This window comes from Olsenella sp. DNF00959 (assembly GCF_001553055.1).
GTDB classification, from domain to species: domain Bacteria; phylum Actinomycetota; class Coriobacteriia; order Coriobacteriales; family Atopobiaceae; genus Olsenella_I; species Olsenella_I phocaeensis.
This window is the reverse complement of record NZ_KQ960133.1, coordinates 83,034-129,891: the sequence shown is the minus strand read 5'-3', so window position 1 is coordinate 129,891 and position 46,858 is coordinate 83,034. Positions and strand designations below refer to the sequence as shown.

Below are 46,858 nucleotides of genomic sequence, written 5' to 3'. Positions count from 1 at the left end.
GGACTTGTTTCACGTGAAACAAGTCCCCTATCATTCAGTTCTTTTGTTTCACGTGAAACGTTCCTCTCATTACAACGGCTTATTCTTAGCCATACCAATATGTCTTGGCAGGTTCAACTTTGCCTTCCCAATTTTTTCAAACGTAAAAATCTCCCTATGACCCTGATCGAGGGGTAGTTCGCATGTTTCACGTGAAACAAGCTTCATTCCGCAAAGTGGTGCGACATGAAGTGCATGATTGACTTCATCTGACTCAATTCGTCCCTTTGAAGATATGAGAAGGCCACCTACCTTCAGTAGGGGAGAAGAGTACTCAATCAAAACGGAGAGCTGGGCAAGCGCCCGGGCTGAGACCAGACTCGCAGCAGCTGGAATCTCCTTAGCAAGCTCTTCAGCACGAAGTGAACTCGTATGCACGCGATCTGACAACCCAAGCTCAAGAAGGAACTCATCGACCGCCTTCGACTTCTTGGTGACCGAGTCCACAAGGATGCTGCGGCAGGGGAGCATGATGGAAAGAGGGATGCCAGGATAGCCTCCACCTGTACCCAAATCAACGTAGAGGTCATTCTCAGCAATATCATGTGAATCAAGAGGCAGGAGAAATAGAAGCGAGTCCAGGATATGACGTAACAGTCCGTCCTTGGTGCTAACGATTCTCGTGAGGTTGATTTGTTTGTTCTTCTCCTGCAGCAGATGCAAGTGCTGCAACAATAGACTTGCCTGTTGCTCGTTGAGCTGAATGCCATAGGAAAGGGCAAGGGAGATGAGGTCTTGGGTCGGATCCGCAATGGGACTCATGTAGTTTGGCCTTTCTGACAAAAGTTTCTCAGACAAGAACTTTGGTCAAAACAATGGGGGAGAGGCTTCAACCTCTCCCCCAAATTATCCGACATGGACAGCTTTAAGCAATCAGCGCACGAAGGTGATGACAACCCTTCGATCGGGGTCTTCGCCCTCAGAATGAGTGCTGACATCGACGTCATCGACAAGGGCGAGGTGAACGAGACGCCGTTCATAGGCATTCATGGGAGCAAGGCTCACCTGTCCGTGCTGGCGCTTGGCACGTGCTGCAGCGGAACGGGCGAGGGACATTATCTTCTCTCGACGGCGAGTCTTGTATCCCTCGATGTCGACTACTACCGGGTAGTGGAACTTAAGTTCATTACTCATAAAAGAAGAAATCACCATCTGAAGCGCATCAAGGGTGCGGCCGTGACGACCAATAAGAACCGCAAGGTCACCACCGCTCACGTCAAGAATGAGCTCCCCCTCGTCGCCGTCGTACTCGTCAATGACGGGCGAGGTCTCGCCAAAGAAGGCGAGCAGGCTCTTGAGGTAGCCGACGGCGGTGTCTGCGATGAGGTCCACATCCGCATCCTCTAGCTCGACACCAGACTCAAAGCGCTCCCTCACGGCAGAGAAGCGGTCATTCGCGACTTCGACATCCGCGGAATCGGAAGGCCTGGGCTCAAGGGTGAGCTTCTCCTCTTCCTCCATGTCAAACCTCCATCTTCCTAGGGCAGAAAAAGTAATCAAAGAGACAAGGGAGGCTAGCCCTTCTTGTGGGGACGGGGCTTGCGCTCCTTGCGGACTACGTCGACCTGGACGGGCTGGTTGGCCATCTTGGCCTCGGTCTCGGCCTTCACGCGGTCCATGACGCGCTGGGTGACGACCTTCTGCTGGACTACCTGCCAGATTGCGGACGTGTCGTAGTAGAGCAGTACCGCACCGGGCACGGACCAGCCAAACCAGAGCATCATGATGGCCATCATGACCCCCATGATCAGGGTCTGCTGGCGCTGGTCCTCACCGGTGTTCTTGAGGTTCATGACCAGGGGAACGAAGGTCAGGATGCCGAAGGCGATGTCGAGGATGATGTAGATGAGCGCCCCTGCCAGACCCCCTGCCGCAAGGGCGCCGGAGGCGGACTGGGAGAGCGAGGGCATGATGTTGAGGAAGTGCGCCTCGGCGGGCACGTTGCGGGCGACGGTGAAGAGCGCAAAGAAGACCGGCATCTGAATCAGCACCGGAAGGCAGCCACCAAGGGGATTGAACTTGTTCTCGGAGTAGAAGCGCTGCATCTCCTGGGCCTGGCGTTCGGGATCGTTCGCATAACGGTCCTGAATCTCCTTCATCTTGGGCTGAAGGGCCTGCATGCGCGCGCTCGAGGCAGTTGAGCGGGTCATGAGGGGCATGACGATGAGGCGCATGATGAAGGTGAGGATGATGACGGCCACGCCCCAGTCGCCCGTGAGACGGGCGAGGCTGGCAAGGACGTTCGTCAGAAAGCTAATAAACCAATCCCACATGGTTCCTCCGGGCTAGTGACTAGGGAACGGGATCGAACCCGCCCTTGTGAAAGGGATGACAACGCAGGATGCGACGGACGGCAAGGAGGCCGCCCCGTGCCGCGCCATAGCGCTCGATCGCCTGGATGGCGTATTCCGAGCAGGTGGGGGAGTAGATGCAATGGGGGGAGAAGAGGGGAGAGACGTAGTGCCGGTAGCCCCTCACGATGGCGAGGAGCATGTCCGCGACGAGACCCCTCGCCCCTGTGCGCACGGCAGGCATCCTAGTCACCAATGCGGGCGAGAAGCGAGGCAATGGCCTCTCCCACCTCCACCGAGCTGCTCTGGTGGGTGCGGCCCGTGGCAAAGAGAATGACGTCGTAACCAGCCAAGGGGAGACCACCTCTGCGGGCACCCTCCCTCAAGACCCTCTTGCATCTGTTCCTATAGACCGCACAGCCCAAGCGCTTAGGTGCAACGAAGGCGACTCTTCCCAAGCCGCCTTCGCCATCTTCGAGCACTGTCATGCGAACGAGTCTATGGTTGACCCGCTTCCCGCCAGAGAAGACCCTCTCAAAATCCCTCTTGGATTTGATGGTCTTCATCGGAATCCTAGACGGTGAGCTGCTTGCGGCCCTTGGCGCGACGGCGAGAGAGAACCGCGCGGCCGCCCTTGGTGGCCATACGAGCGCGGAAGCCGTGGGTCTTGGCGCGCTTCCTCTTGTTGGGCTGATACGTGCGCTTCATGTCTGAATCCTCCTGGGAGCATATAAACGAACCTATAGCGTCAAGCTATAAGATTGTAGGGGTCCGCCCCAACAAAAGTCAATTTTGGCTCTATGGGGCGAACAATTTACCCATTTTACGCTTTTACGACCAAGTAATTTGATGGGCATGCGTCTCGTTCGACGCACAAGTCACCAGGAGACGTATGAAATCATTCAGACAACAGTGAAAATTGCCGAATAGTTCACCTCTAGCTGCTATTATTTTTCAGCACATGATTTTACTAATACGCAGTTATCTACAACATTTCATCTCCTGTTGAAAACTTTCATTTGTTGAAATTCATTCGTGAATGTTTTCATCCTTGGATGAATGAATGTCGAAAAGCGAGGAAGCGCGCATGTCTCACCCGTTCTATCCCTTCGTGCAGAACGAGGGAAGCGAACAGGACGACCAAAGAGGGGGAGCGGACGAGCTCGTCGTGAGGTTCCCGGCGCGAATCGCCGTATACGACGACGCGGCGGCCGCGCCGAGGGTCGTGGTGGTGGAGCCCTCTGACGTGCGCACCTACCTCGAGGAGATAACCGCCACCGTGGCACGACTCTGCAAGGAGCAGGGTGGCAGCATCCCCTTCATGGTCATACGCGAGGTCGTCGAGAACTACGTGCACGCCTACTTCGCGCAGCCCACGGTGTCGATACTCGACGGGGGAGAGACGATTCGCTTCTCTGACCAGGGGCCGGGCATAGCCGAGAAGGGGCGTGCCCTGGAATACGGCACCAGCTCTGCCACGGAGGAGATGAAGCGGTACATAAGGGGGGTTGGGTCGGGCCTGCCCTACGCCCAGCAGTACATGGAGGACCGAGGCGGCTACCTGAGCATCGAGGACAACATCAAGGGCGGCACCGTGGTCACCATCTCCATGCTCGAGCGCGGGGAGGATCAAGAGATGGGTCAGGGGATGCCGCTCCAACCGTTGTCTCCCGTCGCTACCCAGGCACAGCCCCCCATGGCATTCGCATACCCCTATGCCTACCAACCAGCACAACAACAGGCGGGCTACATGCCCGTACCGGGGTACGTCCAACCAGCATGGCAGTCGATGCCGCAGCCCATGGCTCCCACGGCACAGACGGGAATTGCGACACAGGGAACGCCGGTCGTCCCTCCCCAGGGCGGAGGCACGCTGGTAGGAGGGCTCAACATCTCCCAAAGGGGCCGCGTCATCCTCCAGTACCTGCAGGTCCACGAACTGGTGGGGCCCACCGAACTCAAGAACAGCTTTGGCAGCTCGCAACCCACCTGGACGAGGGAGCTCAAGGCGCTTGAGGAGGCGGGCCTCGTGTCAAAGAGGGCCGGCGGACAGAAGAGGGGCCTCACGGAGGCGGGAAGGGCGATAGCGGCGGGCATATAGGACCGAGGCAGACGTCTTCGGGAGTTTTCATCATATAATGGGATGCACTTTTCAACATTCATCCCCGAAGACAAGTGGTGAGGCATGGATCCCGTACAAGAGTCGGACGCGAAGATACTCTGGCACGACGTGCTGGGGCTCCTGGCGTCCAAGAGCGTGGCACCAGCGACGCTCGCCATGCTCAGGAGCTGTGACGCGACCGCCTTTGACGGAAGCGAGCTTCACATCGCGACGAGCATGGGATTCGCCCAGAGGAAGATCGTCCAGCAGACCCCGCTCATTGAGGAATGCCTCGAGCAGGCGGCATTCCAGCACGTGAGCCTGGTGGTCGAACTCCTGCAGGAGAGCGCGCCCGCCGCCATCCAAACGAACGCGACCGTGACTCCCGACGAGCTGAGCGGACTTGCCGGCTCTTCGGGGGAGCCCGTCGCCGCGCAGGGACAGGACGAAGGCTGGCAGAAGGCCCAGAGGCCGCAAGGGCGGCGGAGGAACAACAGCTTCCAGAACGACACCAGCGTCCTCGACTCCAAGCTCACCTTCGACCGCTTCGTCGCCGGCGAGGAGAACATGCTCGCCTACGAGGCCGCAAAGCAGGTCGCGAACGGCGAGAACAAGAGCTACAACCCGCTCTTCGTCTACGGGAAGAGCGGCCTAGGAAAGACTCACCTCCTGAGGGCGATACAGAACTACATAGTGAGGAACGACCCCTCTCGCCTCTGCGTCTACCGCACTGCAGGCGAGTTCATAGAGGAGTACCGCATAGGCTGGAACGACGACAAGCTCGACGCGCGAAGCGCACTCACCGAGCGCTATCAGGGCGTTGACGTGCTCATCATCGACGACGTCCAGAACATGATGACCGCTGCGGGCACCATCAAGTTCTTCTTCGAGACCTTCAACGCGCTCATGGACCGCGGCAAGCAGATAGTCTGCGCCGCGGACCGCTCGCCCTCCCAGCTTGGCATGGGCGACAGCAAGTTCGACGAGCGCGAGACGAGCCGCATGGACTCCGGCGTCACCGTAAGCGTCCAGGTGCCCGACTACGAGCTCAAGCTCAGCCTCATCAACACCTTCTACGAGCGCATGCGGCAGGACGCCGCCGTCGAGCACGTGCCGGACCTCGGAGGGAACATCCCCGAGGACATGCGCAAGTACATGGCCGAGCGCGCGGGGACCAACATCCGAATCATCGAGGGCTTCGTCCACACCTGTCTTCTCTATGCCTTCCGCAAGGAGAGGAAGGGGGAGGCGCTCACGCGAGAGGACATCGCGCGCCTCGCGGCGGCAAAGTGGCCCACGGGCCAGAGGGTCGTCACCGTCGAGCAGATCCAGAAGGCCGTGGAGAGCTACTACGACGTGGCCCACAGCGACCTCATAGGCTCGAAGCGCAACAAGGAGCTCATGGAGCCACGACACGTGGCCATCTGGATGACCAGGGAGCTGACGGACAACACCCTCGCCGACATAGGGAAGCGCTTCGGCGGGCGCAGCCATGCGACGGTCAAGCACAGCATCGCGTGGGTCGACCGCACGAAGAAGGAGGACCGCCTCTTCCTAGACCGCATCCAGACCCTCCACGACGGCATCTGCGACGGAGGGTAGTGGAAAAGTGGAAGAAAGGTCGTCGGTTTCATGTGGATAAGCCCCAAAAGCTGTAGAAGGAGTTTTCCACACGTCGGCCGATTGTTTGGATTGTTGAGTGGCAGCCTCTGGCAGAACATTTGAGACGATAGGCTCTACCAGCAGGTTTAAGAAGTATTGAACATTTCGACAGGCTCTATTATTACTACTGTCTCTTAATAAGAAAAAAAGTACTAATAGCCATAGAAGGGTCGCTCATGAAATTCTCGGTGAGTCAGTCGGCACTGGCAGGTGCTCTCGCGGTCGTCTCTAAGGGCATGGCCTCCAACTCGACGCTCCCCATCCTCTCGGGCGTCTACATCAAGGCCGAGGAGGGCGTGCTCGAGTTCCAGACCACCAACCTCACCATCTCCATCCGCCACAAGATACAGGCGAACGTGGAGGAGGCCGGCGCCACGGTGCTCTCGGGAAAGATCCTCTCCAACATCGTGAAGACCCTCCCCGACAGCGCCGTGAGCTTCGAGGGCGCCGGACACACCGTGCTCATCTCATGCGAGAAGAGCAAGTTCCGCCTCAACACCCTCGAGGCGGGCGACTTCCCCGAGTTCCCCGACCTCTCCCCTGACCGATCCATCGAGCTCCCGAGCGGTCTCCTCTCCCAGATGGTCGACAAGGTCTACAAGGTGACCTCGAAGGACAGCTCGCGGCCCATCCTCTCGGGCATCCTCCTCTCGGTCGAGGAGAACACCATCAGGCTGGTGGCGACGGACTCCTACCGCCTCGCGGTGTGCGACTCCAACACCGAGACCTCTTCAGTCGACGAGGCCTTCGTGGCCATAGTCCCGGGCAACACCTTCCACGACGTCCTGATCCTGCCCTCGATGACCGAGGAGGTCATGGTGGGCATCACCGACAGCCAGGTGGTCTTCTCGTTTGGCAACACGACCTACGTCTCGCGCAAGATAGACGGGACCTTCCCGAACTACCGCCAGCTCCTGCCCCCCAGCTGCACGACCTCCGTGAGGATTGACGTCCCCCAGTTCGCGGCCGCCCTCAAGCGCGTGTCCGTCATCGCCCTGGCAAACCCTTCCGTGCGCTTTGACATAGACGCCGACGGCAAGGTCTTGAAGCTCAGCGCCTCCTCCCCCGACCAGGGGGAGTCCACCGAGCTCCTTCCCGTCGAGGTCGAGGGAGAGGGCATGGCAATCGCCCTCAACTACCACTACGTCTTCGACTGCGTCAACGCCGCCACGGGGCAGGACAGCATCACGCTCGAGCTCCAAAGCGCCATGCAGCCGGGCATCTTCAAGTCCTACTCGAAAATCAACTACCTGTATCTCCTCATGCCCGTGAGGATGTAGCTGGTGGGACTCCTGGCCCGCAGCCTCAGCCTCACGGACTGGAGGAACTTCCCCGAGCAGGACCTGGGCCTCGGCCAGGGCCTCACGGTGCTCGTGGGACGCAACGCCATGGGCAAGACCAACACCGTCGAGGCACTGCAACTGTTGACCGCAGGCTACTCCTTCCGGCGTCCCAGGCCGGGACAGCTGGTCCGCGAAGGTGCCAGCAAGGGCCGGGCGCGCCTGCGCCTCGAGGGGGACGGCCGCGTCGTCGACCTCGAGTGCACGGCGACCTCGGATCCGCCGCGGCGCCATTGGAGGCGCAACGGGAAGGCCTGCGCCCCGCAGGACCTGCCCCGGACCCTCATGTCGGTGCTCTTCTGCCCGGACGACCTCTCGCTCGTGAAGAGGGGGGCCTCGTATCGCAGAGACGAGATAGACGACTTCGGACGGCAGGCCGCACCTGGCTACTCCCGTCTCCTGCAGGCCTACGGCCGTGCGGTCGACCAGCGAAACCGGCTCCTCAAGGAACCCTATCCAGACCTCTCGCTCCTCGACGCCTGGGACAGCTCGCTGGCGCTCGGCGGCTCGGCCCTCCTCGTCGCCCGCGAGAGGCTGTTCGAGAGGCTCCGCCCGCGCGTCGTCGAGGTGTACGGACAGATAGCGGCCGGCGAGCGCCTGTCCTGCTCCTACGAGTCCTCGTTGGGCATAGACCTCGCCGGACTCTCCCGCGAGGAGGTGTGCGACGCCTTTCTCGCCCGTCTGTCAAAGATCAGGGGAGACGAGCTCAGGCGCCAGCAGACGCTCGTGGGGCCCCAGAGGGACGACCTAGCCTTCAGGGTGGAGGGCCGCGACGCGCGGAGCTTTGCCTCGCAGGGGCAGCAGCGCACGATCGTCCTCGCCTGGAAGATGGCGGAGGTCGATCTTGCCCGCGAGGTCGTGGGACAGCTTCCCCTGCTCCTCCTGGACGACGTCATGAGCGAGCTCGACGCCGACCGCAGGGGCGCCATGACGCGCTTCGTCGAGGAGGGGATGCAGACCGTGGTCACCACGACGAACCTGGGCTACTTTCCCGAGGAGCTGCTGGCGGACGCGGAGGTGGTCCACATTGGCGAATAGGGGGGAGGGGGGCCCGGAGAGCCTGGGAAGCTTTTTGGGGAGCTTCCTCTCGGGCGGCTTCGGAGGCCGACTGAGCGCTAACCAGAGGGCTGCGGCCGTCTGGTATCGAGCCAATGGCGACACGGAGCGCTGCCACACGACAGGAGTCTTCCTCCGTAAGGCGCGCACCCCGGCGCTCCCGCCCGTCCTTGGGGTCTACGTTGATTCCTCGAGCCGTCTCACCGACTTCAGCGCGAGCAGGGACGTCTATCTTGCGCGCCTCGCCAACGCCGGGCTCGAGCTGTCGGGCATAGAGTTTCGCCTGACCCGCCGTCCGCGCACCGAGACGGCCCCGCATGAAGCGCGGCCAAGCGGCAAGAGGCGCCCGATGGACCTCCCGCCGTTGGGTGAGGCGGAGAGAGGCAGGGTCGAGCGGCTCACCTCAGACCTCCCCGACGGGCTTCGGCAGAACGCCTCACGGGCCATGGAACTCTCCCTTAGGCGTGATACGCTCAAGGCAAGAGAATCTGGCGCCGACGCCAAAAAATAGGTTCATAAGCCGTCAGAGACGGTTTCATGGATATTCTGACCGGTGTTTTTTCATTGGTACCAATACAATTCCTCCACTTTGAGAGGATATGTGGCCTAGAATCGCAAGGTCCCATGCACCATGGACCAACCACGCTGAGTGAGAGAGGAACCACGTGGCCAAGAACGAGAATAACTACGGCGGAAACGAGATCAAGGTCCTCGAGGGCCTCGACCCCGTCCGCAAGCGCCCTGGAATGTACATCGGCACGACGAGCTCCGCGGGTCTCCACCACCTCGTGTGGGAGATCGTCGACAACTCGGTCGACGAGGCCATGGCAGGCTACTGCAGCAGGATCAAGGTGACCGTCCACGCCGACGGGTCGGTGACGGTCGAGGACAACGGCCGCGGCATCCCCGTCGAGAAGCACCCGCAGAAGAAGATTCCCACCCTCGAGGTGGTGCTCACCATCCTCCACGCAGGCGGAAAGTTCGACAACTCCGCCTACAAGGTGTCCGGCGGGCTCCACGGCGTGGGCATCTCCGTCGTCAATGCCCTCTCGAAGCGGCTCGTGGCCCAGGTGAAGCGCGACGGCGGCATCTGGGAGATGGAGTTCTCGCGCGGCAAGGTAACCAGCAAGATGAAGCGGGTCGGCAGCTCCAAGGCGACCGGCACCACCATCACCTTCTGGCCCGACGAGGAAATCTTCGAGACGACAGTCTTCGACTACGAGGTGCTGCGCAACCGCCTGCAGGAGACGGCCTTCCTCAACAAGAACCTCAAGATTGCCCTCGTCGACGAGCGCGAGCTCACGCCCCGCACGGACGAGTTCTGCTACTCCGGCGGCATCGTGGACTTCGTCAAGTTCCTCAACGAGGGCAAGACGATCCTGCCCGGCTGCTCCAAGCCCATCTACATCGAGGGCAGCTCCGAGGAGGGCGCGCCCGTCGACAAGCGCGGCGAGGTAGAGGTCTCCATGCAGTGGAACGCGGGCTACTCGGAGACCGTGATGACCTTTGCCAACGACATCTACACCGACGAGGGGGGCATGCACCTCGAGGGCTTCCGCACGGCGCTCACCAAGACGATGAACGACTACGCCCGCAGCCACAACCTCCTCAAGGAGAAGGACAGCAACCTCACGGGCGACGACATCCGCGAGGGCCTCACGGCGGTCATATCGGTCAAGCTCCCCGACCCGCAGTTCGAGGGCCAGACCAAGGCCAAGCTGGGCAGTTCGTACATGCGCGGCCTGACCAACAAGATCGTCTCGCAGGGTCTCTCCGAGTATCTCGAGGAGCACCCCAACCAGGCCAAGGAGATGTTCAAGAAGGCGTCCCAGGCGGCCAAGGGCCGCCTCGCGGCGCAGAAGGCCCGCCAGGCGACGCGGCGCAAGGGCCTGCTCGAGAGCGCTGCGCTTCCTGGCAAGCTCGCGGACTGCTCCGTGCGCGACGCCTCGATGACTGAGCTCTTCATCGTGGAGGGCGACTCCGCAGGCGGGTCGGCCAAGGATGGTCGCCGCCGCGACATCCAGGCCATCCTTCCCCTGCGCGGCAAGATCCTCAACGTGGAGCGCGTGGGCGACCACAGGGCCTTCTCGTCCGAGACCATCCAGGCGCTGATCACCGCCATCGGGACGGGAGTCACGACCTCCATGGGAGACGGCGGGGACTTCGACATATCCAAGGCCCGCTACCACAAGATCATCATCATGACGGATGCCGACGTCGACGGCGCGCACATCCGCATCCTGCTCATGACCTTCTTCTACAAGTACATGCGACCCCTCATCGACGCAGGCTACGTCTACAGCGCCTGCCCCCCGATCTTCGGCGTGAAGGTGGGCAAGAGGATCCACTACGTCTATCCCGACGGCCGCACCGCCGAGGAGACCCTCCTCGCCCAGGCGATCGAGGAGTACGTCCCGCGCGACGGAGAGGGCAAGCAGCGCAAGTACAGCGTCCAGCGCTACAAGGGCCTGGGCGAGATGGATCCCCAGCAGCTCGCGGACACCACCATGGACCCCAAGAGCCGCATTCTGCAGCGCATCACCATCGAGGACGCGGCCAAGGCGGAACTGGCTGTGTCCAGGTTGATGGGCTCGCAGGTCGAGTACCGCAAGGACTACATCGAGCGCCACGCCAAGGATGCGCGCTTCCTCGACATCTAAGCGAAGGGACAGCAAGTGGCAGAAGACAACGACACCCCCCGGGAGGGCCAGGACGGCATGCTGCCGGACGACCTCCGAGAGCTGCTGAGTCGCGCGGAGCGCGACGAGTCCGACGTTCCCGTCTATGACCCCGACGCCGAGGACGAGGCGGGCATGGACGACGGCGCCGAGGACGACGCGGACGAGGAGTTCGAGCTCGCTGCGGACAACCGTCCCGACGGCGATTCCGTGGACATCCATGGCGGCAGACTCCAGATGCACGAGTTCGGACACGAGATGGAGCAGTCCTTCATTGAGTACTCCATGTCGGTCATCACGGCCCGCGCCCTCCCTGACGTCAGGGACGGCCTGAAGCCCGTCCACCGGCGCATCCTCTACGCCATGAACGAGGCAGGCATCTTCCCCAACAAGCCCCACAAGAAGTCGGCCTGGACCGTCGGCGAAGTCATCGGCAAGTACCACCCGCACGGCGACTCCGCCGTCTACGACGCCATGGTCCGCCTCGCCCAGTGGTTCTCCATGCGCGTCACCCTCGTCGACGGACACGGGAACTTCGGCAACATCGACGGAGACTCCGCGGCCGCCATGCGATACACCGAGTCCCGCCTGGCCCGCCCCGCCATGGAGCTGCTGCGCGACCTCAACAAAGACACCGTCGATTGGAACCCCAACTACGACGAGTCCCTGCAGGAGCCAAGTGTGCTTCCCGCCCGTTTCCCCAACCTGCTGGTCAATGGCTCGCAGGGCATCGCGGTCGGCATGGCGACCAACATCCCGCCCCATAACCTGGGCGAGGCCATCGACGCGACCTGCCTGCTCATCGACAATCCCGACGCCACGACGGACGACCTCATGAGGGTCATGCCGGGTCCCGACTTCCCCACCGGCGCGGTGATTATGGGGTCCGAGGGCATCAGGCAGGCGTACGAGACGGGCAGGGGCATCCTCACCGTTCGCGCCAAGGCCCACGTAGAGTCCACCAAGGGTGGCCGCAACAAGCTGGTGTTCACCGAGTTCCCCTACGGCGTCAACAAGGGCACGCTCCAGGAGAAGATCGCCCAGCTGGTGAACGACAAGCGCATCGAGGGCATCTCCGACATGCGCGACGAGTCCAACCGCAAGGGCCTGCGCCTCGTCATCGAGCTCAAGCAGGGCGTCATCCCCGAGGTCGTTCTCAACAACCTCTACAAGTACTCCTCGCTCCAGACCTCCTTCGGCATCATCGACCTCGCCCTCGTCAACGGCGTGCCCAAGCTCCTCTCGCTCAAGGAGATGCTCCAGTGCTATATCGACCACCAGGTGGAGGTGGTCACGAGGAGGACCCGCTTCGACCTGGCCAAGGCGCAGGCCCGCGCCCACATCCTCGAGGGCCTGCTCGTCGCGCTCGACAACATCGACGAGGTCATCAGCATCATCCGCTCCAGCCGCACCGACACCGAGGCCTCAGAGCGCATGATCGCGCGCTTCGGCTTCACCAAGGAGCAGACGACCGCCATCCTCGAGATGCGCCTGCGGCGCCTCACCGGCCTCGAGCGCGACAAGATCCAGGAGGAGCTGGACGGCCTGCACCGGGCGATCGCCTACTACGAGGAGCTCCTGGCGGACGAGCGGAAGATCCTTGGCGTCATCAAGACCGAGATGGGCGAGATCCGCGAGAAGTACGCCGACAAGAGGCGCACCACCATCTCTGACGCACCCGTCGCCCTCGACGTCGAGGACCTCATTGCTGAGGAGGACATGGTCGTCACGGTGACCCACTCCGGCTACGTCAAGCGCCTCCCCGTCTCGACCTATCGCTCCCAGAAGAGGGGCGGCAAGGGCATCCAGGGTCTCTCGCTCAAGGACAACGACTTCGTCGAGGACCTCTTCGTGGCATCTACCCACGACTACGTGCTCTTCTTCACCAACAAGGGCAAGGTCTACCGCGTCAAGGTCCACGAGCTGCCCATCGGCTCGCGTCACGCGCGCGGCTCGGCGCTGATAAACGTGATACCGCTTGCCGAGGGCGAAAGGGCCGCCGCCGTCATCACGACGCGCGAGTTCCCCGAGGACGAGTACCTGCTCTTCGCCACCTCCAAGGGCATGGTCAAGAAGACGGCCATGAGCGACTACGACAAGAGTCGTCGCGACGGTATCATCGCCATCAACCTTAAGAAGGACGATGAGCTGGTCAACGTGCGCCGCGTGAAGCAGGGAGAGAACGTCATCCTCTGCACCGACGCCGGCAAGGCAATTCGCTTCGACGAGGGGGAGGTCCGTCCGACTGGCCGCGACACCTCGGGCGTGAGGGGCATCACCCTGAGGGATGACGCCCGCATGCTGGGCATGGAGATTTCCAATGGCAAGGGCGACCTGCTCGTGGTGACCGAGAAGGGCTACGGCAAGCGCACGCCCGTATCCGAGTACCCCGAGCACAAGCGCGGCGGGCAGGGCGTCTTCACCATCGCCATGACCTCCAAGAAGGGCAACCTCGTGGCCTGCCGCGTGGTCGGCCCGCAGCACGAGCTCATGATGGTGTCCGAGGAAGGCGTGGTCATTCGCGTGAAGACCTCTGACATCAGCCTGCTGGGCCGGTCGACCCAGGGCGTGAAGATAATGAACATCGGCGAGTCCGACCGCGTGAGCGCCGTGGCACGCATGATCGCCCGCAAGAAGAAGGCGCCCAAGGCCAACGTCAACCAGGGCATGCTTGACCTTGGCGCCGCAGGGGCCCGGGACGCCGACGACGAGGATCCCATCGACATCGGCGGCGAGGAGGAGCTCGACGAGTCCTTGATCGAGGACGATGACGAGTAGGCCCTCCGACATGAGGTAAATGGGGACCCCGGGCAAATGCCCCGGGGTCCCTCCCTATTCGAGCCAAGTTCCTGGCGCGACGCTCCGAGTCCGGAGGCCGTTGGGCCTACTAGTCGAAGTCCTCAGGCGAGATGGACTCGACGAAGTCGTGGAAGCGCTCCATCTCCTGCTCTTCCTCCTCTCGCCTGACTCCCTGGAAGTCGGGCAGCGCCGCAGCCTCGAGCACGTGCTCGTCCGCGAAGAGTGGCACGTCCATCCGCACCGCGAGCGCGATGGCGTCCGAGGGGCGGGCATCCACCTCGACATGGCTGCCGTTGGGGGCGGTGAGGAGCAGGTTGGCGTAGAAGGTGGTGCCATGGACGTCCACGATCTCTACCGCGTCGAGCGTGGCTCCAAGCTCGCGGATGGTGCGCGCCATTACGTCGTGGGTGAGGGGGCGCCCCTGGTGCTCGTCACCGATGCCCATGCTTATGGCGGTCGCCTCTATGGGACCGACCTGTATGGGAAGTTGTATGGGCTCCTCGTCCCTGCCCGCGGTCCTGGTCTTGAGGACTATGAGCGAGGTGACGGGCCCGCCGCCCACCACGATCGTCTGTATGTCCATTCTCTTCACGTCGCCGCACTTCCTCGTACCTGTTTGTGTAGCTATGGTACCCAGACGCCGGCGCGTCTCCCCAAATGTGAGGGAAATCGCAAAGACCAAACTTTTTTGTTGACCGGCCATCGGGCAGCAGGTATTATCTCTTCTTGCGTTGGGCCCGTAGCTCAGTTGGTCAGAGCGTCCGGCTGATAACCGGGAGGTCACAAGTTCGAACCTTGTCGGGCCCACCATTTCTTGAAAATAAACGCCCCAGCGCAGCCGAGTCGCCGCTGGGGCGTTTATTACTCTAGATGGGGCAGGCCGCCGCGCAACACGGGGACGTAGCTCAGCTGGGAGAGCGCGGGCTTTGCAAGCCTGAGGTCGTGGGTTCGAACCCCATCGTCTCCACCATGCAACTCCGGCCAGGGACTCGTCCCTGGCTTTTTTATTCTCGGAACAATGCCTGGTCCCTGCCCCCTTGGCAGGACAGCTCGGGCTTGCGCTACCATCGACGGGACACTGACGCGAACGGAAGGACCTTCTCCATGGCAGCAGACGAGTGCAGGCGCGACGGGGTTTCGTCGGAGCTCGACGTGCTCTCGAGCACCCTCATGGGCGACGCCTTCGACATGTTGGCGTCCGGTGACGAGGTCAACGTGCTGCTCGTGGTCCAGGACGAGGACGGCAACGCGGGCTCGTACGAGTTCTCTGACGACGGAATCGAGCAGTGCATCGAGGCGGCACGAAGCAAGGTCCTCGAGCTTCGTCATGCCATGGGTGACGAGGAGGCAGGGCTCGGCCTTCCCGTGCGCTATGCGCTCGCCTACGAGGGTGCTGTGGGGGACGACGATGGCTCCTACCAGGATGCCCTCATGCTCGAGTTTGGCGAGAGGGGATACAAGAGTTATTCCGCGTTCTCCTACTTCGAGTGCAGGGGAGAGGGCGACGGCTTCCGTTGGACGGAGCCGGCACCCGCCGGCGAGCTCGAGCCGCTGATCTAGCGTTCCCTCGCCCTCTTGTGCGTCCCAAGCGGCAGTTTGCGTGGAGTGCAAGCGCTTTTCGGCCAGTGCGCACAACGTATGGCGCTCGTGCAGTAAAGTCTCTCGCATCTATGCAACGTACGTCGAACGAGAGGCCCAAATGCTCCAGGAGCACATCAGGAACATCGCAATCATCGCCCACGTAGACCACGGCAAGACGACCCTGGTCGACCAGCTGCTCAAGGCAACCGACGCCTTCCGCGAGAACCAGCAGGTCGAGGAGCGCATCCTTGACTCCAACGACCAGGAGCGCGAGCGCGGCATCACCATCCTGGCAAAGAACATCTCGATCGACTACAAGGGCGTCAAGATCAACGTGATAGACACTCCCGGCCACGCCGACTTTGGCGGCGAGGTCGAGCGCGTGCTCAGGATGGCCGACGGAGCGGTGCTTTTGGTGGACGCTGCCGAGGGTCCCATGCCCCAGACCCGCTTCGTCCTGCGCCACGCCATCGACGCAGGTCTCAAGATCATGGTCTGTGTGAACAAGATCGACAAGGACGCTGCCAACCCCGCACGAGCCCTCAATGCCTGCCTCGACCTGATGATGGACCTCGGGGCCAATGACGACCAGCTCGAGTTCGCCATGGAACACGTCGTGTATGCCTCCGCCGCCAACGGCTTCGCCCGCCTGGACCCCGATGACGGCAACCAGGACATGCTACCCCTGCTCGACATGGTCGTGGACTCCCTTCCCGCTCCCGACGCGGACGTCGAGGGACCCCTCGCGATGCAGTGCGTCACCATCGACCACTCGGAGTACGTCGGTCGCATCGGCATCGGTCGCATCTACTCGGGCACCATCCACGACGGCGACAAGATTCTAGTGGTGAAGAACGACGGCTCCCGTGCCATGAGCCAGGTGAAGCAGCTCTTCACCTTCGACTACCTGGGACGTACCGAGTGCCAGGAGGTCGGCGCCGGGGACATCGCTGCCGTCGTGGGCGTCGACTCGACCGACATCGGAGACGTCTACACCGACCCCGAGAACCCCGTCGAGCTCGACCCCATCGAGATCGACCCCCCGACCCTTGCCATCGTCTTCGAGCCGTCCACCTCGCCCCTCGTCGGCCGCGACGGGGACATCGTGGGTGGTCGTCAGCTGAAGGAGCGCCTCGAGCAGGAACGCGAGAACAACGTGACCATGCGCATCGAGGAGCTTCCCGACAAGACCGGGGTCGAGGTCGCCGGCCGCGGCATCCTGCACCTCTCCGTCCTCATGGAGGACATGAGGCGCGAGGGCTTCGAGTTCCAGGTGGGCCGACCCCGCGTCCTGATCAAGAAGGACGAGGACGGCAACCGCGTCGAGCCCGTCGAGCAGGCCGTCGTCGAGTGTCCTGGCGAGTACGCGGGCAAGGTCATCGAGCTCTTTGGCAACGTCGGGGGCACGATGACCCAGATGGACGCCGGCACCACCCAGACCCACCTCGAGTTCAAGATCCCCACCCGCGGCATCATGGGCCTCAAGAACCGCATCCTCAACGTCACCCACGGCGAGGCGGTGTTCTACCACACCTTCCTCGAATACGGTCCCTATGCGGGAGAGATCGGCGGACGCCAGAACGGCGCCATGATCTCGATGTCGACGGAGAAGGCCGTCGCCTACGCCCTGGGAACCCTCCAGGAGCGAGGACAGCTCTTCGTGGAGCCTGGCACCGAGTGCTACGAGGGCATGCTGGTGGGCGAGAGGTCCAAGCCCGGTGACATGGTGGTCAACATCGCCCGCACCAAGAGCCTGGGCAACCAGCGCTCCTCCACGGCGGACATCGCCGTCCAGCTCACGCCCCCCAGGACCTTCACCCTGGAGGAGGCCTTGGAGTACATCATGGACGACGAGCTCGTCGAGGTGACCCCCAAGAACATCCGCCTGCGCAAGCGCATCCTCAACGAGACCGAGCGTCGCAAGTGGCGCGTGCGTCACGGCATGGTGGACAAGTAGCGCAGGGGCTCATGCGCAGCAGGCGCAGACGAGGGGCGCCGCCCAAGGGATCGGGCGGCGCCCCTCGTCACGCGTCAGTTGGTTGCCCTATCGCTTGTCGTCCTCCTCGCGGCTGAACTTCGCCCGCGCATAGCGGCGCACATAGACCTCCGCATCCTCCTGGCCACGTGCCGCGGCGCGTGTGTAGACCTCGCGCGCGACCTTGCCCACGGTGGGGCTGAGGTCCACGCCAGCTGGCGAGAGCACGTTGAATCGGAGCGACCACATGCGAAGCCCCACCACCACGAGCACCCCCAGGATGGTCGCCCAGGGTTGGTTGACGTGTGCCACCGAGGCCATGATCCAATAGGCGAAGGAGCCTCCCAGGGCGCAGAGGGCATAGAGGTTGCTCCTCAGGAAGATGCGCGGCGTGTCTCCCAGGGCTATGTCCCTCATCATGCCGCCGCCTACTCCCGTGATCGTGCCCATGAGGGCGCAGGCCCAGGGGGTGAGTCCGTAGACGAGGGCCTTGTCCGTGCCCGCGACGACAAAGAGCCCGACCGAGATGATGTCTGTCCAGGCGAGCAGCCGTGGAAAGCGGTGGAGCGACCCCGAGAAGAGGAAGCCGATGATTCCCGTGAGGACGGCAGCGGGGATGGCGAGGGTGGAGCGAAGCATGTAGACGTCGCCCACCTGCATTATGGTGTCGCGCACGAGTCCTCCGCCCAGGCCTCCCAGCACGGACAGCGCGAGGTAGCCAACCAGGTCCAGGTCGCGTTCCTTAGCGACGAGCACCCCCGTGAGGGAGCCCACCATCACGGCGGTGAGGTCGAGCCATACAGGGATGCTCGCGGGTGCGTTGCCTGCGGCAGATGAGAAGAACTCAGGAACCATGCGCCCCTCTTTTATGTCGTCGTTGCGGTCAGGCGCCTATGGTAGCGCGTGATGGCGCCCGTTCCTCCTTCCACACGATGGGACGTCCCCTTGGCCTCGCAGATGGAGAAAAATTGGCTGTCGCGCTGCCCGGGGAAGTAAGGTATACTTGCGCGTGCGGTTTCAGGGAGAGTTGTCCGAGTGGCCGAAGGAGCACGATTGGAAATCGTGTATACGCCTAAAGCGTATCCTGGGTTCAAATCCCAGACTCTCCGCCAGAACTTCCAGCGGCGCCTCCGGGCGCCGCTTTCACACCCTTCGGAGGGGTGGCAGAGTGGTTGAATGCGGCGGTCTCGAAAACCGTTTAGCCCCTCGGGGCTACGAGGGTTCGAATCCCTCCTCCTCCGCCAGAACTTGCAGACCCGCCCTTGGTGGCGGGTCTTTTTTGTGCCTTCATGGCGGCTTCGGCTGTCGAAAACGTGCGTATATCCTATATATTCAGCAATAGGTGGCCCTGACAGACCCCAGGCGCGACCTTCTGCGGACGCCTTTGCGATGGGAGGGCCTCATGGCACACGACAGCGCTTCATATTGGTCCAGGGCATGGGGGCTGCTCACGCGCGACAAGGGCTGGGCTAAGGTCCTGCTGGTCATGGGCGTGGCAGGCTTCGTCCCCATCGTGGGGATGCTTGGGACCTCTGGCTATGGACTCGAATGGGCCCGGCTCACCGCCTGGGGCGTCGACTCGGCTCCAAAGCAGAAGGACGTGAGGGTGGGGGAGTGCATCTCCAGCGGATGGAGAGGCCTCGTCTCCGCGCTCGGCCTCGTCTGCCTTTGGGCAGCCCTGAGGATGCTCTTTGCCCAGTCGTTCGAGGAACATCCCTTCGGTCTCATCCTCATGGCACTTGACCTGGCCGTCGGCGTCATCTGTTCGCTCTGTGCCCTGAGAGCGGCCATCTATCAGGACTTCAAGGCTGGTTATCAGGTCAACCGCATCATCGACATGATTCGCAGGGACCCCGTCGGGCTGGGAAGGATCATCCTCGCCGTCTTCCTCATGGACGCCGTCATTTGGTTCGTGGTCGCCCTCTTCACCGTGATAATGGCGGTCGCGTTTGCCTTTTCGGCCCTCTCCGTGTTCGGGGCCACGGAAGGCGTGGACGTCCCCCTGGACGTCATGCTCAGATACCAGACCTTCTCGGGGCTTTTCTTCCCCACCATCATAGTCATGGTCTACCTGGTGCTCGTTGCGTACAGCTTCGTCAACCTCATGGAATACAACATGCTCGCGCTCTGGCTTTGTCAGTTCGACGTCCCCTCCTGGGGGTCCAGCTCTGACCCGCTTCCTGATGTCCCTGTGCCGCCTGCTGTGCCCGTTGTGTCCCCCGTGGTGCCAGGGGACCTCGCCATCGAGCCCACGGCTTCTACCGATGCGCCATCGCCCGAGGGCGTTTCGGGCACTGGCGCCTGCGCCCTCGCGTCTGCCGCCTCGTCAGATTTCATGCCAGGGGATGAGGCCTCCCCGGTCCCGGGCGATTCAAGTTCGACGCCGGCGCCCGCGGCGGGTTTGACCTCGGAGCTGGAGGTTCCGGGTTCTTCCGTCTCGGATGACAAGGACGGAAGGGAAGGCTCAGAGGAAGATGCTGGCGTGGAGGTCATAGATCTGAGCTCCCCTAGCCCTAGGGGCGATGCGACACAGGACGGCGTCGCTGGCATCAGACTGCAGGGGGACGAGGTCGAGCCAGGCGAATAACGGCAGAAAACACCCATTCCATTCGAGCGTATGCCCATTTGGTGGAGAAGAGCTGACCTGCCGGCGCTTGCTGCCACCTCCCACGACATGACCTACCTGCGAGGCGACCCTCACCCATTGCACACGCTGGCAGTTGGGAGAGGGCCAGCTGCCAGCTAGTAGGGACATCCTTGATGTGGGGAGTGTATGGGAGCCGGAGGGTGTGGGGGGAAACACGCAGGCCAGGCCCAAGTCCTGTGTTACGATTCCAAACCGAACCTTTCCTGCTCCGGATGCAACCTTCACGTTCCGGAGCCGTTTAGCCCAGAGGAGGTGACCACATGAAGGCTTATGAACTGCTGTACTTTGTCGATCCCGCAGCCACCGAGGAGACTCGCGCTGGCGTCATGAAGCGTATTGACGTCGCTGTTACCGAGGCAGGCGGCACCATCGACAACGTCGAGGATTGGGGCAAGCGCAAGCTCGCCTTTGAGATTGACAACCTCACTGAGGGTGACTACACCCTAATCAACTTCCATGCAGACCCCACCCAGATCGCCGAGCTCGACCGAGTTCTGCGCATCAACGATGCCGTCAAGCGCCACATGGTCGTGCGCCGCAGCGACAGGGACTAGTCATGGAAGCGCAGGCAGCACGCCTGCGAATGAGAGGCAGTGAGCAACGTGAGCATCAACAGGGTGAACATTTCCGGCAACCTCACGCGTGACCCGGAGCTGAGGGCCACCCAGGGAGGGATGCAGATCCTCTCCTTCGGTGTCGCCGTCAACGACCGGCGCCGCAACGCCCAAGGCGAGTGGGAGGACGTTCCCAACTTCATCGATTGCGTCGTGTTCGGCAACCGTGCCGAGCCGCTCAGCCGTTTCCTCTCCAAGGGCTCGAAGGTTGCCATTGAAGGCAAGCTTCGCTGGAGCCAGTGGGAGCGCGACGGCCAGAAGCGCAGCAAGATCGAGGTGGTGGTGGACGAGGTCGAGTTCCTCTCGTCCAGGAACGCCCAGCAGCAGGGTGGATCCCAGGGGTACCAGCCCCAGGGCGGCTATCAGCAGCAGCCTTCCTACCAGCCCCAGGGCGGGTACCAGCAGGCGCAGCCCAGCTATGCCGCCCCTGCTCCGGCCCAGGCACCCGCTCCCGTCCAGCCCCAGGCCCCTCGTCCCGCCGTGCCCAATCCGCCCCAGACGGACGTTTACGACGAGGACATCCCGTTCTAGCTTCACTTAGGGCGGCACCGCCGCCAAAGAAAGGCATTAAGACATGGCTAAGCAAAGGCAAGTCGAACAGCGCCAGCCGCGTCGCAAGTTTTGCCAGTTCTGCAAGGAGAACGTCGAGTTCATCGACTACAAGGACGTCCAGCTCCTTCGCAAGTACATGACCGACCGCGGCAAGATCAAGCCCCGTCGCGTCACTGGCGCCTGCACGCAGCATCAGCACGACATCGCGGTCGCCATCAAGCGCGCCCGCGAGATGGCCCTTCTGCCCTACTCCGTCCCCGTGGTTTCCAGCCGCGGCGGGCGTAACCGCGGCTAACCGGGCCGTCCGAGCAAAGACGACACCACGTGGGCGAGACGAGCCATAGCTTCATCCCTCGGGCAGACAAGGGCCTGTTGGACTCCTCCAACGGGATGCGACCGGGCGTTGGTCCCAACCTGAGGCGGGTTCTTGCGAACCTGCCCTCACAGGGGCTTTCCTGGGCGATTCTGGGAGGGGCGGTCTCTGTACTCAGCACGGCGCTCGCGGCTGCACTCGTGGCCTTCGGGCTCTCTGGTGCTGCGGGAGAGGGAGGGACGAGAAAGGCGTTCCCCGCCTTTCTTGCCGCCCTCGCTGCGGCATCGCTTGCTGCTGCCGTATACGACCCCCTTCGTCTTGTGACTGCCCTGCCCGCGCTGGCCAGCGCCTTGGCGCTCGTCCTCCTTGCGGACGAGACGGGCATCACGGCATCGAGGGCCTGTGTCTTGGTCCTCGTCTCCGCTGCGGCCGCACTGGGTTCCAGTGCCGCCGTCGCGGCGTCGCAGGGGACGAGCGTCACCGCTCCCATGGAGGCCTACGCGGCTTCCATAGTCGCGGCAACGGGCGGCTCGCAGAGCCTGGCGCTTCGGGAAGAGGTCGGACACGCCCTCTTCCTCGTCAGGACCTACTGGCCGCTCGCCTACCTGGCGAGCGGTGGCCTCCTCGCGGCCTCCTCGAAGCTCGGGAGGGACGCGTGGCTGCGCGGTAGGGGGCTAAGGCCTCGGAGGACGCCCCTGGCGAACTTCGACGCTCCCCTCTGGGTCCTGCCGGCCTTCGTGGTCGGCCTCGCCCTGAGCGTGGCCGCATCGCGGCTGACCGGCCTTCCGGCGGGCATCGGCCTTGCTGGCAGAAACCTCCTCGCCGCTGCGCGGGTGGTCCTCTTCCTGCAGGGTTGCGCCGTCGCCGTGGGCTTACTCAAGAGGAGGGACGCTGGTGTCGCTACCCAGGCAGTCGCCGTGCTGGTGGCCGCCTGGCTCGAACTGTCGTTTGTAATCGTGAGCGCCGTCGGCGCCGTCGACCTCGTCGCGAACTTCCGCGGACTTCCGCGAAGACGCACCAGCGTGGGTTAGGCGCCTGCAGGGCTCAATGCAGGGAGTCGGCCTAGGCCGACCAACAAAAGGAGTTCCCATGAAAGTCATCCTTCTGGATGAGCTCAGGGGCAAGGGCGGAGAGGGCGACATCGTAGAGGTCGCCCAGGGCTATGCGGAGAACTTCCTGTTCCCCAGCAAGATCGCCCAGCCTGCCACCCCTGGCAACATCAAGCAGCTTGAGGAGCGCCGTCACAACATCGAGAAGCGCGAGGAGAAGCGCATCGGCGATGCAGAGGCGACCAAGGCCCAGCTCGACGGCAAGTCCGTCACCGTCGCCGCCAAGGTCGGCGAGAACGACCAGCTCTTTGGCTCCGTGACCGGCACCCAGATCGTCGCCGCCATCAAGGAGCAGCTCGGCGTAGAGGTCGATCGCAAGCGCCTCGTGCGCAGCGCCGCGATCAAGACCGCCGGCAGGCACCAGATCGAGATCAACCTCTACCGCGAGATCAACGCCGTCGTGACGGTCCTCGTCGGCGTGACCGAGGAGGCTCCCGTCGAGGAGCCTGCCGAGGCCGAGGAGGAGGTCCAGGTCGAGGAGGCCGGCGAGTAGGACTCGCTGGTCCGCCCAGCACCCACTAGCTGGTGTTATCAACACGAATCGCAGCTAGTGGGCGCAAGCGGAGGCCTTTGGCCACAAAATGAACCACAAGAGGGGTCCCATGGCGGAAGGCCACGGGACCCCTCCTCTTTGTAAACGAAACAAAGAGACAAATCATCTACCTGCAATTATTCATCTATTACGCATACCTATGTCACAAAGTCGCACATGGTCATGCTGGTTGTCTAATAAGCAGGGTGGGGGCGTGGATGTAGAAAACTCCGTTGGCAAAATAATCCCAATTTTGTCGAAAACTGTGAAAAATGGTGAAAGCCCCGCTAGTGGGGAATAGCTATCAACAATGCCCTGTTGACGGGTCTGTTTGACATATCTGGCCGCGTCTGGATGCGCTACCATGCCCACGCAGCCGACGCTAGGAGAAGCCATGCCCGACGCAACGTACGACGACTATCCCTCGATGCCCCGCGCCGACGTGACGATGCCGCAGGACCGAGCCGCCGAGAAGTCGGTCCTCTCGGCCATGCTGCTCTCGCAGGACGTCCTCCAGGAGTGCCTCGTCGATTTGGACGAACAGGACTTCTACCTCTACTCCCACCGCGCAATCTTCCACGCCATGAACGAGATGTTCGACCGCGCCCAGCCCGTGGACCCCATCTCGATGGCGGATCACCTCAAGAGCGCGGGACAGTTGGACAAGGTGGGTGGCATGGCCTACCTCCTCGAGCTCAACGAGGACTCCCTCTCGCTCGCGAGCTGGCGCCACCATACGGAGATCCTGCACCGGGACTCGACCCTGCGCGCCATCATCGCGGCGTCGGCGAGGATCACCGCCCTTGCCTTCGACGCTCCCGAGGACACCAAGGAGGTCGTGGATACCGCCGAGAACCTTCTTTTGGGCGTGACCAGCAGGGAGATAGGCGACAGCTACTCGGACCTCTCGGAGGTCATGGGCAACCTCTACAACGAGCTTGGGGAAGCCTGTCTCAACCCCGACGGCACCCTGGGCGTCCTCACCGGGTATCCCGGCATAGACCGAAGGCTCCAGGGCCTCCGGGCGGGCCAGATGATCGTCATCGGCGCGCGCCCAGGCGTGGGAAAGACCTCCTTCGCGCTCAACCTGGCAACCAACGCCGCGGCCAACGGCGCCTCGGTCGCCTTCTTCTCGCTCGAGATGAGCAAGGTCGAGATCGCGCAGAGGCTCCTCTCGGCCTATGCGAAGATCCCCCTCTCGGACATCCGCGGCGCCCGCATCAAGGACAACCAGTGGCCCACGATCCTCGAGGCCACGCGCGACCTCTCGCGCCTGGACATCATGATCGATGACACCCCGGGAACCACCGTGACCGAGATTCGTGCCAAGGCCCGCCGCATGCTCAAGGGCAAGGAGAACGGCATCGTGCTGGTGGACTACCTGCAGCTCCTCTCGCCCCCCTCGGGACGCCAGCGTGCCGACTCCCGCGCCACCGAGGTCTCGGAGATGTCGCGCGGCATCAAGATCATGGCCAAGGACCTCGAGTGTCCGGTCGTGGCCCTCTCGCAGCTCAACCGTCAGGTGACCGACCGAAAGGGGCAGCGTCCCCAGCTCTCGGACCTGCGCGAGTCCGGCTCCATCGAGCAGGATGCCGACATCGTCATACTGCTCGACCGCTCCATGACCGAGGAGGAGGCGGAGAGGCCCGACCGCCCCGACTTCAACGTCACGGAGTTCATCATCGCGAAGAACCGCTCGGGACCCCTGGACATCGTGCCGCTCATGTTCCTGCCCGGCTCGACCAAGTTCGTCGAGGTGGACAGGCATCACGAGGGCTAGCGGCAGCGCGGCGGAACATCCTGCGGCCCGTCTCCGTCCCCAGGGCGGTGCGGGCGTCCGCGCCCCGCTGCCGTATAATTGGCCGGTAAGCACGGAAACCCAAGAAGGAGACGCAATGCCTGCATCAGTGCTGGTGGGAACTCAGTGGGGCGACGAGGGCAAGGGCAAGGTGACCGACCTCATCGCGGGTGACTACGACGTGGTCTGCCGCTTTGCTGGTGGCGCCAACGCCGGACACACCGTCATCGCCGGAGGCCACAAGCTGGCCCTGCACCAGGTTCCCTCCGGGGTCATGTACGAGGGCACCTACCCGGTCATAGGCAACGGCTGCATCGTCGACCCCGAGATCCTCCTGGGAGAGATCGACATGCTCGAGGCCCAGGGCATCTCCTGCGACGACCTCAAGATCAGCGGCAACGCCCACATCGTCATGCCCTACCACAAGGACCTCGACGGGGCCCACGAGAAGAGGCTCGGCAAGAACCTCATCGGCACGACGAAGCGCGGCGTCGGACCCACCTACATGGACAAGATGAACCGCACCGGCCTGCGCGTGCAGGACATGCTGGACGAGAAGATCTTCCGCGAGAAGCTCGAGGCCGCACTCGAGTACACCAATCCCATCCTCGAGAAGGTCTACGAGCTGCCCACCTACACCGTGGAACAGATCTGCGAGACCTACCTTCCCTACGCCGAGCGCATCAAGCCCTACATTGTGGAGAGCTCGCTCTTCCTCAACGAGCAGATCGAGGCAGGTAAGAACATCCTCTTCGAGGGCGCCCAGGCCACCATGCTCGACATCGACCATGGCACCTACCCCTTCGTCACCTCCTCGAACTGCACTGCGGGCGGAGCCGTGACGGGCTCTGGCGTTGGTCCCGTCCACATCAAGCGCGTCCTTGGCATCGCCAAGGCGTACCTCACCCGCGTCGGATCCGGACCCTTCCCGACCGAGCTCTTCGACGAGGTCGGCGACAAGCTGGGCGAAGTTGGCCACGAGTACGGCGTCACCACTGGCCGCAAGCGTCGCTGTGGCTGGTACGACTCCGTCGTCGTCAACTACGCCGCCCGAGTCAACGGCCTCACCGACCTCGCCATCACCAAGCTCGACGTACTGGGCTGCCTGGACCAGATCAAGGTCTGCGTCGCCTACGAGTGCGACGGCAAGCGCTACACCACGGTTCCGGAGCATCAGAGCGTCTTCTACCACGCGAAGCCCATCTACGAGACGCTTCCCGGCTGGAACTGCGACATCTCGGGCGTGCGGGACTTCTACAAGCTCCCTCGCGAGGCAAAGGACTACATCGACTTCCTCGAGCAGCTCGCAGGCGTGCGAGTCTCGATCATCACCGTCGGCCCCGACCGCGACCAGACCATCGACAGGTGCTGGAGGTAGTCCGGCGCGTGACAAGGAACCCCCGCGACAACCGGGCCTTCGCCATAGTCTGCGACAGCCTCTGCGACCTCCCGCTGCCCGTCTTCGAGGCGGCGGGAGTCGTTCCCCTGGCGCAGGTCGTGCGAATCGCCGGCACGGACTACCGGGACTGCGTCGACCTCGACCCCTCTGACTTCTATGTCCAGATCTCGTCCACGCACGGGCAGGTCAACACCTTCGCGCCCTCTCTCGACGAGTACGTGGACACCTACAATCGACTGGTTGCCGAGGGCTGGAAGGACGTCGTCTCGCTCCATGCCTCTTCGGCGATGAGCGACTCCTTCGCCCTTGCCCAGGAGGCCGCGTCCCGAGTGACTGGCGCAAGGGTCGAGGTGGTCGACTCCTGTGGGACGTCGGGGCAGCTCGCCCTGGTGCTCGCCTGCCTCGTCTCCTCCCGTGACGGGGGCTGTGACACGGATGAGGCCCTCGCCCGCGTGCGTGAGGGCGCCTTGGCGGCGCGCTGCCTCGTCGTGCCCGCGCCCGACGCGCGGCCAACGCTCTCGAAGCTTCGTCCCAAGCCCGGTCTCCTCAGGCGCGCCGACTCCCTGCGCGTCCGCGCGATGGGCGCCCGAAGGCTCTTCGCCATCTCCGACGGGGGAGAGTCGCGCGAGGTCATGCGCGCTACCGACCTCCAGCGCCTGGCAGGCAGCATGGCCCGGACCATGAGTTCGTACTCGCAGGTCGTGGGCCCCCTCACCTACGTGGAGATCAGCGCCGGCGTGCCACGGCTCCTGAGCATCATAGAGAAGCCCCTTGATACCAACGAGTTCGTCTCCGACCGCGCGGCGGTGCTCAACACCAATCCCTGCACCACCTGCCAGCTGGGAATCGGTGCGGTCGGGATAGCCTACATGCCTTCCTCGCTCCTTTCGGCGAGAGAGGCGTCTGGAATACTCTGCATGCAGGACTAGTCCTTGGGAGGCAGCACATGAACGTGACCGACGGAAAGCTCGACATCCTCCTCCTTGGCTCCGGCGGTCGCGAGCATGCGCTCCTGCTGAAGCTCGCCGAGTCCCCACGCGCGGGGAGGATCTGGGTCGCCCCGGGCAATGGCGGGATGGACGAGCTCGCGACGCCCGTGACGCTGGACCAGGACGACCCTGCGGCGGTGGCCTCCTTCGCCACGGACAAGGGCATAGGCCTCGTGGTCATAGGTCCCGAGGCGCCCCTGGTGGCGGGCGTGGCGGATGCCGTGAGGGCGGCCGGGATACCGGTCTTCGGCCCCAGTGGCAGGGCGGCCCAGATGGAGGGGTCGAAGAGGTTCGCGAAGGACGTCATGGCCCGCGCCGGAGTTCCGACGGCGGCCTGGCGCAGCTTCACCGACGAGGCCTCCTGCCTTGCGTACGTGCGGTCGCTTGGCGGACCTTGCGTGGTCAAGGCTGATGGGCTCGCCGCGGGCAAGGGCGTCATCGTCGCCCAGGACGTGGACGAGGCCCTGGACGGCGTGCGCGAGTGCTTCTCCGGCGGCTTTGGCGAGGCGGGTCGGACGGTGGTGGTGGAGGAGCTCCTCCAGGGCCCCGAGTGCTCGCTCCTCGCCCTGACCGACGGCACCACCCTCGTTCCCCTTGCCACCTCCCAGGACCACAAGCGCGCCCTGGACGGGGACAAGGGGCCCAACACGGGCGGCATGGGCGTCTACTCCCCCGTGCCCATCCTCCTTCCCGGCGAGCTGGAGCAGATGACCCAGATGATGCAGGCGACGGTCGACCAGCTGCGCCGCGACGGCATCACCTACAGCGGCTGCCTCTATGGCGGCTTCATGCTCACCGAAGACGGTCCCAAGGTGCTCGAGTACAACGCGCGCTTCGGCGACCCCGAGACCCAGGTGGTTCTGCCTCGCATGAGGGGGGACCTTGTCGAGGCCTTCCTGGCCTGCGACGACGGAACGCTGGACCGCGTGGACATCGGCTGGGGGGACGACTGGGCGGTCTCCGTCGTGCTCACCAGCGCCGGATACCCCGGCAGCTACGAGAGGGGTAAGCCCATCAGTGGCATCGAGGACGCCGAGACCCTGGATGGGGTCACGGTGTACCACGCCGGCACCCGTCGCGACGGCGGCGGCCGCATCGTCACCGACGGCGGCCGCGTCCTGGACGTGACGGCGGTGGCTGGGAGCTTCGAAGACGCCCGCAACCTCGCCTACCAGGCCTGCGACAGGATCTCCTTCGAGGGCAAGACCTATCGTCACGACATCGGAATCAAGGCCATCAAGGGACGAACGAGCCTCTAGGCCAGACTTGAACGGAGTGCACAAGGTGAAAGAGAAAAAGCCCGACACGGAGGTCGCCCCCCAGGACTCCGGCGAGGAAGAACCCAGCTACGAGTCGCGAGCCGAGGCGAGCCAGGGACTCGAGGAAGCCATCGGTGGCATGCGCGACGCGACCCAGGCCTTCGTGTACGACGGGCAGCGTGCCACGACGGGCCACAGCTCCGGGGAGCCGATGCGTCGCGGCCTTGTGCTGGGCGATGACGACCCGCGCGACCGAGACCTCCGCGAGGCAGTGGTGAGCGAGGACACGGTCTGGCAGGGGCGCATCTTCGACGTGTCGAGGCTGCAGGTCAGGCTGCCCGACGGGCGCCAGGCCCTGCGCGACGTGGTGCGCCATCCCGGAGCGGTCGCCATCGTCGCGCTGACCGATGACGGGCGAATCTGTCTGGTCCGCCAGTACCGCACGGCGTTGGGACGCGTTACGGTCGAGGTCCCCGCCGGCAAGCTCGACCCGGGCGAGGACCCCCTGGACTGCGCCGAGCGCGAGCTTCTCGAGGAGACGGGGATGAGGGCGCGCAACATGGCGTTCCTCACCACCATAGCCTCCTCCGACGGCTTCGCCGACGAGCTCATTCACATCTACATGGCGACAGGCCTCAGCTTCGGCGCGTCTGACCCGGACGCCGACGAGTTCATAAACGTTGACCTGGTCGACCTCGGCGAGCTGGTGGACGCCGTCCTGGACGGTCGCATAGAGGACGCGAAGACGGTGGTCGGCGCCCTCATCTGCGACGCGGTGGGGCACCGCCTCGCCATGCAGCCCGAGGACGGCGCGGAGTAGGCGGAGCTTGCCTATACTTAGCTTGACTGGCTCTTTTTGTTGTTGATGCGAGTGGCAGGGAGAATCTCCATGGCAAGGAAACGAGAAGGGGCGCGCATCCAGAAGGGTGCCCTCACGGCCGAGCAAGCCGAGAGGCTCTTTGCCACCGTCGACGAGACGGGCCACACCAACGAGGAGACCGCCGCGCGCCAGAGGCGCCATCGCAAGGAGTTCGGCCACGGGGTGGACGTCGACCCGCTCGCCGGCGCCGACCCCTCCGGCTCCAACGTGGAGAAGGTCATCACGCGTACCGCCGTGACCTTCGTCCTGGTCTTCCTCGTCATCGTCGTGGCGCTGCAGGTCGCCGCAGGCCTCATCCGCCGTGCCAGCACCGCGAACCTCGCGGAGAACGTCAACATCACCACCGTCGCCTCCGCCCTCAAGGGTGGCGTGGAGTGGGGCAACGGCTTCACGCAGTTCCCCGAGAAGTACTCCGTCCAGGAGGCGGACGAGAACACGCATCGTGTCGAGGTGACCGTCACCGACACCTCGTCCGAGGACGCGCTCGAGGCCTTCGCCGGCTCCCAGATCCAGGCCACGGCCTTCTCTGTCAACGCGCTCCTCAACCCCAACATCGACACCGTGGTCTATCGCGTCAACGTGCATGTCGGCGCCAACGGCAAGTTCCAGACCTCCTCGTTCTTCGGCTTCCTGCAACCCACGGGAGAGATCAAGACGCTCATGACCTTCATCTGGACCAAGTCCACCACCGACACGGGGGTGCGCTTCAACTGCACCATCACCGGCGTGGACACGGCGATGCAGGAGGAGCTCAGGAAGAACGTGACGACGAGCTTCACGCCCTCGTCGATTCTGGGCGTCGTCCTGGGCGACGAGGACAAGGGCACGGGTTCCGATTCGGCCAGCGTGGACTCCACCAAGGCGAACCCGGACTCCTCCGAGAAGGGCGATGGCTCGTCCGCCTCGTCATCCACGGGCGACGCGGAGCAGACCAAATCCGCGGCATAGCGGATTCGCACATGCCCGAACGGCCAGGGGGACTGCGGAGCTCGTGCTCCGCAGTCCCCCTTCGCAATGACCAAAACGCCTTTCGCCTAGCCTTCTCTCGCCTAGCCTTTGAGGAGAGTGCAGACGTCTCCCAGCACGGTCTCGAAGTTGACCCCGCGCATCTCGAAGTCTGGCTGGTAGCGCGTCACCACCATGGCCTTGCGCACGAGCTCGCCTGCGAACTCCGTCGCCTCGAGCAGGGACCTTCCGCACATGACGGCGGCAAGCAGGCTCGAGGCATAGAGGTCTCCCGTGCCGTGGAGCATGTAGGGCAACAGCTCGGCCTTGACCTCGCATACGTCGAGGTCGTCCCCACAGACGTAGTTTCGGATGAGTCCGTCCCCGCGGATGACCCCCTTGAGGACGACGGCCTTGGCGCCCATGCCCACGAGCGCCTCGAGGTTCTGCCTCACGAAGTCGTCGGAAACGTCGTGCCCCTGGTAGGTGATGCCGGTGAGGATGGAGGCCTCGGTGAGGTTGGGGGTGAGAAGGTCCGCCCCGTCGACGAGGGCGCCCATGGCCTCGCACATCTCGTCGGTGTAGGTGGGGTACTTGGCGCCCTCGTCACCCATGACCGGGTCGACGACGCGCAAGGCGCGCGGGTGCTCGCGATAGAGGCGCTGGATGGCGCCCACCTGTCCGGCGGAACCCAGGAAGCCGGAGTACACGGCGTCGAGCTCGACGCCCTCCTGCACCCAGGCGTCGAGGTAGGGCTCAAGCATGTCGGTGGTGTCGTGCATGTGGAAGACGGGGAATTTGGTGTTTGCCGAGAAGAGCGAGGTGGGGACAGGACACACGTCGCATCCGGCGGCAGAGAGCACGGGGATGGCCACTGCCAGGGAGCACTTCCCGTAGCCGCAGAGGTCATGGACGGCCGCCACACGCGGTATGTAGTGCCCCTCGCGCCGGTACAGCCTGATTTCGCTTGCGTTGGTCATGGTGGTTCCTCTCACATGGACTGATGGACCGATGCTGCAGGACACGATAGACCATCGGCACGGGGTGCGCCGCGCTTGTAGCCAGAGTGTGCGCGCCGAGGAGCGGGCGCTCCCGCCAACGTATACTGGGAAGGCACGATTGCACGGGCACAGACGAGGGGAGACCTCATGTCAGGCGAGCAGCAGGCACCGTTGGTGGGAATCATCATGGGCTCGAAGTCGGACCTTCCGTCCATGGAGGCGTGCACCAGGCAGCTCGAGGAGTTTGGCGTGCCCTACGAGCTCGTCGTCGCCTCGGCCCACCGGGCCCCGGCGAAGGTGCGCGAATGGGCGTCTGCCGCGGCAGCACGCGGCATCAAGGTGATCATCGCCGCCGCAGGCAAGGCGGCCCACCTGGGTGGGGTCGTCGCGGCCTACACGCCGCTGCCCATCGTGGGTGTGCCCATGAGGACGAGCGACCTGGGGGGGATGGACTCGCTCCTCTCCATGGTCCAGATGCCCTCCGGGGTGCCCGTCGCCTGCGTGGCGATCGGCGGGTCGAAGAACGCGGCCATCTACGCGACCCAGATCCTGGGCGCGTCCATGCCCGAGTACGCGAACAAGCTGGTGGAGTTTAAGCGCCAGATGGCGGAGGCCTAGCCCCGCCCGGAAGACGAGAGGAGACCGCGTGCCAGGGAAGCACATGAGAAGGGACGACGCCCCTCGTCGGGAGGGGGGACTGGGTCAGGGCGTGCATGCGCCGCTCCCCATAGAGCCTGTCATCGAGCGCAACCCCGCCGACCCCGAGCGTCGCGCCAGGAAGGGCGAGACGACGGGGGAGAGGGGCTCGAGAAGGCGCCGCCTCCTCGTCTCGAACGTCCTCCTCGCCGTCGGCATCGTGCTCCTCCTGGTGGCTGCTGGCCTCTGGGGGTACTCCCGCTGGCAGTACCACGAGCAGGACGTGGTCAACGACAGGCTCGCGTCCTTCGCCAACGTGAGCGACGCGACGTCTGCCTCGGACGACGGCAGCGCGAAGGCCCCGGTCGACGTCGACTGGGCTGGCCTCAAGGCGGTCAACAAGGACGTGGTGGGTTGGGTCTACGTGCCCGACACGGTGGTCAACTACCCCGTCTACCAGGGCACGGACAACGACTACTACCTACACCACACGGCTGAGGGCCAGTACACTCTGGGCGGACAGGTGTTCATGGACTACGAGAACACGGCCCCCGGGCTGATCGACGGCCAGACCATGCTCTATGGCCACCATCTCAAGAGCGGCCAGATGTTCTACTCGCTCTTCCTCCTCAAGGACCAGGAGGTCTTCGACGCCACGCCGACCATCTGGTACCTCACCGAGCAGCAGAGCTACGAGCTTGAGCCGCTCTTCGTCTACTACACCCAGCCCGACGACGGGACCGCGCGCACGACCAAGTTCGACTCGGACGAGGAGCTGAGGTCCTACTTGAACGAACGCCTCGCGAAGGCCGTGGCGAGCCGCCCCGATGCGGCAAGGATAATTTCGGGCCTGAAACACGTCATGACCATGTCGACCTGCAACTACTACGATGGCTATGGCCGGTCGCTTCTGGTCTGCGTCCCCAAGGCGGAGGCAGCGGCGGCCCTCGCAGCCACGGAATAGCCCAGGCATGACCCCTTCCCAAGGAGACCGCCCAGTGAGAGAGACGTCTCGGACCGCCTTTGACATCGACGAACTGGGGGAGGGAGATTCGCCTCACGAGGAGTGCGGCGTCTTTGGCGTCTGGGCCCCCGGGCGTGACGTGTCGCGCATCACCTACTTCGCCCTGCGCGCCCTGCAGCATCGCGGCCAGGAGTCCGCGGGAATAGCCGTGGGGGACGGCAGCACGGTCTTGGTCCGCAAGGACCTCGGACTCGTGGACGCCGTGTTCACCGACGCGGACATCTCGGCCATGCGCGGCAAGGTGGCCATAGGGCACGTCCGCTATGGGACCTCCGGCGCGCGCAGCTGGGAGGCGGCGCAGCCGCACCTCTCGACCATCAGCGAGGTCATCATCGCCCTCGCCCACAACGGCACGCTCGTGAACTCGGACAGCCTGCGCGCGAGCCTGGTCGAGCTGGGCGTGCCCTTCCGCTCGAACACCGACTCAGAGGTCGCCGCCAAGCTCATCGGCCACTACACCAAGGAGACGAGCCACCTCCGCCAGGGCATTGCCAAGGCCATGGGCATGATCGAGGGCGGCTACGCCATGGCGCTGGTGCGCGAGAATGCGCTCTACGCCTTCCGCGACCCCAACGGGATACGTCCCCTGGTGCTGGGCCGGCTGGGAGACGACGGCTGGGTCGTCGCCTCCGAGACCTGCGCCCTGGACATCGTCGGGGCCGACTACGTGCGCGAGGTCGCGCCCGGCGAGATCATCCGCGTCTCGGACGACGGCCTGGTGAGCGAGAGGGGCGTCCCCGCACGGGTCCCGGCCAGCTGCATCTTCGAGGAGGTCTACTTCTCTCGTCCCGACTCGGTGGTGATAGGCAAGTCGGTGTACTCCATGCGCTTCGACATGGGACGGCAGCTCGCCCGCGAGGCACCGGCCGAGGCGGACCTGGTCATAGGCGTGCCCGACAGCGGGTTGCCGCCTGCGGAGGGCTTCGCGCGCGAGCTGGGCATACCATTCGGCGAGGGCTTCGTGAAGAACCGCTACGTGGCGCGCACCTTCATTCAGCCCACCCAGGAGCAGCGCAGCCTGGGCGTGCGCCTCAAGCTCAACGCCCTGCGCGACAACGTGGCGGGAAAGCGCGTCGTCATGGTGGACGACTCCATCGTGCGCGGCACCACCTCGAAGCAGATCGTGCAGATGCTGAGGGAGGCGGGCGCCAGGGAGGTCCACGTGCGCATCAACTGCCCCGAGGTGAGGTGGCCCTGCTTCTACGGCATCGACACCGACGTCCAGTCCCAGCTCATCTCTGCCAGCAAGGGCGTGGAGCAGGTGAGGGAGTTCATCGGGGCCGACAGCCTGGCGTTCCTCTCGCTTGCCGGACTCAGGCAGTGCGTGCCCTCGACCGGCTGGTGCTGCGCCTGCTATGACGGCTGGTATCCCGTGAGGATCCCTCAGAGCTTCGCCCAGGGGAAGTTCATGGAGGGCTACAGGCCCGGGGGTCCCGAGGAATAGTGGAAGCCCCCGCGTCGGCGTCCCTGTCCCGCACGACCATCGAAGAGAAGACCCATGAGAGGGGAAGCAATGGAGAAGGCCCAGACGAGGCACGTGAGCTACGCCGATGCCGGCGTCGACGTGGACGAGGGCGCGCGCGCCGTCGACGCCATCAAGGAGATGGTGGCGTCCACCAGCAGGCCCGAGGTCATCGGTGGGCTGGGCGGGTTTGGCTCCTGCTTCTCCATGGCGTCCTTCAAGGACATGGAGGACCCCGTCCTGGTCTCGGGCACCGACGGCGTGGGCACCAAGCTCGCGATCGCACAGCTCCTGGGGCGCCACGACAGCGTGGGGCAGGACCTCGTCGCCATGTGCGTGGACGACGTGGTGCCCATCGGCGCGGAGCCCCTCTTCTTCCTCGACTACATCGCCATAGGGAAGCTGCGCGCGGAGCACGTGGCGCAGGTGGTGAGCGGCATCGCCGAGGGCTGCCGCATGAGCGGTTGCGCCCTCGTCGGTGGAGAGATGGCCGAGCATCCGGGTGTCATGGCCCCCGACGACTACGACCTCGCGGGCTTCGTGGTGGGCGTCGTGGACCGTCCCAGGATGATCGGCCCCGACAAGGTGCGCGTGGGTGACGTGATCCTGGGACTTCCCAGCTCGGGCATCCACTCCAACGGCTACTCTCTGGTTCGCAAGGTTGCCATCGAGGGCAAGAGCATCGAGGAGCTGGAGGCCCCGCTCGAGGAGCTGGGCGGCGAGTCCCTGGCGGACGCGGTCATGCGTCCCACCACCATCTATGCGGGGGCGCTGGTCAGAGCCCTCAAGGTAGGGGCTCCCATCCACGCCATGGCGCACATCACGGGCGGTGGCATCACAGAGAACCTCAACCGCGCCCTGCCCGCGGACATCGACGCGGTCGTCGACCGTGGCGGCGAGGACGGGCCCGGCTGGGACGTCCCGCCCGTGATCGACTACTGCGTGCGCGCGGCGGGGCTCACCCAGGACGAGGCCTACAAGACCTTCAACATGGGGGTGGGCATGAGCCTGATCGTCGCCCCCGAGGACGTGGCCATGGTCCGTGCCGCCCTGGCCTACCAGGGGCTCGAGTCGTTCGTGATGGGCGAGTGCGTGCCGGGCAGCGGAAAGGTGAGCTACCGATGAGCGACGACCTCACGTTCTCCACCCCCGAGCCCGCGAGCCTTCCCATGGCGCGCGAGGGACGGCCACTGCGCCTGGGGGTGCTCATCTCCGGCTCGGGCACCAACCTCCAGGCGATCATCGACCGCATCGCCGACGGGACGCTGAATGCCACCGTCGAGCTCGTGGTCTCCTCTCGTCCGGGAGCCCTGGGGCTCAAGAGGGCGGAGGCGGTGGGCATCCAGACCCTGAGCCTCTCGAAGGAGATCTACGACGACCCCCTGACTGCGGACGAGGTCATCGCCACCGAGCTGCGCCGCCGCGACGTTGACTACGTGGTGATGGCGGGCTACATGAGGATGGTCCACTACCCCATACTACGGACGTTCCCATCCCGGGTCGTCAACATCCATCCCGCGCTGCTGCCCAGCTTCAAGGGGGCCCACGCCATCCAGGACGCCTTCGACGCCGGGGTGAAGGTGACGGGCGTCACGGTGCACTTCGCCGACGAGCGCTACGACTGCGGACCGATCGTTGCCCAGCGCGCCCTTGCGGTCGAGGAGGGTTGGGACGTGGACGAGCTGGAGGCGCACATCCACCAGATCGAGCACGTGCTGTACCCCGAGGTCATCCAGCTGCTCGCCGACGGTCGCGTGAGCCTGGACGCCGACGGCAGGAGGGTTCACGTCACCCCCTCTGCCTAGTGGGGACCTATCAAGCGATCAGAAGCTGCGGATGACGGCAATCTTGTTCGAGAGGTTCGCGATGGCCGGAACCTTTATGAGCAGCCGGTAGACAGGGTTGATGAGGGGCATCTTCTCGCTCAGGCTGCGGTCGGCGACGTGGCGCAGGCCATCGATGCCGGCCACCAGCTCCGCGCCGCTCCGCGCACCAAACGTGAAGCGAGCGTTGCTCTTGGAGATGCTCTTCTCCACGTCCTTGCCCACGAAGCGAGGGTTGAGAAACTCGACGAAGAGGGTGGCGCGGGCGTAGCGGTCCCGCACGATCGAGAGAATCCGTGCCACGTCCTCGGCCGAGAGGTACATCGTCAGCCCCTCGACGATCACGAGGACCGGCCCGTCGATGGGACCAACCTCGGCCGCCCATGCTTCGTCCATGGCCGAGAAGGCATGCATCTTCACGCGGTCGGTGTCCTCGACGAAGCGGCGCCGGACGTCGATGGTCTCGGGCAGGTCGATGTCGTGCCAGCGGATGCGGCCGTTGTCCATGCGCCAGAAGCGCATGTCCATGCCGCAGGCGATGTTGATGACCGTGCAATCCGGGTTCGAGGCCACGAACTCGCCCACCATGTCGTCGAGCAGCATCGTGCGGGCAATCACGCCGGCACCCATCGCAAGGTCCTTGTCGGCGAAGGAGAAGTCGTAGTCCATCCGGTCGACCATCTCGACGGCCTTGTCGTCGTGGATGAGGGCGTTCTTGCGTCGCGACTCCTTTGCCCGTGCGTAAAGGGTCTGGACCATGGTCTCCGGCACGCCGGATATGTCTATCTTCTCCATGCGTCGTACCTCGCCTGTTCCGAAGGTTGCATTGGCAGCAAGAATAGTAAGACTTTGCTAACTTTCAGGCAAAGTGACTTAGGGAGAGGCGCGGTGGAGCACCCCGTCACGGGACCTTTTCCGCCGGTCCTTGCGGCTACCTTTCGTGCGACAGCAGACAGACGGTCTCCACGTGCTTGGTGTGGGGGAACATGTCCACGAGCTCGATTCTGCGCGCGTGCCAGCCGTGCCTGCGGAACTCCCCCAGGTCGCGGAGCTGCGTCTGGGGGTTGCAGCTCACGTAGACCACCGCCCGGGGCTCGAGGGCGCAGACCGCGGCGATGAACTCGGGGGTTGATCCGGCGCGCGGCGGGTCCATCATCACTACGTCGAAGCCTTCGCCACCACGCTCCCGCAGGCGCCTCATGTACTTGGTGGCGTCGGCTCGGACGAAGTCACAGGAGGCGGAGAGGCCGTTCTCGCCCGCATTCCTCCTTGCGCAGTCCACGGCGCCCGCCACCTGCTCCACCCCCACGACGCGCACGTCTCGCCCGTTTTCTTGTGTGGCACGGGCGGCGCAGATGCCTATGGAGCCCGTGCCACAGTAAGCGTCGAGCATGCGCTCGCCGGCCCGAAGCTCCGCCGCGTCGATGGCCAGGCTATAGAGCACCTCGGTCTGGGCGGGGTTGGTCTGGTAGAAGCTGGTCGGCCCCACCTCGAAGCGACAGCCCAAAAGCTTGTCGTGCATGACGCCCGGTCCCAGGAGGGTAACGCAGTCGCGGCCCAGTATGGCGTTGGTGCGCCTTTGGTTGACGTTCTGGACGATGCTCGTGAGCTCGGGGTGAGCCTCCTTGAGCATGCGGGCGAGCCTGGACGCGTGGGGGAGCTGGGACCCGTTGGTGACGATGGTCAGGAGGACCTCGTCCGTGGCGTACCCGCTGCGTACGACGGCGTTTCTCAGGACTCCTGTGCCTTGGTCCTCGCGGTACGCGGGAATGTGCAGCCGCTCCGCCGCCCGTGCGAGGTCGTCGATCATCGTCCTTCCGCAGGGGTCCTCCACCAGGCAGTCGTGACAGGCCACGATGCGATGGCTCCCTGCCTCGTAGAAGCCGGACCTGACCCTCCCCTTCGCCCCTGGGGCGAAGGGAGAGGCCATCTTGTGGCGGAAGCGCAGGGGTTCCTCCATGCCATGGACGCGCCCTAGCTCGCAGCCGTCCTCCTCGACGGCGGGCGAGAAGAGCTCCTCCATGGCCTCCTGCTTGCGCCTCAGCTGGATGGGGTAGGGGACGGCGAGCCACTCGCAGCCACCGCAGCGCCTGGATATGGGGCAGGTGTAGGTCCTGAATCCCACGCTCTTCTCCCGCCTCGCTTGCCTCGCCTTGGTTACCAACTTGTACGGGCTATTGTACGGCCAGGTCTCGCACGTCGATCGAGCGATAGAATCTGGGAACCACGAATCGACCGCGACAGAAGGGGGACCTCATGGGAGCTCCTACCAAGATCGGCATCATCGGAATGGGCCACGTTGGCGCGCACGTGGCAAACGCCATTCTCTACCAGGGACTTGCCGCCGAGATCTATTGCGTCGACTCCATCGAGAGCAAGGTCGCCTGCGAGGTCAACGACCTCCAGGACGCCATGCCCTTCTACCCCCGCCAGGCGCGCGTGTACAACTGCCATGAGAACTACGAGGAGCTCCTGGGCTGCGACGTCATCGTCAACGCCGCAGGCCACGTCGCCCAGGCGGCTGGCAACCGCGACGGCGAGCTCTTCTGCACCGCGGAGGAGACCAAGAAGTGGGCGCCGCGCATCAAGGGCTACAAGGGCGTCATCGTCACCATCGCCAACCCCTGCGACGTCGTCGCGACCATGGTCTGGAAGCTCGCCGAGCTCGAGCCGCGCCAGGTCGTGGGGTCGGGCACCGCACTTGACTCCGCACGCTTCCGCCATGCCCTCTGGGACGCCACCGGCTACAACCCCAACTCCATCACCAGCTGGATGATCGGCGAGCACGGTGCGAGTCAGTTCGCCGCTTGGTCGCACGTGTCGTTTGGCGCCACGCCACTGGCGGAGCTCGAGAAGTCAGATCCCAAGCACTTCTCCTTCGACAAGGACGCCATCGAGGAGGCCGCGCGCATGGGCGGCTACGTGACCTACGCCGGCAAGCAGTGCACCGAGTACTCCGTGGCAAACGCCGCGACCGAGCTGGTCAAGGCCGTGGTGCAGGACTCCAAGCTCATCACCCCCGCGGGCACCCTGCTCGAGGACGTCTACGGAGAGAGCGGCCATTACAGCTCCATCCCCTGCGTCATTGGCAAGGACGGCGTCGAGGCCACCTTCCCCCTCGAGCTCAGCGCCGACGAGCAGGAGAAGTTCCACGCCAGCTGCAAGCACATCCAGGACAACCTCGAGAAGGTCAGGTGCTGGTAGGCTGACCCGTCACGAGTCGTAAGGCGATTTCAGCGAGGAGCCGGCGACCACGACGGCCGTCGGGTCCTCTCGCCTGTAAATGCTACGGTAGACAATACAATTGAACTTTATTCAAAATTCGTCCACCATCGTCTTCCAAGAAGAGTAAAGTGACCCCAGTTTTAAATTAGGGTCAAAACGACTCACGAGGAGGGGTGGCCATGCAGTCCAAGATCGCGCACGCGGCAGAGCGCAAGGCCTTTGGCGTCGCCATAGACCGGATCATCAAGAGCGCATCGGGCGAAGACCGGGAGAAGAACGTCGAGCACCTCATCGACATGGCGGGCAAGCTTCTGAAGGACACCTCCCCCGGTGCCACCCGCGGCATCCGCAAGGGCCTCTACCCTGGCTCCAAGTGGGAGAATTGGCTCTTTGACGTCATCGACACCACCGACCCCAACGTGCTGCGCACGACGGTGCTCAACGGTGGCTACGAGGCTGCCTTCCGCGGCCTGCGCAACACCACGGCAAACGCCGAGAAGTACCAGTGCAACGTGCCCTGGATCATCCTCTTCGACCCCACGAGCGCCTGCAACAAGCACTGCGTGGGCTGCTGGGCGGCAGACTACGGCAACCGCCTCAACCTGAGCTACGACGAGATGGACCGCCTCGTCACCGAGGCGTCGGACCTGGGGACCCACCTCTTCATGCTCACCGGCGGCGAGCCCCTGGTGCGCAAGGCCGACGTGCTCAAGCTGGCCGAGAAGCACAACGACTGCCTCTTCAACATCTTCACCAACGCCTCGCTGGTGGACGAGAGGTTCTGCGAGGACGTGCAGCGCCTGGGCAACGTCGTGTTCTCGGTCTCGCTCGAGAGCTACGAGCCCAGCGTGAATGACGGCCGCCGTGGCGACGGTTCGTTCGAGGAGGTCATGCGCGCCTTCGACCTCATGAAGGCGCACGGTCTGCTCTACGGCACCTCCACCGCCTACACGCGCGAGAACACGGAGCGCGTCTCGAGCGACGAGTTCTTCGACCTCATCATCGAGAAGGGCTGCCGCTGGGCCTGGTTCTTCCACTACATGCCGGTGGGGGAGGGCGCCAACGCCGACCTCATGCCCACCGTCGAGCAGCGCGAGTACATGCTGCACCGCATCCGCGAGATCCGCGGCGTCGAGGGCGGCAAGCCCATCTTCGCCATGGACTTCCAGAACGACGGCGAGTACGTGGGCGGCTGCATCGCGGGAGGCCGCGTCTACTGCCACGTCAACGCCCGTGGCGACGTGGAGCCCTGTGTCTTCATCCACTACTCCAACGTGAACATCCGCGACCACAGCTGGCTCGAGTGCCTGCAGCAGCCCATCTTCCAGGCCTACCGCCGGCACTGGCCTTGGAACGACAACATGCTCCAGCCCTGCCCCATGCTCGAGAACCCCAAGATCCTTCCCAAGATCGTGGAGGAGTCCGACGCCAAGACCAGCGAGTACGTGGCACCTGAGAGCGCTGAGGACCTCTGCGCCCGCGTGACCCCCTACGCCGAGGAGTGGGCGCCCAAGGCCCGCGAGCTCTGGCTTGCCGAGCATCCTACGGGTCGCAAGGTCTACGAGGACGAGATGTCGCAGCAGAGCGTCGACTTCAAGGCCAAGGTCATAGCCGAGGAGGACGCGCGCGAGGAGGCCGTCATCGAGTAGGGTCTTTCCCGACAACGCTGCGCCGTGCCTGCGCCCACCGCGCATGCACACACGCTGCCCGACGAGTGATTCGCGCGCTGGCCGTCCATGGGTATGGTGGTAGCCAGCGCGCGGCCTCGCCGGGCGCTTGTCGTCCATAGGTGCACGGTGGCTTCGCCGTCGCGTTCTTCCCCTCGGCGTCGCCGCCAGACTTGCGGCTCGAGGAGGAACCATGGCAGATTCGTCTAACGAGAGGGTAAAGAACCTCGCGCTCGTGGGCCAAGGCGGCGTGGGCAAGACCATGCTGGCCGAGGCCATGCTTCACCTGACGGGCAAGACGACCCGTCTGGGAGGCCACGCCGGCACTAAGCCCACGCTTGACTACGACAGCGAGGAGGGCGCCCGCGGCTTCTCCATCTCGACCACCATCGCGCCGGTCGAGTGGAACGGCGTAAGGATCAACGTCCTGGATGCCCCCTGCTATCCTGACTTCGTCGGCGACGCCTATGGCGCTCTCGCCGCGGCTGAGACGGCGCTCTTCATGGTCGACGCGGCGAGCGGCCCTGGCACCATCACTACCCGCCTTTGGTTCGCCGCCGAGGAGCTCTCGCTCGCCCGCGCGCTCTTCATCAACCGCTTGGACCGCTCCGACGCGGACTGGGACACCGCCCTGCTCACGGCCCAGGAGCGCTTCGGCAACCGCCTGGCCCCCGTCACCATCCCCATGGGGTCTGGGGATGCCTTCGCGGGCATCATCGACGTCGTGCACATGAGGTCACGCCACCTCGTGGACGGCAAGCCCGTGGTGGGGGAGGTCCCCGCCGAGTTCCTCGAGGCCGCCCAGGCGGCCCACGCGCAGCTCACCGAACTCGTCGTCGAGGCGGACGACGAGGCCATGATGACCTACCTCGAGGGCGGCGAGATCAGCCAGGAGCTGCTCGAGTCCCTTCTCGCCACCGCCATCGCACAGCGCATCTTCGTCCCCGTCTTCGCGGGCTCCTGCGTCAAGGAGGAGGGCGTCATCTCGCTCATGGACGACGTGGCGGCGTGGTTCCCCAGCATGGCCGACTTCGGTCGCGTGCCCCTGGTCAACGGGGAGACGCTGGACATCTCTCCCGACGACGATCGCCCCGTCGCCTTCGTGTTCAAGTCGCTGCAGGACCAGCAGAACGGGCGCCTCTCCTTCGTCAAGGTCCTGGCCGGCACGCTCACGCCCGGCATCGAGCTCATGAACGCGCGCACCCGCAAGACCGAGCGGCTGGGTCACCTCTACAGCATGTGCGGCCGCGAGACCACCGACGTCAAGTCGGTCGCGGCGGGCGACGTCTGCGTGGTTCCCAAGCTCGAGGCAATGACCGGCGACACCCTCTCGGTCACCGGGAAGGTCGAGGCCGCCGCCTTCCGCTTCCCCAACTCCCTCTATCGCATCGCCGTCGAGCCGGACGAGCGCGGGAGCGAGGGCAAGGTCTTTGCCTTCCTGGAGAAGAGCGCGGCCGCCGATCCCACGCTGAGCGTCGAGCGCGACGAGGAGACCGGGCAGACCGTCATCTCCGCCATCGGAGAGGCGCAGGTCTCCGTCCTCCTCGACCGTCTCGAGGAGCGCGCGGGCGTCACGGCTCACACCGTCAAGCTGCGCATCCCCTATCGCGAGACCATCCGCCGCGTCGCGAGCGCCCAGGGTCGTCACAAGAAGCAGACCGGCGGCGCCGGCCAGTACGGCGACTGCTGGCTGCGTGTCGAGCCCAACCCCGGAGCGGGCTACGAGTTCGTGGACGAGGTCGTGGGCGGGCACATCCCGCGCAACTTCATCCCCGCCATCGACAAGGGCGTGCAGGAGACCATGGTGGACGGCGTCCTTGCCGGATACCCCCTCATCGACGTGCGCGTTGCCGTGTACGACGGTTCCTACCACCCTGTCGACTCCAACGAGATGGCCTTCAAGACGGCAGCGCGCATTGGCTTCCAGAAGGCGATAGGCCAGGCAGAGCCCGTCCTGCTCGAGCCCATGGCCCACATGAGCATCACCGTGCCCGACAGCTACGCCGGCTCGATCATGGGTGACGTGTCCGCCTCTCGTGGCCGCGTCGAGGGCATGTCGGCCGCCAGCGGCCAGGGCGAGCAGGGCATGACCACCATCGAGGCGACCATTCCCTACGCCGAGGTCACCGACTACGCCACGCGCCTGCGCTCGCTCTCGCGCGGGACGGGCGAGTTCGAGCTCGAGGTCTCGGGCTACGAGCAGGTGCCCCACGACGTGCAGGCCAAGCTCGCGGCAGAGTATGCCGAGAGGCGCGCAGAGGGCAGGTAGCGGCAGGCGAGGCGGGCCGCGCGGGTCACAGGATGGGGGTGTCGCCCTTGCGGCGGCACCCCCTCGCGCTTGCGGTTTGGCGGGTGCCTGCCTCCGTCCCGCGCGTCTGGTCTATTCTTGTCTGACGGAACCCTGCGAGCCGTTAGGTTGGTTGAACCATGTGGAGCGAGCTCTTCCCTGCCGTCCTGGCGTCCTGCGCCGTCATCTTCGTCCCGGGCTATCTCATGGGACGGGCCCTCGGCCTTTCCCGGAGCTGGTCCGTGTGCATGGCGCCCCTGCCTTCCTTTGGGCTCATCGCCCTCGCCGGCATCCTGTATGGGACGTTGGGCGTTGCGGCCCAACCCCTGACGCTCCTCCTCCCCCTCTCCCTCCTCCTCGCGGTTCTTGCCCTCCTGGGCCGCTCGTTCCGGCTGCCCGACCTCCCCCGCATTGGCTGGGGAATGATCGCCCTCTACCTCGCGATGGGCCTGGTGGCCACCACGTTCATGTTCGTGCGGATGCTTCCCAGCGCCAACGCCGTGATGACGGGCAGGGACCTGGCTCACCACATCAACAGCATCAGGGCGTTCGTCTCGACGCAGTCCTTCTCGTCTCTGAGGATGGGTCCGTACCTGCTTTCCCAGGACCTTTCCGTCGACCCCTACGCTCTTCCGGGCTTCTATCCTGCAGGCTGGCATGCCGCCGTCACCCTGGTGGTGCAGATGGGAGTCACAGAGATCTCGGTCGCGATCAACGCGGTGAACGTGACCATCTCGTCCTTCGTGTGGCCGCTGGGCACCCTCGTCTTCCTTGCCTGGTCGTTTCGTGGCAAGCGCCGCCCCCTTGCCGCCGGCGCGCTCGCCACGGTGAGCTTCATGGCGTTCCCCTGGTACTTCATGAAGTTCGGCCCCATCTACCCCAACCTCGCGGGATTTTCCCTCGTGTTTCCCTGCGTCGTCGCCTTCATGCTTCTCGTGGAGCCTGCGTGGAAGCGCCCCGCGCGCCTCAGGGCGCTCGCACTCTTCCTCGTGGGCGGCGTGGCGCTCGCCCTCACGCAGCCAAACGCGATCTTCGTGGCCGCCGTCATCCTGGTTCCCTACGTCGCGGCGCGCATCGTCTCTTCGGGCGGCGTCCTGAGGGTCCTCTTGCATGAGTTGCCATCCGGGCTGGTGGCAGCCCTCTGGGTCGTGGCCTGTGGTCTCGTCTGGCTTGCGCTCAATCGGGCGCCGTTCATGTCCGACGTGGTCGGCTTCGGGCTCTGGGGGTATCGCATCTCTCCCTGGGAGGCCCTCGTGAACGTCGCGACCCTTGCCTACCAGGCCTTCTTCGTTCCCGACCTGGGACAGCCCCTTCTTGCGCTCCTCGTGCTGCTGGGTCTGGTCTGGACTCTGAGGAACAGGAGACTGCGTTGGATGTCGGTGTCCTACGTCGCGGCTGCGGGCATCGTCTTTGGCAACGCGACCATGGGCGGCCTGGCGAAGCAGCTGCTCTCGGGCTTCTGGTATTCGGATCCGCCTCGCGTCGCCGCCGTCGCCGCCCTGTGCGCCGTCCCTTTGGCGGCGTTGGGCATGGACTGGGTCGTCACCGGCGTCTCTCGCGCATTGGGGGTGCGGGTCGGGGATGGTTCGCACCTTACCGCGTCCGCCCTCACGTCGGGAACCCTCGCCGCCCTCGCCATCCTCGTCTTCTATCCCGGGGTCAGGATTCCCACCCTCACCTTCAGCGCGTTTCCGAGTTCGGGACGGATCGAGACCCAGGTCGAGCAGACGAGGCTGCAGGTCCAGGAGGCGTACTCGCAGTACGGCTTCTACACCACGCGAGAGCGCGCCTTTGCCCGCAACTGCCAGAAGCTGATCGAGGCCGAGGGGGGAGCGGACGCCCTGGTGATCAACAACCCCTTTGACGGCAGCGCCTATGCGTACGGAGACGCGGGCATGCGCGTCTACTTCAGGGAGCTCAGCGAGGGGATAGGTGCGGATGGCGGGGCAGAGGCGACGGTGAGGGCGAGGCTCGATCACGTTGCCGACGACCCCGAGGTGAGGGCGGCGGTCAACCAGCTCGGCGCGCGCTACGTCATCAGGTTCGAGCACCTCAAGGAGGACAAGGCCTACTCGATGCTCTGGAACTACGACCATGACCTCTGGAAGGGCATCGACTCCGTCAACGAGGGCACCCCGGGCTTCGAGCTCGTGATGAGGCAGGGAGATATGGCGCTTTATCGCATAAGTGCCGCCTAAATCCTCGTGCCGACGTAACCGACCTGGCCTTTGGTATCCTTCTGGGGACCATAGCTGAACAGGGAGGTTGCGCATCCGCGCATGGACATAGCCATAAGCGTCACTGTCACCACGCTCCTCATACTCGTAAACGGATACTTCTCGATGGCCGAGATGGCCCTCTCGACCGCACGCAAGGTCATACTCGACCATGACGCGGACGAGGGCGACGAGAAGGCGGCGCGCGCGGCCCAGATGAGCGAGCATCCGGGTGACTTCCTCGCGGTCATCCAGGTGGGAATCACGCTGGTCGGCTTCTTTTCGTCCGCCTTCGCGGCCACGAGCCTCTCGGGTCCCCTCGCGAGCCAGCTTGCGTCCTGGGGCGTCCCAATGGACCTGGCCCACGTCCTCGCCACCGTGCTCATCACCCTTCTGGTCTCGTACATCTCCATCGTGGTGGGCGAGCTCGTGCCCAAGCGCATCGCGATGGCCGACGCCGAGGGCGTGGCAAAGAGCGTGGCCGGGCCTCTCAGGAGCTTCGCCGTCATCGCCCGTCCGCTCGTCGCGCTCACGGCGGCGAGCACCAATGGCCTCGCCGCGCTCCTCGGCATCGCTAGCGCCGACGACCGGCAGAACGTGGGCGAGGACGAGATCAAGTACATGGTCACCGACGCGGACGACCTGACGGACGAAGAGAAGTCCATGATCCACGAGATCTTCGAGCTGGGTGACGCCATCGCCCGCGAGGTTATGGTGCCCCGCGTGGACATGACGGCCGTCGAGGACTCGACCACGGTGGGCGACGTGATCGAGCTCATGCGCCGCACGGGCTACTCCCGCGTTCCCGTCTATCACGAGGACGTCGATCGCGTGGTGGGAATCGCGCACATCAAGGACCTCCTCGGCCCCGTCCTCGAGGAGGACGCGGGAGACAACATGATCGCCCGCTACATGCGTGGGGCCGACTTCGTGCCCGACACGAAGGACATCATCCCCC

At 64.5% G+C, this 46,858-nt stretch carries 41 protein-coding genes and 4 tRNA genes (1 of these 45 running past the window's edge); 34 read left to right on the top strand and 11 right to left on the bottom strand.

Features of this window, described 5'->3' with window-relative positions; all coding sequences use genetic code 11:
• Positions 1-69: 69 nt before the first annotated feature.
• The 6 genes from rsmG to rpmH all read right to left on the bottom strand — a co-directional run bounded on the left by rsmG (position 70) and on the right by rpmH (position 3,038).
• Positions 70-801: a 16S rRNA (guanine(527)-N(7))-methyltransferase RsmG gene (rsmG, locus tag HMPREF1868_RS07450; protein WP_062531533.1), complete on the bottom strand. Its 732-nt coding sequence runs from the start codon at positions 799-801 to the stop codon at positions 70-72.
• A gap of 111 nt (positions 802-912) precedes the next feature.
• Complete coding sequence (locus HMPREF1868_RS07445) at positions 913-1,500, bottom strand: Jag family protein (RefSeq protein WP_062531532.1); 588 nt, start codon at positions 1,498-1,500, stop codon at positions 913-915.
• Positions 1,501-1,553: 53 nt separating this feature from the next.
• The gene (locus HMPREF1868_RS07440) at positions 1,554-2,312 is read right to left on the bottom strand and encodes a YidC/Oxa1 family membrane protein insertase (protein ID WP_009278284.1); all 759 of its coding nucleotides are present in this window, start codon (positions 2,310-2,312) and stop codon (positions 1,554-1,556) included.
• A 19-nt stretch (positions 2,313-2,331) separates the two neighbouring features.
• The gene (gene yidD, locus HMPREF1868_RS07435) at positions 2,332-2,574 is read right to left on the bottom strand and encodes a membrane protein insertion efficiency factor YidD (RefSeq protein WP_050796709.1); all 243 of its coding nucleotides are present in this window, start codon (positions 2,572-2,574) and stop codon (positions 2,332-2,334) included.
• Position 2,575: 1 nt separating this feature from the next.
• A complete protein-coding gene (gene rnpA, locus HMPREF1868_RS07430) occupies positions 2,576-2,896 on the bottom strand; it encodes a ribonuclease P protein component (protein WP_062531531.1) in 321 nt (106 codons plus the stop codon).
• Positions 2,897-2,903: 7 nt separating this feature from the next.
• Positions 2,904-3,038 carry a 50S ribosomal protein L34 gene (rpmH, locus tag HMPREF1868_RS07425; protein ID WP_009278282.1) on the bottom strand — a complete coding sequence of 45 codons (135 nt, stop codon included), beginning with the start codon at positions 3,036-3,038 and terminating at the stop codon, positions 2,904-2,906.
• Positions 3,039-3,417: 379 nt separating this feature from the next.
• Here rpmH and HMPREF1868_RS07420 point away from each other — a divergent pair, with 379 nt between their 5' ends.
• From HMPREF1868_RS07420 to gyrA, 6 genes are all read left to right on the top strand, one after another.
• Positions 3,418-4,431, top strand: coding sequence for an ATP-binding protein (locus HMPREF1868_RS07420; RefSeq protein WP_062531530.1), 1,014 nt, complete (start codon positions 3,418-3,420; stop codon positions 4,429-4,431).
• Between the two features lie 84 nt (positions 4,432-4,515).
• Complete coding sequence (locus HMPREF1868_RS07415; protein ID WP_062531529.1) at positions 4,516-6,033, top strand: DnaA/Hda family protein; 1,518 nt, start codon at positions 4,516-4,518, stop codon at positions 6,031-6,033.
• A gap of 236 nt (positions 6,034-6,269) precedes the next feature.
• On the top strand, positions 6,270-7,373 hold the full coding sequence (gene dnaN, locus HMPREF1868_RS07410; RefSeq protein ID WP_062531528.1) for a DNA polymerase III subunit beta: 1,104 nt from the start codon (positions 6,270-6,272) through the stop codon (positions 7,371-7,373).
• 3 nt (positions 7,374-7,376) lie between these two features.
• Positions 7,377-8,471, top strand: a complete 1,095-nt coding sequence (locus tag HMPREF1868_RS07405; protein ID WP_062531527.1) for a DNA replication/repair protein RecF — start codon at positions 7,377-7,379, stop codon at positions 8,469-8,471.
• 683 nt (positions 8,472-9,154) lie between these two features.
• A complete protein-coding gene (gene gyrB, locus HMPREF1868_RS07395; RefSeq protein ID WP_062531525.1) occupies positions 9,155-11,149 on the top strand; it encodes a DNA topoisomerase (ATP-hydrolyzing) subunit B in 1,995 nt (664 codons plus the stop codon).
• A 15-nt stretch (positions 11,150-11,164) separates the two neighbouring features.
• On the top strand, positions 11,165-13,945 hold the full coding sequence (gyrA, locus tag HMPREF1868_RS07390; RefSeq protein ID WP_197414974.1) for a DNA gyrase subunit A: 2,781 nt from the start codon (positions 11,165-11,167) through the stop codon (positions 13,943-13,945).
• Positions 13,946-14,054: 109 nt separating this feature from the next.
• Here gyrA and HMPREF1868_RS07385 read toward each other — a convergent pair whose 3' ends face one another.
• Entirely contained in the window at positions 14,055-14,549 is a 495-nt protein-coding gene (locus HMPREF1868_RS07385) for a bifunctional nuclease family protein (RefSeq protein ID WP_231782289.1), read from the bottom strand.
• A 150-nt stretch (positions 14,550-14,699) separates the two neighbouring features.
• Between HMPREF1868_RS07385 and HMPREF1868_RS07380 the strand changes: the two genes are divergently transcribed.
• The 4 genes from HMPREF1868_RS07380 to typA all read left to right on the top strand — a co-directional run bounded on the left by HMPREF1868_RS07380 (position 14,700) and on the right by typA (position 17,504).
• Positions 14,700-14,776: transfer RNA gene (locus tag HMPREF1868_RS07380), tRNA-Ile, on the top strand.
• Positions 14,777-14,860: 84 nt separating this feature from the next.
• Positions 14,861-14,936, top strand: a tRNA-Ala gene (locus tag HMPREF1868_RS07375).
• A 134-nt stretch (positions 14,937-15,070) separates the two neighbouring features.
• Positions 15,071-15,526 (top strand): hypothetical protein, encoded by a 456-nt coding sequence (locus tag HMPREF1868_RS07370; RefSeq protein WP_062531523.1) that lies wholly within the window; start codon positions 15,071-15,073, stop codon positions 15,524-15,526.
• A 139-nt stretch (positions 15,527-15,665) separates the two neighbouring features.
• Positions 15,666-17,504 carry a translational GTPase TypA gene (gene typA / locus HMPREF1868_RS07365; protein ID WP_062531522.1) on the top strand — a complete coding sequence of 613 codons (1,839 nt, stop codon included), beginning with the start codon at positions 15,666-15,668 and terminating at the stop codon, positions 17,502-17,504.
• Positions 17,505-17,591: 87 nt separating this feature from the next.
• Here typA and HMPREF1868_RS07360 read toward each other — a convergent pair whose 3' ends face one another.
• Entirely contained in the window at positions 17,592-18,377 is a 786-nt protein-coding gene (locus tag HMPREF1868_RS07360; protein ID WP_062531521.1) for a trimeric intracellular cation channel family protein, read from the bottom strand.
• Between the two features lie 166 nt (positions 18,378-18,543).
• On the opposite strand from HMPREF1868_RS07360, the gene HMPREF1868_RS07355 reads away from it, so the two are divergent.
• The 14 genes from HMPREF1868_RS07355 (at position 18,544) to HMPREF1868_RS07290 (ending at position 30,562) form a co-directional block, all read left to right on the top strand.
• Positions 18,544-18,634, top strand: a tRNA-Ser gene (locus HMPREF1868_RS07355).
• 42 nt (positions 18,635-18,676) lie between these two features.
• Positions 18,677-18,766: transfer RNA gene (locus tag HMPREF1868_RS07350), tRNA-Ser, on the top strand.
• 158 nt (positions 18,767-18,924) lie between these two features.
• Entirely contained in the window at positions 18,925-20,109 is a 1,185-nt protein-coding gene (locus HMPREF1868_RS07345; RefSeq protein ID WP_062531520.1) for a DUF4013 domain-containing protein, read from the top strand.
• Positions 20,110-20,429: 320 nt separating this feature from the next.
• The gene (rpsF, locus tag HMPREF1868_RS07340; protein ID WP_009278269.1) at positions 20,430-20,723 is read left to right on the top strand and encodes a 30S ribosomal protein S6; all 294 of its coding nucleotides are present in this window, start codon (positions 20,430-20,432) and stop codon (positions 20,721-20,723) included.
• Positions 20,724-20,771: 48 nt separating this feature from the next.
• Positions 20,772-21,314: a single-stranded DNA-binding protein gene (locus HMPREF1868_RS07335; RefSeq protein ID WP_062531807.1), complete on the top strand. Its 543-nt coding sequence runs from the start codon at positions 20,772-20,774 to the stop codon at positions 21,312-21,314.
• A 43-nt stretch (positions 21,315-21,357) separates the two neighbouring features.
• Positions 21,358-21,630, top strand: a complete 273-nt coding sequence (gene rpsR / locus HMPREF1868_RS07330) for a 30S ribosomal protein S18 (RefSeq protein ID WP_062531519.1) — start codon at positions 21,358-21,360, stop codon at positions 21,628-21,630.
• Between the two features lie 29 nt (positions 21,631-21,659).
• Positions 21,660-22,679, top strand: coding sequence for a YybS family protein (locus HMPREF1868_RS07325; protein WP_062531518.1), 1,020 nt, complete (start codon positions 21,660-21,662; stop codon positions 22,677-22,679).
• 58 nt (positions 22,680-22,737) lie between these two features.
• On the top strand, positions 22,738-23,250 hold the full coding sequence (gene rplI, locus HMPREF1868_RS07320) for a 50S ribosomal protein L9 (RefSeq protein ID WP_062531517.1): 513 nt from the start codon (positions 22,738-22,740) through the stop codon (positions 23,248-23,250).
• 433 nt (positions 23,251-23,683) lie between these two features.
• Positions 23,684-25,069 (top strand): replicative DNA helicase, encoded by a 1,386-nt coding sequence (dnaB, locus tag HMPREF1868_RS07315; RefSeq protein ID WP_009278264.1) that lies wholly within the window; start codon positions 23,684-23,686, stop codon positions 25,067-25,069.
• Positions 25,070-25,184: 115 nt separating this feature from the next.
• Positions 25,185-26,465, top strand: a complete 1,281-nt coding sequence (locus HMPREF1868_RS07310) for an adenylosuccinate synthase (protein ID WP_062531516.1) — start codon at positions 25,185-25,187, stop codon at positions 26,463-26,465.
• A gap of 8 nt (positions 26,466-26,473) precedes the next feature.
• The gene (locus HMPREF1868_RS07305) at positions 26,474-27,415 is read left to right on the top strand and encodes a DegV family protein (protein WP_062531515.1); all 942 of its coding nucleotides are present in this window, start codon (positions 26,474-26,476) and stop codon (positions 27,413-27,415) included.
• A gap of 17 nt (positions 27,416-27,432) precedes the next feature.
• Positions 27,433-28,734, top strand: coding sequence for a phosphoribosylamine--glycine ligase (gene purD, locus HMPREF1868_RS07300; protein WP_062531514.1), 1,302 nt, complete (start codon positions 27,433-27,435; stop codon positions 28,732-28,734).
• Positions 28,735-28,873: 139 nt separating this feature from the next.
• Complete coding sequence (locus tag HMPREF1868_RS07295; protein ID WP_083823530.1) at positions 28,874-29,554, top strand: NUDIX domain-containing protein; 681 nt, start codon at positions 28,874-28,876, stop codon at positions 29,552-29,554.
• 69 nt (positions 29,555-29,623) lie between these two features.
• Entirely contained in the window at positions 29,624-30,562 is a 939-nt protein-coding gene (locus HMPREF1868_RS07290; protein ID WP_009278259.1) for a hypothetical protein, read from the top strand.
• A 101-nt stretch (positions 30,563-30,663) separates the two neighbouring features.
• Here the strand turns inward: HMPREF1868_RS07290 and HMPREF1868_RS07285 are convergent, their stop codons facing one another.
• On the bottom strand, positions 30,664-31,539 hold the full coding sequence (locus HMPREF1868_RS07285; RefSeq protein ID WP_062531513.1) for a bifunctional hydroxymethylpyrimidine kinase/phosphomethylpyrimidine kinase: 876 nt from the start codon (positions 31,537-31,539) through the stop codon (positions 30,664-30,666).
• A 168-nt stretch (positions 31,540-31,707) separates the two neighbouring features.
• Between HMPREF1868_RS07285 and purE the strand changes: the two genes are divergently transcribed.
• The 5 genes from purE to purN all read left to right on the top strand — a co-directional run bounded on the left by purE (position 31,708) and on the right by purN (position 36,487).
• The gene (gene purE / locus HMPREF1868_RS07280; RefSeq protein ID WP_062531512.1) at positions 31,708-32,178 is read left to right on the top strand and encodes a 5-(carboxyamino)imidazole ribonucleotide mutase; all 471 of its coding nucleotides are present in this window, start codon (positions 31,708-31,710) and stop codon (positions 32,176-32,178) included.
• A 28-nt stretch (positions 32,179-32,206) separates the two neighbouring features.
• Positions 32,207-33,160 carry a class B sortase gene (locus HMPREF1868_RS07275; RefSeq protein ID WP_009278256.1) on the top strand — a complete coding sequence of 318 codons (954 nt, stop codon included), beginning with the start codon at positions 32,207-32,209 and terminating at the stop codon, positions 33,158-33,160.
• Positions 33,161-33,194: 34 nt separating this feature from the next.
• Entirely contained in the window at positions 33,195-34,664 is a 1,470-nt protein-coding gene (gene purF, locus HMPREF1868_RS07270; RefSeq protein ID WP_062531511.1) for an amidophosphoribosyltransferase, read from the top strand.
• A gap of 69 nt (positions 34,665-34,733) precedes the next feature.
• The gene (gene purM, locus HMPREF1868_RS07265; protein WP_009278254.1) at positions 34,734-35,807 is read left to right on the top strand and encodes a phosphoribosylformylglycinamidine cyclo-ligase; all 1,074 of its coding nucleotides are present in this window, start codon (positions 34,734-34,736) and stop codon (positions 35,805-35,807) included.
• On the top strand, positions 35,804-36,487 hold the full coding sequence (gene purN / locus HMPREF1868_RS07260) for a phosphoribosylglycinamide formyltransferase (protein ID WP_082719580.1): 684 nt from the start codon (positions 35,804-35,806) through the stop codon (positions 36,485-36,487). The genes purM and purN overlap by 4 nt, the downstream gene beginning before the upstream one ends.
• Positions 36,488-36,505: 18 nt before the next feature.
• Here purN and HMPREF1868_RS07255 read toward each other — a convergent pair whose 3' ends face one another.
• Together HMPREF1868_RS07255 and rlmD are read right to left on the bottom strand one after the other, a co-directional pair.
• Entirely contained in the window at positions 36,506-37,300 is a 795-nt protein-coding gene (locus HMPREF1868_RS07255) for a class I SAM-dependent methyltransferase (RefSeq protein ID WP_062531510.1), read from the bottom strand.
• A gap of 136 nt (positions 37,301-37,436) precedes the next feature.
• Entirely contained in the window at positions 37,437-38,630 is a 1,194-nt protein-coding gene (rlmD, locus tag HMPREF1868_RS07250; RefSeq protein ID WP_062531509.1) for a 23S rRNA (uracil(1939)-C(5))-methyltransferase RlmD, read from the bottom strand.
• 131 nt (positions 38,631-38,761) lie between these two features.
• On the opposite strand from rlmD, the gene HMPREF1868_RS07245 reads away from it, so the two are divergent.
• The 5 genes from HMPREF1868_RS07245 to HMPREF1868_RS07225 all read left to right on the top strand — a co-directional run.
• Complete coding sequence (locus HMPREF1868_RS07245; protein ID WP_062531508.1) at positions 38,762-39,709, top strand: lactate/malate family dehydrogenase; 948 nt, start codon at positions 38,762-38,764, stop codon at positions 39,707-39,709.
• A 200-nt stretch (positions 39,710-39,909) separates the two neighbouring features.
• The gene (locus HMPREF1868_RS07240; RefSeq protein ID WP_062531507.1) at positions 39,910-41,379 is read left to right on the top strand and encodes a radical SAM/SPASM domain-containing protein; all 1,470 of its coding nucleotides are present in this window, start codon (positions 39,910-39,912) and stop codon (positions 41,377-41,379) included.
• Positions 41,380-41,590: 211 nt separating this feature from the next.
• Positions 41,591-43,666 (top strand): elongation factor G, encoded by a 2,076-nt coding sequence (locus tag HMPREF1868_RS07235; protein WP_062531506.1) that lies wholly within the window; start codon positions 41,591-41,593, stop codon positions 43,664-43,666.
• A gap of 158 nt (positions 43,667-43,824) precedes the next feature.
• The gene (locus HMPREF1868_RS07230) at positions 43,825-45,882 is read left to right on the top strand and encodes a DUF6541 family protein (protein ID WP_062531505.1); all 2,058 of its coding nucleotides are present in this window, start codon (positions 43,825-43,827) and stop codon (positions 45,880-45,882) included.
• A gap of 81 nt (positions 45,883-45,963) precedes the next feature.
• Positions 45,964-46,858: the 5' portion of a hemolysin family protein gene (locus HMPREF1868_RS07225; RefSeq protein ID WP_062531504.1), read on the top strand. Its footprint extends 416 nt past the window's final position; 895 of the gene's 1,311 nt are visible here — the first part of the coding sequence; the start codon lies at positions 45,964-45,966; the stop codon falls past the right edge of the window.

Coding starts and splice junctions, on each gene's coding strand:
- rsmG (WP_062531533.1), bottom strand. CDS start 801: ATGAGTCCCATTGCGGATCCGACCCAAGACCTCATCTCCCTTGCCCTT.
- HMPREF1868_RS07445 (WP_062531532.1), bottom strand. CDS start 1,500: ATGGAGGAAGAGGAGAAGCTCACCCTTGAGCCCAGGCCTTCCGATTCC.
- HMPREF1868_RS07440 (WP_009278284.1), bottom strand. CDS start 2,312: ATGTGGGATTGGTTTATTAGCTTTCTGACGAACGTCCTTGCCAGCCTC.
- yidD (WP_050796709.1), bottom strand. CDS start 2,574: ATGCCTGCCGTGCGCACAGGGGCGAGGGGTCTCGTCGCGGACATGCTC.
- rnpA (WP_062531531.1), bottom strand. CDS start 2,896: ATGAAGACCATCAAATCCAAGAGGGATTTTGAGAGGGTCTTCTCTGGC.
- rpmH (WP_009278282.1), bottom strand. CDS start 3,038: ATGAAGCGCACGTATCAGCCCAACAAGAGGAAGCGCGCCAAGACCCAC.
- HMPREF1868_RS07420 (WP_062531530.1), top strand. CDS start 3,418: ATGTCTCACCCGTTCTATCCCTTCGTGCAGAACGAGGGAAGCGAACAG.
- HMPREF1868_RS07415 (WP_062531529.1), top strand. CDS start 4,516: ATGGATCCCGTACAAGAGTCGGACGCGAAGATACTCTGGCACGACGTG.
- dnaN (WP_062531528.1), top strand. CDS start 6,270: ATGAAATTCTCGGTGAGTCAGTCGGCACTGGCAGGTGCTCTCGCGGTC.
- HMPREF1868_RS07385 (WP_231782289.1), bottom strand. CDS start 14,549: ATGGACATACAGACGATCGTGGTGGGCGGCGGGCCCGTCACCTCGCTC.
- HMPREF1868_RS07370 (WP_062531523.1), top strand. CDS start 15,071: ATGGCAGCAGACGAGTGCAGGCGCGACGGGGTTTCGTCGGAGCTCGAC.
- typA (WP_062531522.1), top strand. CDS start 15,666: ATGCTCCAGGAGCACATCAGGAACATCGCAATCATCGCCCACGTAGAC.
- HMPREF1868_RS07360 (WP_062531521.1), bottom strand. CDS start 18,377: ATGGTTCCTGAGTTCTTCTCATCTGCCGCAGGCAACGCACCCGCGAGC.
- HMPREF1868_RS07345 (WP_062531520.1), top strand. CDS start 18,925: ATGGCACACGACAGCGCTTCATATTGGTCCAGGGCATGGGGGCTGCTC.
- rpsF (WP_009278269.1), top strand. CDS start 20,430: ATGAAGGCTTATGAACTGCTGTACTTTGTCGATCCCGCAGCCACCGAG.
- rpsR (WP_062531519.1), top strand. CDS start 21,358: ATGGCTAAGCAAAGGCAAGTCGAACAGCGCCAGCCGCGTCGCAAGTTT.
- rplI (WP_062531517.1), top strand. CDS start 22,738: ATGAAAGTCATCCTTCTGGATGAGCTCAGGGGCAAGGGCGGAGAGGGC.
- dnaB (WP_009278264.1), top strand. CDS start 23,684: ATGCCCGACGCAACGTACGACGACTATCCCTCGATGCCCCGCGCCGAC.
- HMPREF1868_RS07310 (WP_062531516.1), top strand. CDS start 25,185: ATGCCTGCATCAGTGCTGGTGGGAACTCAGTGGGGCGACGAGGGCAAG.
- purD (WP_062531514.1), top strand. CDS start 27,433: ATGAACGTGACCGACGGAAAGCTCGACATCCTCCTCCTTGGCTCCGGC.
- HMPREF1868_RS07295 (WP_083823530.1), top strand. CDS start 28,874: ATGCGCGACGCGACCCAGGCCTTCGTGTACGACGGGCAGCGTGCCACG.
- HMPREF1868_RS07290 (WP_009278259.1), top strand. CDS start 29,624: ATGGCAAGGAAACGAGAAGGGGCGCGCATCCAGAAGGGTGCCCTCACG.
- HMPREF1868_RS07285 (WP_062531513.1), bottom strand. CDS start 31,539: ATGACCAACGCAAGCGAAATCAGGCTGTACCGGCGCGAGGGGCACTAC.
- purE (WP_062531512.1), top strand. CDS start 31,708: ATGTCAGGCGAGCAGCAGGCACCGTTGGTGGGAATCATCATGGGCTCG.
- purM (WP_009278254.1), top strand. CDS start 34,734: ATGGAGAAGGCCCAGACGAGGCACGTGAGCTACGCCGATGCCGGCGTC.
- purN (WP_082719580.1), top strand. CDS start 35,804: ATGAGCGACGACCTCACGTTCTCCACCCCCGAGCCCGCGAGCCTTCCC.
- HMPREF1868_RS07255 (WP_062531510.1), bottom strand. CDS start 37,300: ATGGAGAAGATAGACATATCCGGCGTGCCGGAGACCATGGTCCAGACC.
- HMPREF1868_RS07245 (WP_062531508.1), top strand. CDS start 38,762: ATGGGAGCTCCTACCAAGATCGGCATCATCGGAATGGGCCACGTTGGC.
- HMPREF1868_RS07240 (WP_062531507.1), top strand. CDS start 39,910: ATGCAGTCCAAGATCGCGCACGCGGCAGAGCGCAAGGCCTTTGGCGTC.
- HMPREF1868_RS07235 (WP_062531506.1), top strand. CDS start 41,591: ATGGCAGATTCGTCTAACGAGAGGGTAAAGAACCTCGCGCTCGTGGGC.
- HMPREF1868_RS07230 (WP_062531505.1), top strand. CDS start 43,825: ATGTGGAGCGAGCTCTTCCCTGCCGTCCTGGCGTCCTGCGCCGTCATC.